This window comes from Paraflavitalea sp., from assembly GCF_059502485.1.
Genome location: NZ_JCACET010000011.1, coordinates 461,372 through 519,042, shown reverse-complemented (window position 1 = coordinate 519,042; position 57,671 = coordinate 461,372). Strand labels below are relative to the sequence as shown.

The following is a 57,671-nucleotide window of genomic DNA, read 5'->3' as shown; positions in this document are numbered from 1 at the left end:
CCGCTGAAGCCGGATATGGTTTTCAGGATCGGTTCCATTACCAAACAGTTCACCGCCATTGGCATCCTGCAGCTGGCAGAGCAGGGCAAGCTGAAGCTCTCCGATAGTGTGCAGCAGTATGTTCCGGATTTTCCTGCCAAAGGTCATACGATCACCATCGAGCATCTGCTTACGCATACATCGGGTATTCCTGACTATATGGCCATCGATCATCCGGACCCCTATATCGAGCGGCATGATTTTACGCTTTCCTTCCTCATCAACCATTTCAAGAATGCTCCGTTGAATTTTGTGCCGGGTAGCCGCTTTGGGTACACCAACTCTGGCTACACGCTGCTGGGCTATATTATTGAAAAGGTAAGCGGCCAGAAGTATCATGATTATATTCAAAAGGAGGTGCTGGATAAAGCAGGATTGAAGCATACGTTTTATGCCAATGAAATGACGATTGTTCCCGGTCGGGTAAATGGTTATACGCGTGACAGAGGCTTTTATCAGAATACGTACTATCAAACGCTCTCTCTTGGCTATGCCTGTGGCGATCTGCTGAGTAATGTGGATGATCTGTATGCCTGGAATCAGGCATTGCTGGCTGGTAAGCTAATTAAAAAGGAAACGCTGGAAAAAGCATTTGCACCGCACAAGCTGCAGGATGGCACAGTGACCAATTATGGCTATGGCTGGAATGTAGGCAAATTGAATGGCGCAAATTGTATACGGCATGAAGGGCAGGTGAGTGGTTTCATTTCCCTGGAAAGTTATTACCCGGAGCAGGATGTGTTTGTGGCGATGCTTACGAATGTAAAATCAGGAGAAGACAGGACTGATTTTAGTGACAAGCGTTTCAGACTCTTTGTGCAGGTTCCCAGAACTGTGTTGGGCAACCTGTTTCCCAAAGCAGTAGCGGTTCCCGATGCTGTGTTGGATACTTATACAGGAAAATACCAGACCGTATCAGGGAAAAAGACGATCTCCATTAAAAGGAAGGGCCATACTTTATACATGTTAGATGGCATGGAGTTCGGAACGCATGCATTGAGCGAGCGAAGGTTCTATGTGATGGATGTTCCGGCAGAAATTTTCATTGAGTTTATCAGCGACAGTGCGGGAAAAGTAACGGGATTGATCGTGGAGCAGAATGGGCGCTATGAATGGAAAAAGATAGAGTGATCATAAAAAAGCAAGCCTGAACATATGCTCAGGCTTGCTTAAATAGTATTGTAATAAAAAATTATGCTACTTCTACATCTTCTTCGGCGCAGAGTTTGAATACAGCGCCGTGCATGTTCTCATCTACGCGCAGTTGACAGGCGAGGCGGCTGTTGGGCTCTGCATCGGGCAGCGTGTCCAGCATATCCAGCTCGGCATCGCTGTGAGCAGCCAGGTTGTCCATGCCTTCCAGTACCTGTACATGGCAGGTGCCGCACATAGCCATGCCGCCACAGGTAGCCAGTACATTGTACTCATGGGCTTTGAGGATCTCCATCAGGTTCAACCCCATATCTTCAGGTGCTTCGAGTTGTCTTTCTTCTCCTGCCTTGTTCAGTACGGTAATATTGATCATAATAGCTCCTCGCTTTTTTAGAAGGCGTTCACGCCATTTACGGTGGTATACTTAAAGCTCAGGCGCTGGTTGGGATACACGTGCTTGAAAGCGCTTTGCGCCATCAGGGCCGATTCGTGGAATCCGCAAAGGATAAGCTTCAGTTTACCAGGATACGTATTGATATCACCAATGGCATAGATGCCTTCGACATTGGTGGAATAATCGAATGTATTAACGCTGATTGCGCTCTTATCGATATTCAATCCCCACTCGGCAATGGGTCCCAGCTTAGGGCTCAGGCCAAATAATGGGATCAGATAATCGGTAGGCATCGTGGTGATAGCTTTGTCGGCGCCTTCGATGTGTACTTCGTTCAGCTTGCCGTTGCCATTGATCTTAACGATGTTCGATTTTAACACTAGGTTGATCTTACCTGCTTCAGCCAGGTGGAACACCTTTTCTGCTGAATCGGGAGCTCCACGGAATGTTTCGCCCCGGTGTACGAGGGTTACAGACTTGGCTACATTGGCGAGATAGATCGTCCAGTCGAGGGCAGAGTCACCACCGCCGGCGAGTACGATATCTTTATCCCTGAACAGCTCAGGATCTTTTACCATGTAGGTTACGCCCTTGCCTTCGAAAGCTTCCAACTGCTCGATGGCCGGCTTGCGGGGCTCGAAGCAGCCCAGTCCACCTGCAATGGTGATCACCTTGCAATGGATCTTTGTATTGTCGGAAGTAGTTACGATGAAAGACTTGTCTTCCTGCCTTTCGATGTTTTCCACTCTTTCACCCAGGGTGAAAGTTGGCTCGAAGGGAGCTATCTGCTTTTTCAGGTTATCCACCAGTTCCTGCGCTTTGATTTCGGGTGCGCCGGGAATATCATAGATCGGTTTTTGGGGATATATCTCTGAAAGCTGTCCGCCTACCTGGGGCAGGGAATCAACGAGGTGACAGCGCATCTTCAACAGTCCGGCTTCAAAAACAGCGAATAATCCTACAGGGCCGGCTCCAATAATACAGATATCAGTTGTAATCATTATGTATAATACTCGTTTACTAAATGATAATCAGGCTATTGCCTTTTCATCATGGCTTTGCGTTCGTTGGTTGGGAATGAACTTTGCTCATTTTAACCGGGTGCAAAATTACGGCGCAGAAAGTTCATTATCAACCGTATTTGGAAATCCTGTTTACGGAATTAGAAAAAACACGTAGTCCGGAGCGCCGGTTTGCCAGTAATAACAAAGACGGGAAAAGATAGTTCACTGGTTGTCAATGACCTTTAGAAGCTGGCTGATCCAGTTGTCTGAATTGTTAAAAACGTAGTCTGGAGCTACGCCAATATTTTCATACGGCTCGTATCCCTTGCTTTTCAGGTCGGTCATGGTAGCGCCATATTGCCCGCCGAAGCGAAGCATCTTGCTGTAATTTACCCCGTAGGCGATTGTGCCGCGGGTTGTTTGCCCGTATACCGGGGCCTGAATAGCCTTCCGAAGCTGCAGGGTAAAGATCTCTCCCCGGCTCATAGTGCCGTTATTGACCAACACGTAAATCTTACCTTTCGCACTGTATCGTTTCAGCAGGGTTAAGAACTTTTGGGATACTTTTTCGGCGCCGCCAGTGTTGTTGCGCAGGTCTACGATCAGGCGTGGTGCGGTAAGTGAATCTTTGATCCTGTCGAAAAATGCCTGGGATACTTCCATGTCTTTTTCTATAGCAGAGAAGTTGCCCAACCGCAGGTATTGCAGGGTGGGGTTGATGGGCTTGAGCTGAAAGGCTGGTTCGATGCGATTGATATTGATATGATCCACTTCGCCGGGAAATTTCTTGTATACTGCATCGGTAAGGGAGACATAAAACCAGGAGTTGATCAGGGAATGGTTCTTAAACTTTTCATTGGTATATAACATCAGGTATTTGTAAACCGGGTGTCCATAAATGCTCCTGAAATAATGGGGCTGGTATTCATAAAGCTGCATGGCTACCTGACCTTTCTCCCATACCGGCAGGATAGTGCTGAGTACCACGCCTGTCAGTTCCTGGCGATTGGGGGTACGGTACAGACCTACGGTGAGGTATTGATCGTAATAATAAATGCCTTCTACGGAATCTCTGTGCTTGGTGGCAAGGACAGCCTGCAGGGAATCAAGATTGATTTGTACTGCGGGATATTGCTTGAAAAAAGCAGATTGTCTGTATTGTGCTACTGCTTGCTCATTGGTGAAATCTGATGGCTTTAAACCCTGCTCAGGAAGCTGGTAAAACCCAAGATGATTGTCGTATAAAGGAAAGAAAAGCCGGGCAAGGTGGTAGAAGCCATCGAAACTATTTTTTACATGGGAGCTATCTGACCGCAATGCCTGGTACAGGGAATCAAATAAACCGGCTCTTTCTCCTTTGATCTGGTCTTTCCAGGAAGGTGTTTTCTTCAGTTGTGTGTAGAGTTCATCGAGAGCGGCCAGGTAACCGGTTGATTGTGCCCGGGCGGCAACAGATAATACAAGCATGCAGAGGATCAGTAAATAACGAAGCATAGAATTGTTCATTTAATAAGTCAATATTAAAACCGGGTGCTTGTATGAGTGCCGGCAATCTGCCAACCCGCCCGAAACGTCTTCCAATCCCTTTCGTTCACTGGGAAATTGATATATTGATTTTTGTATATGTATTCTGGTAAAACTTACTTTAAATGAATTGCAGTTTCCTAAATCCTTTTCGGGTACTATTTCCGTATATAAGGTGCATCTCTCTTACTTATCACTTTTGAAAGGAACACCTACATACACTGAACAGGAATTGGTTAGTATGCTGAAGCAACGCACACAGGCGGCTTTCAGCTATCTATACGATAACTATGCTGCCACGCTCAATGGCATCATTGTAGGGATTATCCAGGACCACGAAGTGTCGGGCGACGTACTACAGGAAGTATTTGTGAAAATTTGGCGGCAGGTAGAAAACTACGACCCGGTCAAAGGCCGGTTGTTCACCTGGATGTACAACATTGCCCGCACTACTGCGATAGATACGCTGCGTAGCAGGGACTGGAAAAACAGTAAACGTAACAACTCTTTAACGGAAGAATATGCATTACTGCCCGACAAGGGGGCAAGTCCCGGTGACGAACTGGGTCTGCGTAAGATCATTCAGGGCTTGCGGGAAGAGTATAAAATACTGGTAGAGTTGTCTTATTTTGAAGGCTATACACAGGAAGAAATATCGGGGATGCTGAACATACCGTTGGGCACCGTGAAAACAAGGATACGAGCGGCGATATTGCAATTACGACAACAGGTTAAACTGTAAAGTGGATATACAGGCATACATACAAAGTGGGGTCATTGAAAGCTATGTGTTGGGCATAGCCAATGAACAGGAAGTGGCCGAATTGCAACGGCTGCGCCTGGAGCACCCGGCCATTGCCGCTGCCGTAGAGCAGGCCGAGCAATGGTTGCTGGATAGTTCCAGCCAGTTGGCTGTGCCTGTAGCTGATAAAGCTAAAATGCAATTGTTGACCACGCTCGAAAATGACTTCAAAGAGCCTGTTACTGCCTCTGCGGGATCAGTCTCATCCGAAACGCCTGTACGTAGCATAAGCCGCAACATGACCTGGGTTGCTGCTGCATCGGTTGTGCTCTTTGTATCAAGTGCAGCTGTCAATCTCTATCTCTATAATAAGTATACCAAGGCTGCCAACGATTACAGCGATCTGCTGAAGGAGCGCACAACACTGCTGGCTACTAACAAGGCTTATGAAAACCGCCTGACTGCCTTGCAGAATAATATGCAGCTCATGACGGCGCCTGGGATGCTCAAAGTATCTATGCCGGGTGTAGCTGGTAAAGAACAAAGCCTTGCTACCGTTTATTGGGATACGCAAACCAAAAACGTATACCTCATTGCCAATAACCTGCCGGCTGCACCTGCTGGCAAGCAATACCAACTGTGGGCATTGGTAGACGGAAAACCTGTTGATGCAGGCATGCTGGAAAACTGTGAGGGCTTATGCCAGCTAAAGAACATACCTCAGGCACAGGCTTTTGCCATCACGCTTGAAAAGGCAGGCGGCAGTCCTGCTCCCGATCTTACACAGCTGTATGTAATGGGTAAAGTACAATCGTAAGGCATCGGCAATCGGCAGTGTCGGCAACCGGCAATGCATTTTCTTCACAAGCAGGTTTATTACTACGCTATCCTCTGTTATAATAGCCATCTTTTACAGGTGGCTTTTTTCATGCATGGAAATTATAGATGTTGCTGGCTTTCAAAAAAGGTACCTCTTCAAAACCTTTAGGAAACTCACTACGTATATATTATAGCGCAACAATGAAAGAGCTTTCACTTGTAATACCGCATCTTCTCAGCAGTATCGATCAGTAAACACTGATCCCGTATTTCATAACAATCTTTTTTATATTAAATCATCACACAATGAAAAGGACAATGAACCTGATGGCTATTGGTATGCTCGTAGCCTTCGTATTTAACGGTAATGTACAAGCTTCTACGCCAACTCCTGCTATTAGCTATTCCATTGCAGTACCTGAATGGGCGAAGTCTTCTACCGGCACCTGGCCTGGCATGAAGGATGGTAAAACGTATTGGTACAAGCTCGACAAGAAAGGCGGCTTGTGGTGGAGCACAGACGGTAAGAAATGGGCTGAAGTAAAAGACGGTGCATGGGCTGATAAGGAAGGCAAATGGTTGAAGATCCACGACAAAAAGCTGGTATGGAGCACTGATGGAAAGGCATGGTCTGAAGTGCCAGAATGGAAATGGGAAGGCTCCGACGGCAAGTGGTACAAGTTCGATGCCCAGTGGGGATTGTGGGTAAATCAGTAATGTAGGCGAACAGATATGTGCAGGTGAATGAGCAACGGTAAGTAGATGCAAACGGGTTGACACCTGACCCTGATAAAGCCCGCTGAATAATCTTCAGTGGGCTTTATGTGTTATATAGGCGCCAGCAGCCCTGCTGTTTTTGGTGAAAACTGCACTTTTTGGTCAACTCCACTATTTGAATACACTATCCATACTTCTGACATACCGTTGACATACTTCTGCTATACTCCAGCTCTACACCAGGTCTTCAGTATTTGCACATCAAACCTTCCTTTCTGTCATCAATGCCGTCTAATTGTCATCAATAATGAAGCTGATCAAATGTAATGCTAAAAATCAATGGGCACAACTGAGTGCAGGGAGGAGCCCTGCCAATTTAGGACAAATCGGGTGAGACTGGGACAAGTAAGACTTTTTGACTCGTCCTAAAATAACTATACTGATTTTTAGATAATCCTGCAGTAACTATACATCGGTATGATAATCCTGTAGTTACTATACAGGGAAGTTTTCAAAAATAGGGATTAGTTTGTTTACTGGCGGCTTCCTTATGTGAACCTGGCCGCTTTGCAGGGTACGATTTCCATCGTTTCTTTAATGTGCCTTGCAATTGATGAGCGTGTTCAGGAGTTAAAAAGTCACAACTGCCATGTGGCCTTAGTTCATTGTATGCCCTGATACTATCTCTGACCATCTGACAGGTTTGTTCAAAGCCATAAGGTGTACTGTAGAGATTGAATTCTGTTTTGATAATTCCATTCATCCGTTCTGCCAGCGCATTTTCATAAGGATCGCCATTTTCTGTCATGCTGATTGAGATACTATTCTGTTTCAATATTTTAACATACTCTGCACTACAATATTGGGAACCACGGTCTGAATGATGGATCAGAGGCTGGTCTGCATAACGCCGATTGTTGATAGCCATTTGCAAGGCTTCCTGACACCCAAGTGCCGACATGTCTGTGCGCAGGCAATAGCCCACTATTTTGCGCGAATAGCCATCAGTGATCAGGCTTAAATAACTCCATTGACCAGCCATGCGGATATAAGTAATATCGCTCACCCAGAGCTGTTCCGGACGATGGCAATCCTGGTTTTTGATCAGGTTCTCATATTTGTGCATCCAATGTCGTGAGTCTGTTGTTATTACTTTGCGCTTACGCTGGCGGATCAATAGTTTATGGCGTTCCAACAAATCAAACAGGTAGTCACGGCCCACTTCAATCCCATGAGTGGCCAGCTGTGGAGTTATTTTATAATGCAACTTACGGGTACCCAATCTGGGTAACTGCTTTCTTTGTTCTTCAACATGTTGTAAAATAATATCATCCCGGAACACTTCCTGGTTGCGGCGCCAGCGGTGATCATACAGGGCATGGCGGGTTTTGCCAAACAGTGAACATAACTTCCCGATACTCTTCCCGGGAAAATCATGCTTTAATCGTTCGACTGTTTGGCACCAGGCTTTTTTCTGATATTAATTTTAAGCTGTTCTTCTGCTACATCGATGAGGGTATTTAATGCAGCAATCTTTAACTGAGCTTCTTCCAATGCCTTCTGTAAATCCTTTACATCGGCATTAGCGGGTATGTTGTTCTTTTTAGCAGATTTATCCTTCTTCATCAAGGCGTCATTGGAGTCCACAAGATCGACATTTTCCTGTTTGAATTGCTCGATCCAACCCTGAATTGTACTTTTCGCTTTTACACCATAGGCCAACTGGGCTTCCCGGATACTCAAACGGCCACTCACCACTGAGCGCGCTGCTGATCGCTTTATTTCCATACTCGCAGGACCATTACTTCTTGGTCTTGTTATCAAATCGCTATTCCTTAGCCATTTGCGCAACGTAGATCGGTTAAGACCGTATTCAACCTGAGCCAATTGCAGGGGCTTACCATTAAGCACTTCGGTAATCACCTGAGCAATAAACTTTTTGTCATAATTACTGCCAGGTATATACCGGCCAATTAAAATTTTTGACGTCTCTTCTACCATACAATAGTGTTGTTTTATTGTATAGTTATTTTAGGACGGGTCAAAAAGGAATTGCCGATAAAATAAAAAACCATCCCTCAGGATGGCTTTTGTTTCCCCAATGTGAAATCAATGTCGTTCACGGAACATTGGATGTTGATAAAGGATAGGCTAATGGTGCAAGGACGTAAATAATGTATGGTTAATGTTATGAAAAGTCTTTGTCGAATAATTTGACCACCATGCTGCAGGGCACATCCAGGAATGAGCTGATCGTTTTGATTTCTTTGTAACGTAACTCTTCTGGATGGTCCATTAAATCGTCGATGCGGTTGGTGTTCTTTCTCAGCAGTTTTGCTATCACTGATTTGGGCAAGGTGTCGAATATCTGCCCGAACTCAGTAATGCTATTGGTTTTAATGAGATCTCTAACTGCTTTGTAACGTACATCCTTATGCATTACCAAAAGTAGAATAACTAAGCTCCTTTCTATTTTGCTTTAAGTATTTTCTGTGATACAAGCTGTACAATCTTGCATACTAATTGTACTATGCTTAATACAATTAGTACTGTACTAAAAGGTCTGTATACTTTAAAAATGATGACTAGTACTTTTTTTCGTTACAGCGCTATAGAGTTGCTTGCTAATAATTTTAGGATTTTTACATCGTCAACACATTGATGTGATGGTTTGTTTCCCTCCCCATCGACAAACTGCGTCAATGCCTGATTTACTAATACCATTTTCATAGGCTTCTGGTGTACAGGATACTCCTGTACCTGCATCGCTTTGCTTCAACAGCAGGGCCGGATGATGTATGCCTTAAACGTAACAGCAACAGTATTACCATGTATCTCAATTGTAAAACATACTATAGTTTCAAATGCGGCACTTTCAGCACGGAGGAACTGGTGCAGGAAGGAGTGGAGCAGGGTGTAGCCGCGCTGGCGCTTACCAATATCAACAACACGGCTGATGCGTGGCCTTTTGTAAAGCATTGCCGTAAAGCTGGCATCAAGCCTGTTCTCGGTGCGGAGATCCGTAATGGGGATACGTTATTATATGTATTGATAGCCGCGAATAATGACGGTTTTGAATGGATCAACGCATTTATATCTGCCTATCTTAAAGCCAACAAACCTTTTCCTGCGCCCGATGCTACCGTAGCTTTCTTCGATAACTGTGCTGATGGGTTCGTTATTTATCCATCGGATGCCAAGCCTGTGCAAACATTATTAAAGCACGAGTTTATCGGTATACAACCTACTGAAGTAAATAAGCTTTTTAATACGTCGTCGCAGTTCCGGGATAAATATATTATCCGGCAGCCTGTCACTTTTCAAACTGCGCACCATCATTATGTGCACCGGTTGCTGCGGGCTATGGAGCATAATGTAGTGGAATCGAAACTGCCGGTGGAGGCTGTATGTGGCAGCCATGAATATTTCATGCCACAGCAGCAGTTATTGCAGGCGTTTCAGGCTTATCCGCATCTGATCACTAATACACTCAAACTCATCGATGCCTGTAACATCGAGCTGGACTTCCACACGCATAAAAATAAACAATACTTCACCATTAGTAAAGAAGACGACGCTGTGCTGTTGCGCAAACTTGCCATCGACGGATTACAGCAACGATATGGCCGAAATGCCGCTGCTACCGAGCGACTGCACAAGGAACTCAAAGTGATCGGTGATCTTGGTTTTACGGCTTACTTCCTCATCACCTGGGATATCATACGCTATGCAAAAAGCAGAGGCTTTTATCATGTGGGGCGGGGTAGTGGCGCCAATAGTCTGGTGGCTTATTGTCTCAAAATAACGGATGTTGATCCGTTGGAGCTTAATCTTTACTTTGAACGGTTCCTCAATCCTGAAAGGACTTCGCCACCCGATTTCGATATCGACTTCTCCTGGCTGGAGCGTGATGAGATCATGGATTACATCGTGAAGCGCTATGGTGAAAAGTATGTGGCGCTGATGGGTGCGTATGTAACTTTTCAACAACGGGCTGTAGTGCGTGAGCTTGGCAAAGTGTTTGGCCTGCCCGCCTCTGAGATCGAAGGTGTCTCCAGGCTGCCTTTTGTAAGTGTGGCCACTTTTGATGCCTGGAAGAAGTTGTGTGCAAAGCCTGCTGCTCTTGATGATTTCCATAAAGGGGTAGCCTGGTACCAGTCCAATAATCATCCGGTCAACTATATGGCCATCATTGCCCGGTTGAGTCTTAAGTACCGCCTTTCTCCGGAAGAAGGGGCCGCTCTGCAACAGTCGCCATTGAGCCGGGGCATCGTTGATGAGGTCATTTGGAAGATTCTATTTTACAGTCCTTTCATTCATAATTTCCCCAGTCACGTCAGCTTGCATGTGGGCGGTATGCTGATCAGCGAAAAGCCTATTCACGCTTATACGGCCACTTTCTTTTCGACAAAGGGTATTGCCACTACGCAGATCGATATGCATATCGCTGAAGACATTGGGTTGGATAAACTGGATGTGCTTAGCCAGCGTGGGCTGGGGCATATCAAGGAAACCATCCGATTGGTGCAGGAGAATCAGGGAGTACGTATTCTCATCGACGAGGTGGAGAAATTCAAAAGAGATCCCAGGGTGAAAGCACAGCTGCGACAAGGAAATACAGTTGGGTGCTTTTACATTGAAAGCCCTGCCATGCGCCAGCTGATCAGCAAGTTGCGGTGTGATAACTATCCCGTGCTGGTGGTGGCCAGTTCCATCATACGGCCCGGTGTGGCCAGCAGTGGTATGATGCGTGAATATATATCCCGTTATCTCGCGCCGCACACTACGCAATACCTGCATCCTGCCATGGAAGAAATACTCAGTGAAACGTTTGGCGTGATGGTGTTCCAGGAAGATGTGATGAAAGTGGGCCACTACTTTGGCGGACTCAATATGGCGGCGGCCGATTCATTGCGTCGGGCCATGAGTGGCAAATCACGTGGTGCCGATCATTTCGCGTTGCTGAGGGATCAGTTCTTCAGCAACTGTGCTGAAAAGGGATATACACAGGAGTTGACAGCCGAAGTATGGCGGCAAATGGAGTCTTTCGCAGGTTATAGTTTTTGTAAGGCACACTCTGCCAGTTATGCCGTAGAAAGTTTCCAGGACCTCTATCTCAAAACTTATTATCCTATCGAGTTTATGGTGGGCGTTATCAACAACTTTGGTGGGTTTTATAGTACAGAGCTTTACTTCATCGAGCTGCGTAAGGCGGGCGGCATTCCACACTTGCCTTGCGTGAACACCAGCGATTACTATACCACCATTAACGGCAAAGATGTGTATACAGGATTGGTACACCTCAATGGTTTTGAAAAATCAGCTGCCCAGGTTATTGTCAAAGAGCGGGAGCGTAATGGTCCTTATCTCCACCTGCAGGATTTAATGGAAAGAACGGCTATTCATCCTGAGCAGTTGAACATTCTGGTATCAGTGGGAGCCTTACGATTTACCGGTAAAACCAAAAAGCAATTGTTGTGGGAAGCCAACTTCTTGCAAAAGCGACAAACAACTCCTGTGGTAGCGAATACCCTGTTCAAAGAAAAGCCGGTGGCTTTCAAGCTGCCCGATCTGCAGGATCACCCAGTTGATGATATGTATGATGAGATGGAGATCATCGGCTTTCCTTTCAGAAATCCTTTTGAATTGATGCAGGAACAGACGTTTCAGCGATTGCCTGCCAGGGACTTGCCAAAGCATCTGGGGAAACAGGTGAGCGTGCTGCTGTATTTCATCGATTATAAAGTGGTGTCTACTGTCAATAATTCTGTCATGTCATTCGGCGCATTTCTCGATGAACAGATGGACTGGGTAGATACGATCCACTTTCCGCCTTCTTTTCAGCAATATCCATTAAAAGGGAAAGGGTTTTATCATATCCGTGGAAAGGTGGTGGAAGATTTTGGCTTCCACAGTGTGGAGGTTGCTTTTATGGAGAAGATTGGTTACAAGGAACGGACCTATGCAAACCTATAATTATGATACTTAGTTCTCAAAGACATATAGCTCATTTTGATCTCGATACTTTTTTTGTATCTGTGGAATGCCTCAAAGATGATCGCCTGAAAGGAAAGCCTGTGATCATTGGCGGCAGCAGTGAGCGGGGTGTGGTGGCTTCCTGCAGTTATGAGGCGCGCAAGTTTGGGATTCATTCGGCCATGCCGATGAAACTGGCCCGGCGCTTGTGTCCGCAAGCCATCATTCGCCAGGGGGATATGGAGTTGTACAGTAAGTACTCCCGGCTGGTGACTGATATCATGGCCGATACCGTACCGCTGTTTGAAAAGGCGTCCATCGATGAATTCTATGTTGACCTTACCGGCATGGACAAATACTTCGGCAGTCAGTTGTTTACCGCCGACCTCAAAAAGAAAGTGATCAAAGAAAGTGGCCTCCCCATTTCGTATGCGCTGGCCGGCAATAAGCTCATCAGTAAAGTGGCTACCAATGAAGGAAAACCCAATGCTGAAATGTGGGTAGTCTGGGGACAGGAGAAAAGTTTCCTCGCGCCGCTTAGTATAGCCAAGATGCCTGGCGTTGGTAAGGAAACGGCTTTCCTGCTCCTGAAGATGGGCGTGGAAACGATCAAGGTGCTTAGTGAGATCCCGATGGAAATGCTCTCGAACCTGTTAGGGAAAAACGGTCTGTCGCTATGGCGCAAGGCACAGGGCATCGATGAATCGCCGGTAGTGCCATATCATGAGCAAAAGTCTATTTCTACTGAGACTACTTTTCAGCAGGATACCATCGACATTGAATTCCTGCACACGCAGCTGGCCCGGATGACTGAGCAGATATCCTTTCAGTTGCGGGAGGAGAATAAGTTGACTGGCTGTGTTACCGTAAAGCTGCGCTATTCCAACTTCGATACGGTCACCAAACAAAAGACTATTGCTTTTACTGCTGCCGACCACAAACTGCAAAAAGTGGTAAAGGAATTATTCAATAAACTCTACGAGCGTCGTATGCTGGTGAGGCTGGTAGGTATACGCTTCTCGCATCTGGTGCCAGGCAACGACCAGATCAATATGTTTGAAGACACCGAGCAGATGGTGCAGTTGTATCAGGCGATTGATAGTATCAAACATCAATATGGAGAACGCCTTGTGGTGAGGGGGAGTGGTTTTTGATTGGGATGCTAACGAATCGTTACATGAAAGTGTCGAAGTGAAACAAGATTTCAACGATTTGATCTTATTAAACTTTCGACTTATGCTTTACTTTGATTTTGACAGTAATGGCAAAGGATTACAGATACGAAGTCGTCAAGACGATGATCGAGGCTGGTAAAATTACTGAGTTCTCTCAGATATTCAACCACATTCCTATACGGGTAGTGGCAGATGACCTTAATTCAAGTTTCAGACGTATTTCGAACTTTATAAAACAACCTGGCAAATTAGAGTTAGGGCAAATGCAGGCGCTTAGTGAACTAATAGATGTTAACATAGACGTAATCTACGCCTTAAGTAAAAAGCAATTTTTGCCAGCTGAAGTAAAAGTTGCAAAAAAGAAGAAAAAGTAGAAACAATTAATTGATAAGAGTAATGTCCATTAAGCCTTCCTTTCATTTTAAACCTGATTCCGAAAAGAGAACGTTTCTTTAATTGGAGGTTTAAAATACACTAATCAAGTACCGCCTGTAAAAGGGCGGTTTTTTTATGCTTTTGCATTGTAAGCAGATTTCTCACTCCGCTATCGCTCCGTTCGAAATGACAAAAGAGGGTGAGTTTCGCTCGAAATGACAGCGTAAGAGTGTAAAGTGCTCCATTCGAAAAGACAAAAGAGAAGGGTATGTTAAAACATTAAACAGCCATCGACAATGCTGGCAGGTCTTCATATGTAAAAGGCGCGGCGGGTTCCAGTGCTTCGCGGAAATCTTTGGCAATGCTGTAGGCTTCCATTTCTGCAGCGGGGTATTGGAAGCGGGCTATCTCGGTAATGCGTTCTTCGGTGAGGTCGCCGAGCAGCCATTCCCAGGCCAGTTCTTCCGTAAGGATGGTAGGCATGCGTTTCTTGCTGTTGTGTACCTGTTCCATCAATGCATTGGCTGCTGTGGTAATGATAGCAAAGCTCTCCACATATTCTCCTGTGCTTTGATCGGTCCATGGTTGCCACACGCCCGCCATAAAGAAGTAGGGCTTGTCCTTGACAGTAATATGATAGGGATACTTGACGGCGGTCTTTACCGGCTTACCTGTTTTCTTGCTCACCGGGAACAGATGCCTCCATTCGTAAAAGCCGCTAGACAATACCAGGCAGCGACGGCTGAGGGCTGCCTGACGGTAGATCTTCCGGGGAAACAGTAATTCTTCTGAAATGGCGTTGAGTGTAGTAATAGGAGGATGGAACTGTCCACTTTCGTCTTTGTAGCCAAACCGCATTTTGCTTACGGATTCACGCGATTTCTGGTAGGAGGGAATAAAGCCCCATTCCATTTGCACCAGGTCAAAGTCATCCTTTCCTTCCTGTTTCTTCAATACTGGATGGCTGGAATAATCGAACCCTACATGCAAAGGATTGCTGAGGAAATCATAATTGGCGATCAGCTTTTCCAGCTTCTTAAGCCGGAGGTATTCTATACGTGTAACGCGTACTCCATTGTAATAACACATACTAATTCGTTTTTTTGAAATGGGCTTCTATCAGTTCTCCAATCGATTGTGCCAGCGCCTGTCCGCCTTCGGGGATGGAGGTCCAGAAAACTTTGCCTTCAGCATCGGTTGCTGTAGTGATCACCAGTGGCTTGCCATCCTGAACAGGGATCATGAACATGGGCCTTCCTGAAATATTCAACTCACGTACTGGCACCTTTGTGTCGTTGAAGATAATCTCAAAAGTAACCGCTGTGGTATCCATACAATAACTTTTTTGATGATGAAACCCGACCCTAAAAGTACGAAATGCTAAATTAATTAGTAGTAAAATGGTGAGATTTCTGGCGGTAAATAAAAGGAACTGTTAAACCTTTCCGTCTTTATGGGGTCTCATCAAGATAATATAGCTATCTGTTTTACGTTTTTTAATTTCCGCTCTCCCGTGTAAAACGCAGGGCATTAATCGACTATCTATGAAGAAATTCGTTACTCCTTCTTTCCTGATCGCCAGTCTGTTGATTGTATTGGTTTGCTGTGGTAAAAAGAATGACGACCCCGATACGCCCAAAGTGTACAGAATCGAGGGAGCGCTGACCGTTGACGGAAGGGAGAGGACGTACCTGGTCAATTTGCCACCGGCTTATTATGATAACAAGGATTACTCGCTTATCATAGCCATGCATGGCGGAGGTGGTTCGGGAACGCAGTTTGAAGCATCCTCACTGCTGACGCAAAAGGCCAACGCATCAGGCTTCATTGTTGTTTATCCGGATGGTGTAAAAAGCACCGGGCTGGGTATCCAAACCTGGAATGCCGGTACCTGTTGTGCATTCGCTGTTGAGAACAATATCAATGACGTGAAATTCATCAGTCAGCTGATCGACAAGCTGGTGGCGACTTATAAGATCAATCCTAAAAAGGTATATGCTACCGGGCATTCCAATGGTGGTATGTTGAGTTATAGATTAGCTTGTGAGTTGTCCAACAAGATTGCTGCCATTGCTCCCAACGGTTGTACGATGGTGGTTACGCAGCCTTGCAATCCCAGTCGTGCTGTTCCCATTCTACATATGCATTCTGTGCTGGATGAGCATATTCCTTACACCGGTGGAACCGGTAATGGCATCTCTGGTGTTTATGCGCCGCCGCTGGATTCTGTGTTCAATGTATGGTCGTCGAAAAATGCTTGTACTACTACCGCGCAGGTGGTGGTCAATAATAGTAGTTATAAGTTTACGCAGTGGACTGGTTGCAGCAACAATACTGCTATCAATTATTACCTCACGAAGGATGGCGGCCATGCCTGGCCTGGCGGTTTGCCGGGAAGTGCCAACGGTGATACGCCTTCTCAGGCCATCAATGCCAATGATCTGTTGTGGGAGTTCTTTAAGAAATACCAGTTGCCTTAAGATACAGGTGTTAGCGATTAGCAATTAGCTTTTAGCCCTGGCTAACAGCTAACATCTAAGAGCTAATGTCTGAGTTGTATTTATCCCGGTAGTCAACGGGCGTCATGCCGGTGATCTTTTTAAATACATCGCGGAAGGTTTGCGTATCTGAATAACCTACGGCTACCATTACTTCAGTAATGGATCGCCGGCCGGCTTCGAGTTGTTTCTTGGCTGCTTCGATCTTTACGCGTTGTATGTATTCTGCTACGGTGAGGTAAGTAGCTTTCTTAAACCGTCTTTCAAAAGTGCGGCGGGTAATGTTGAATCGTTCGGCCAGTTGATCAACTGTTAATTTGTCTTCGTAATGGGCTTCTATAAATTCCTGCGCTTCTTTGATCACTTCGTCTTCATGGTCTTTTAAACCATTGAATATTACAAAGGGTGTTTGCTGGTGCCTGTCGAGCTCGATCACAAAATACTTGGCGGTATGTATGGCGATCTGCCGGTTGGTATATTTCTCCACCAGGTACAGCAGCAGATTCCAGTATGCATTGTTGCCTCCACTGGAATAGATGCCTTGCTGGGCTGTCATTACTTTTTCTTCTACCAGTTTTACGGAAGGATAAAAATACCTGAACTCATTGGCGTAGGCCCAGTGTGTGGTGCATTGTTTGCCTTTGGCGATGCCCGAAAATGCCATCAGGAAGGCGCCTACACAAAGGCTGGCTACTTCTGTTCCGCTTTTGTATTGCTGTGCGATCCAGGGTGCATAATCCATGTTCATGCGTACAGAGGTGAGCATATCGCCTGTCATGGCAGGAATAATGATTAGGTCGGTATGGTCGATGTCTTTCACCAGTACATCGGGGTGCAGAGAAAACAGTCCCTGGTTCAACTGCACTTCTTCAGTGAAGGCAACGAGCTGCACCTGGAAGAGGGGAGGCTTGCCTGCCTGCTTCAGGAAGTCGTTTACCATGCTGAACACATACCGGGTGTCGGCAATGGAGGCCAGTACCGCATTCCTGAGTGCTAAGATGGAGATATGTACCATGCGACAAATGTAGCAGAAATGACTGTCGCAAACACCCACCTAAGAATGTCGCATTTACACGGCAGGGCAAAGGGGATTGCGAATTAGCTTTGTGTCCAATCAATCAAAAAAAGTATAACCATGCTCAACATCACTGCCTATCTCCATTTTATGGGTAATGCCGAGGAGGCCCTGACTTTTTATAAATCCATACTGGGAGGTGAATTTACCATCGTTGGCCGCTACAAGGATGTGCCGGGAGGAGAAAAGCTGTCTCCCGAAGATCAGCAAAAGCTTATGCACCTCTCGTTGACGCTGCCCGGCGGTGTTGTCATCATGGCTACCGATATGCTGGAGTCGATGGAACAAAAACTGGTGCCGGGTAACAACATTCATTTGTGTCTCCACACACAAAGTGAAGCGGAGGCTGATAAGATCTTCAATGCGCTGGCGGCTGGCGGTAAAATAGTGATGCCTATGAACAGTACTTTCTGGGGCGCCTACTTTGGTATGTGCATCGACAAGTATGCTGTTCAGTGGATGGTGAATTATACCTATCAACAACAAACAAAATCTGCATAACATGAAAATACTGATCATTATTCTAAGCGCCATCGGTGGGCTCGTTACGCTACTGCTGGTCATCGCCTTATTCGTCAGGAATGAATATGCTATAACCCGCAGTATTACTATCAACAAACCCCGGCAGGAAGTTTTCGATTTTGTAAGGTATCTGAAAAACCAGGACCGGTTCAACAAATGGGTGATGGCCGATCCCAATATGAAAAAAGACTACAGAGGTGTTGATGGCACGGAAGGTTTTGTGTATGCCTGGGAAAGTAACAAAAGAGGTGGTAAAGGGGAACAGGAGATCAAACGTATCAAAGAAGGGGAGTACCTTGACCTGGAAGTGCGTTTTGAGAAGCCTTTTGAAGCGGTGGCTAAAACCCCATTTGCTACTGAATCCGTAAGTGGTAATCAAACTCAAATTACCTGGGGTATGAGCAGCCGCATGAAATATCCCATGAATATTATGCTCCTGTTTGGGATCGAAAAAGCCCTCGCAAAGGATATGGACGTCAGTTTGACGACACTGAAGCGTATCGTGGAGCAACAATAACCCTGGATACCGCTTGTTAATATCATTTAGCCGGTAGCTGTTTATGCTGCCGGCTTTTTATTTTGTTAATGTGTTTGTTGGTTGCTAAAATAATTAGTATTTTAGCGTTGTGAAAGGACAGATCACAGTACGCATCGAAGGCTACATGAGGCACTACCCGGTTGAACGTATTCACGTTACGCCGCAGGTGGAGCATTTCAGGGTATATGGCCGCAACGGGTCCATCGTATTCCAGGGCAATCGTCCTTTTCTTCGTGGTAATGGGCTTAAGATGAAACGTATTGAATGGAAGCTGGTTGAAGGACAGCTTCGTAGCGCGAGCGCTAAAGATGCGCTCGCACAAAGTCTCGACACTTATGTGAGACAACAGGAACGGGAAGGTAAATTGTAATTGCTGCTTCTCTGGTTTAACAAAACATAAGCTAATTATCACTGTATCTTGATGGCGGCAGCTTTACTGGCTGTAGTTTTTCATTATTCCCTTAACTATCATGTATGTAATGTTTCGACTTCCTACCCCTCTGAATAATTGTATATTAGCTCCAACGTTTCAATCGCTCACCTATGCCCCTTCGTCAAACTATATTCATTATTCTGGCCGTGCTGACGTTCTTATTGCTGTTCCAGTATTTTAATATGTTTACTTCTATTGTGACCGGCTGGCATACTACCATTTATACAGGTCCATCCTGGTATCAATGTCTTTCCCCGGCAATTCTGTTGGGGATATCTATTCTATACAGGCGTATAGCAAAAAGAGGGATTTTTATGTCACGGGCTTTTTTTATCACTCACTTTTTTTTCACAGTAATCGTTTATATCGTTGCCAATTTTGGAACAGTACTATATTTCCAGTTTCTGATGTATCCCCCGGTTGATAATTACAGTCTCGAACGGCTCCTTTTCATGACTACGTTTGCACATTGGTCGCAGTGGCTCTTAATTGTAGGGGAGATTGTTTTTGCCATCCTGTTATGGCTTAAGCTGACTTCCAGGCCTCAAATGCCGCGGTCCGGCATCTAATACGAACAAATGTTAGTTTTTGTGCCAAATTCTACTATTTTTGTCTCCAAACAAAAAACAGACAGGCCATATGCAATTCCAGTTATCTGAAGAACACCTCATGATCCGCAATGCTGCCCGGGATTTTGCCCGGCAGGAATGTTTACCCGGCGTTATTGAAAGGGATGAACACCAAAAGTTTCCTAAAGAACAGGTCTACAAGCTCGCTGAACTGGGATTCATGGGCATGATGGTTGACCCCCAATACGGCGGCAGTGGTATGGATACCATGAGTTATGTGTTGGCCATGGAGGAGATCAGTAAGATCGATGCCAGTGTGAGTGTTTGTATGAGTGTAAATAATAGCCTGGTGACCTGGGGACTGGAAGCTTATGCTTCTGAGGAGCAGAAACAAAAATACCTCGTTCCGTTGGCGCAAGGGCGCAAGGATGGCGAACTATATATCGGTGCTTTCCTGCTGAGTGAGCCAGAAGCGGGTAGTGACGCCACTTCTCAGCGTACTACTGCTGAAGACAAGGGTGATCATTATATCCTGAATGGTACCAAAAACTGGATCACCAATGGCTCTTCTGCTTCTGTGTACCTCGTAATGGCGCAGACGGATGTTGCCAAAGGCAGCAAAGGCATCAACGTATTCATTGTAGAAAAGAGCTGGCCCGGTGTAGTGGTGGGCGCCAAGGAAAACAAACTTGGTATCCGCGGCAGTGATACACACAGCATCTTATTCAATGATGTAAAAGTGCCTAAAGAAAACCGCATTGGAGCGGATGGCTTTGGGTTCACCTTTGCCATGAAAACGCTGGCCGGTGGCCGCATTGGCATCGCTTCACAGGCGCTGGGTATTGCCAGTGGTTCTTATGATCTGGCGCTTAAATATTCCAAAGAGCGCAAAGCGTTTGGTAAGGAGATCATGCATCACCAGGCCATTCAGTTCAAGCTGGCCGATATGGCTACCCGCATTGAAGCATCCCGTTTACTATGCCTGAAAGCTGCCTGGGAAAAAGACCAGCACCAGGATTATGCCCTCAGTTCTTCCATGGCCAAGGTCTATGCCAGCGAAACGGCCATGTGGGCTTCGGTAGAGGCTGTTCAGATCCATGGGGGGTATGGTTATGTAAAAGAGTACCATGTGGAGCGTCTTATGCGCGATGCCAAGATCACACAGATCTATGAAGGTACTTCCGAAGTGCAGCGCATTGTGATCAGTCGGTCTATTCTTAAATAGGTGGTTAGTTGAAAAGTTGAAGGGTTGAAAAGGGAAATCTCTTGTAGTTTTTAGAGATTTATTATCGTATAAATGCTTTCAATGTGCTAATGCTATTTTGCGTTGGCACATTTTTTATTTTAGTTAGTTTTGTCTCTTTCTCAAAGAATCAACAAGATGGCTGTCAACATAGAGCAATATCAACAGATCAGGAATGAATTAGGTAGCGAAGTAACGCTGGTTGCTGTGTCAAAAACAAAACCGGTAGAGGATATTCAAGAGCTGTACGATCTTGGCCAACGTGATTTTGGTGAGAATTATGTACAGGAGCTGGCAGAAAAGCAACTATTGTTACCTGATGATATCCGCTGGCATTTTATTGGCCATTTGCAGTCCAACAAAGTAAAATACATTGCTCCCTTCGTCCACCTGATCCATGGAGTGGATAGTTACAAATTGTTACTGGAAATAGAGAAGCAGGCTGCTAAGAACCTACGCACTATCCAATGTCTGCTACAGGTGCATATAGCCCGGGAAGAAACCAAATTCGGCTTCAATGCAGAAGAGCTGGCGGATGTGATGGAAACGCTTAAAAAAGGGCAATTACAGCACGTGCAGGTGCGTGGTCTTATGGGGATGGCCTCTTTTACGGAGGATGAGCAACATATTCAAAAGGAATTCATATACCTGAAGGGACTTTTTGATGAGTATTTCCCATCGCTCCATCCCGGACTACCCGGTTCTGCTATTGATCCTCAAACTCTTGTCTCAGAATACCCGTCTTCCAATCCGTCTCTCCCGGTCCTTTCTATGGGCATGAGCAGCGATTATCGCCTTGCTATAGCCTGTGGCAGCAACATGGTAAGGGTGGGCAGCCTGCTTTTTGGCGCCCGTTCAAAACCCTGATATCGGGTTTTTAGGCTGCTTCATCTGACCTTTTCGCACAAACATCGAATAGATTATGTAACTGCCCGGCCCGGCAGTATTTTTACTATGCAATTAGGATATAAGATAGTGTTTTTCATAGGTTATTGATTAATGGTTAAGGGCTGTTTCTACAGCCTTTTTTTGTTTTTATACCCTTCCTGTTTGCAAAAGTACCAACTGCACGGCAACCTGCTTCCGTGTGTTATCCAATCAGTGCTTCAATGTTGTAAATGCTGCTCCTGTTTTTGACAGAAATCGTCCCGTTTTGTTCACTCAACCGGGTTTCTCTTTCAAACGTCGAATAGATTATGGAATGCCTGTTTTGGGGAGTAGTTTTATACTCGTATTAAAGGCAAAAGATAGTGTTTTTCATAGGTTATTGATTAATGAATAAAGGGGCTGTTTCTACAGCCCCTTTCGTTTTGGGTAATTCGTGATATTCAATCCAAGAACGATGTCCCTGTTGGCTGTCAGCAGCCCGTCTTTTTTAGTGGGCTTAAGTATGCCGCTGCCTCCGTAGCCTGGCTGTTGTTTGCGTTCGGCTGGTGTTAAATAAGGATCGTCGTCGAATAAGAACTCATCGACATAGTAAGGCTTCATATCCGCTTCTTTGATCACCGGATGAATGTGGGCAGGTGTCTTTCCGGTGGGATAGGAGGCGGGACGGAGTGTGTAAAACGCATAACGGCCGTCTTCATTGGTTCGTATCCAGCCGCGGACATAACCATGCCGTTTGGCCCAGCCTTTTTCATCGCCTTTAGTTGGGTATACACCTGTCTGATCGGTATGGTAAACATACAATACCACATTACGCGCGGGCGTCTTGCCATCTATTTCATAAATAGTTCCCGTCACCAGCATCTTAGGGCCTGCATCGTTGAAGTCGGGTAGGGTATCCACCCAGTTCAGCTGTTCGAACGAAACCGGGCATTCGAAAATGGCTTCACAACCTTCGCAGGGCATATTGAAATTACCACGGAGATTACCTTGTGCGCAACTGGTAAGTGCTACGATCAGTAAGATTGATAAAACAACAAGTACTTTCATATCGGATAGTTTTAGATGATGGTATTGCAAATTGACATCACCTGTGTGTTTGGGTAAAATCCATTACATCTCCTGTACTTTTTGCTTGACGAAAAGACTTGTTTATTGAGTCTGCCTATGAGCCTTGTTACATACCCGGACTGGTAAATCGGGCATTGACGATGTTATTCACGGCTGATCCGAAACGGTAGTTGAGGCCAAAACCTGTATAGTAGTTGTAGTTGGTAGACAGTGATCGTAAGCGCAGCAACACTTCTTCTGATGAAGCTCCTTTTTGCGGGAGGTTGAACTGGTCGCGGATGCGGCTGGCGGTAACCTGGAAGAAGATGGACAATCCTTTGGCAACATTCATTTCGACGCGACTGTATACCGACAGGTTGTTCTTTGCTATATCATGAAGGTAATTGTACCAGTTTACTGAGCCGGATAATTTACCCCAGGGTTGAACATAGAAGGCGTACACACCCAGCTCATGGAAATACAGCCGTTCATGGGTTTTGCCATAAAGGGTTTGATCGAAGTAGCTGCGTTGCTCTGCGCCAAGCATATAGCGTATCGCCAGGAACTTATTGCTGGAAACAGCGTAAGGGTGAATGTTATACTCCATACCGGTAGCCAGTTCAAGCGCATGTTTGTAGTTGTCGTAACTGCTGCGGGTGTATTCTGCTTTATAAGCCCAGGACCAATGAGGGGTAATACTTTTTACAAAATTATGTTCGGCATAATAGTAGTCGTTTTTTGTCTTTAACTCGGTCTTTATGTCGCCCTCTTCATAGGTATAGGTATTCCGGGAATTGTTTACATATACCTGCAGGTCGGTTTTAAAAGAAGGCGTAACCTTGGCAACTGAAAAGTCGAGTCCATATGAGCTTTCCTTGTAGGCTGAACTACCACTGAAATTGACGTTGCCGCCCACCATGAATGCCCAGTTGCGCCATGGGTCTTTGCGTAGTGCAACTGCTGTATCGGCTTTCCTGAAATTGACCTCGATCAGGTCGGTATTGCGATTCTTTAAGAGGAAAGGGATAAGCCCCAGTTTGATGTGATGGATGAAAGTTGATCTTTTATTGTCGATGGCTGCATTGGGAGCCGTAAAGAATACAAGCGTGTCACTGTAGTTAACAAAGGCAGCCTGGCCTTCAAACTGTATGGTATGTTGTTCGCCGCCGTTGCCGGTTGGCTGACTGGAAAGCAGGATCTGTACATCGGCATTGAACCGGTCGCGCACAAAATCCAGTGATGGCAATTGCTGGCGTGCATAGTCAAGGTCGCAAAGTGGCGAAGTGCCGCAATCCATAAACAGCCGGAGGTTTTGACGGGCTGACGCAGGTAAAAAGGCTAATAACAACAGCAGCGTGGTTAAGTAGTGGAAAGGTCTCATGTTGATTGTTTTGTAGGTGACTGATAGGTTGATCACACAAAAAGAGCACATCCGACAGCTGTTTTAAAATAACTTACACGTCGGGCAAGGTTTACAGGACATTCTGACCGGGATGGCATGGATTGCATTTCGTGTAGCAGATGGGGCTGCAGGTGTAAGAATAAATGACAACTGCTTTTTGTATATTTATTTTGAGGTATGAACTTATTATCTATCATCAGGCGCTATAAGCTGGACCACCTGCTGGGGTGGCTGATCCTGTTTGGCGGCTGGCATTTTTTCCGTTACCAGGATTATCGCCGTGATATAGGCTGGCTTATTACTGCGCTGAAAGTGGCAGACCTTGCGCTCATGGTGTACATCACCAATTACCTGCTGATCCCCCGGCTCCTCTATAAGAAAAAATATGTGCTGTTTGGTATTACTTATGTTGTAGTTATTACCGGTTTCAGCTTTTTGAAAATGTACCTCGAGGCAGAGATCATGAACCGGCAAACGCTTTTTTTCAGCAACTTCAAGGCACGCTTTTATGATAATGTCATCCCCCACATCCTGTTGGTGAGCACAGGCGCCGCGTTCAAACTGCTAATGGATTATGCGCGGACGCAACGCAGGCTGGGGGAGATGTCGAAAGAGAAGTCGGAGGCCGAATTGAACTTCCTCAAATCGCAGATCAATCCGCATTTCCTGTTTAACTCACTCAATTCGATCTATTTTCTGATCGACAAAAGCAATACTACTGCCCGGCAAACGCTACTGCAGTTCTCGGATTTGTTGCGTTACCAGCTTTACGATTGTAATGCCGATACCATCGAGATTGAGAAAGAGATCACTTATTTGCAGGATTTTATCCGTTTGCAGCAGTTGCGTAAGGATCAGCATTACGAGGTGGATGTGCAGGTAGAGCCGGATGTGAAGGGGTTTCGTATTACGCCCTTGTTGCTCATTCCTTTTGTGGAAAATGCATTTAAGCATATTTCGCACCATAGCGACCAGTTGAATTTTGTACATGTTAGTATGGCAAGGGAAAATGGGTCTTTCCGCTTTGTAGTAGAGAACTCTAAAGAAAACTTTCACCGGTCTACCGAGCCGCCAGGCGGTATTGGCCTCAGTAATGTAAAGCGCCGGCTGGAGCTGCTGTATCCCCGGAAATATGAGTTGCAGATCGATAACAATGATGCTACCTTTAAAGTAGCGCTAAACCTCCACCTGTCATGACGCTACAATGTATTATCATCGACGATGAGCCGCTGGCCCGCACCGGGCTCAAGGAATACATACAGGATGTCGAGTTCCTGCAGCTGGCAGGGGAGTTCGACAATCCCATGAAGGCCATCGATACGCTCATGCAGCAGAAGATAGATCTTATTTTCCTGGATATCCAGATGCCCCGGATGACCGGCCTGGAGTTCCTCAAAAGCCTGGCGCAACCACCGCTGGTGATCTTTACAACGGCTTATCCGCAGTATGCGGTGGAAGGTTTTGAGCTCAATGCGATCGACTACCTGCTGAAGCCTTTTTCCTTCGAGCGTTTCTGGAAGGCTGTTATAAAGGCCAAATCGCTCCGGGAGCCTGCCAGTCAGCCCGTAGCTGCTGCAGCGGGGGCCGAACCGGACTACTTTTTCATCAAAAGCGATAATAAGCTAGTCAAGATAAAGTATGATGAAATTCTGTTTATAGAAGCCCTGCAGAACTACGTGGCCGTTCATACTACGGAAAAGAAATATATAACTTACCTCACGTTCCGCAGCATCGAGGAATACCTGCCTGCCGGCCGTTTTGTACGCACCCACAAGTCATTTATTGTGGCGGCTGCCAAGGTGGAAAGTATCGAGGGAAATGATATCCGCATTGGCCAGCACCATATCCCCATCAGCCGCACGGAACGGGAAACCGTGCTTCAACAACTACTCCAGAACCGCCTGCTTAAAAGATAGATTTTATTCGTATTTTCGCCGATACGATATGCCACGGGTCTTTAACAACCGTGGCATATTTGTAAAAGACAGGTACTATATGACTGAGATTAAAAAAGCAGAAGAAAAGAGCCTCAACTTTATTGAGGAGATCATCGAGGAGGATCTGAAGGCGGGCAAATATAAATCCATCACTACCCGTTTTCCGCCGGAGCCGAATGGCTACCTGCACATTGGCCATGCCAAGAGCATTTGCCTCAACTTTGGCTTAACGCTTAAATATGGCGGTAAGACCAACCTCCGTTTTGACGACACGAACCCAATTACTGAAGACACTGAATATGTGGAAAGCATCAAGTCCGATGTCCAATGGCTCGGTTTCCAATGGGCTAATGAATTGTATGCTTCCGATTACTTTGAGCAGTTGTATGGCTTTGCCGTAAAGCTGATCCAGAAAGGTTTGGCTTATGTGGATGATTCTACCAGTGAAGAGATTGCTGCGCAGAAGGGCACACCTACTTCGCCCGGCACGAGGAACCAATATGCTGAAAGAAGCATAGAAGAAAACCTGCGCCTGTTTGAAGAAATGCGGGCGGGTAAATATGCAGATGGTAAGAAGGTGTTGCGGGCGAAAGTCGATATGACCTCACCCAACATGCACTTCCGTGATCCGATCCTGTATCGCATCAAGCATGCAAAGCACCACCGTACGGGTGATGCCTGGTGCATCTATCCCATGTACGATTTTGCGCATGGCCAAAGCGACTCCATCGAAAATATCACCCATTCTATTTGTACGCTGGAGTTCATTCCTCACCGTCCTTTGTATGAGTGGCTGATCAAAGAACTGGAGATATTCCCTTCGCATCAATATGAGTTTGCCCGCCTCAACCTGAATTACACAGTGATGAGCAAGCGCAAGCTGAAGCAACTGGTGGAAGAGAAGCATGTAACTGCCTGGGATGATCCCCGTATGCCAACGATCAGCGGCTTCCGCCGTCGTGGATATACGCCTGAATCTATTCGTGAGTTCTGCGATCGGGTAGGTGTGGCCAAGCGGGATAATATCATCGAGTATTCCCTGCTGGAGTTCTGTATCCGCGAGCACCTCAATAAGATTGCGCTGCGCCGCATGGTGGTATTCGATCCACTGAAGGTGACGATCACCAACTTCCCTGAAGGGGAGGTGGAGATGCTGAAAAGCGAGGACAATCCTGAAGATCCGGCAGGTACGCACCGGGATGTGCCGTTCAGCCGTGAGCTGTACATCGAGCGGGAAGACTTCATGGAGAATCCGCCTAAGAAGTACTTCAGGCTGGCGCCCGGTCAGGTAGTGCGGTTGAAGAGTGCATACATCATTCGTTGTGAAGAAGTGATCAAGGATGCTGATGGTAAGGTGACTGAAGTGAAATGTACTTATATTCCTGAAAGTAAAAGTGGTTCCGATACTTCTGGCATTAAAGTACAAGGCACGTTGCACTGGGTAAGTGTGGCACAGGCTATCAGTTGTGAAGTAAGGGAATATGACCGCCTGTTTAAAGTCGAAAATCCGGCTAATGAGGAAGGGGATTTCAAAGACTATATCAACCCCGATTCGCTGAAGGTGATCGGTACTGCGTATGCAGAGCCTGCATTGAAAACGGCGCGCTTTGAAGAACGTTACCAGTTCCTGCGCAAGGGTTACTTCTGCCTGGATAAGGATACTTCCGAAGAGCGTATGATCTTCAACAGGACTGTTACGCTGAAGGATGCCTGGGCAAAAGAGCAAAAGAAAAATTAAGCCTTTAGAGGGCTTTAAATAATCAGGAAGGGCCGCCAATCATGGGCGGCCCTTCCTTTTATACCTGTGTTTATGAGAGACTTAATAGCGCATAATAGCGGCCATAGTTGATGCTGCAGGCATTTTATCGCTGTCTACGATAAATACCTCACCACCTGTGAGCAATGTATTGGTCACTGCTTTATCAAACAGGTCTTCATTGTCTCCTGTACTTTCTCCCTGAACTGTCAGTTCATTCGTCTGCTCATCAAACGTACCCCATACCTGCTCACCTTTTACAATAAACAGGTGTGATATCCTGCCATAGTGGGCTGCAGGAATGATTTCTGCGAGGTTGGTAGATGTTTGCGGAGTGGCTGATTGGTTGCCATACCTCTCAAGCGCATTGTTTAATCGTTGCTCAAAGTATGGCTGCATAACAGCCCTTGCTTTGGGATATAATGTGGCGATATCTTCATGTTCATGACTGCCTGTAAGCGCATCTGTCCACACATGCTTATAGTCGCTTACTGACCGGTAGATGGGTATCAAATATTCTACGCCGGCCAGCAATAGCGGAGCATGTTCTTTATTCAGTAATGCTTCCCACAATCTGTCGTCTACGGCTTCAAGATATACTGCTATATTCTGCTTGTCATCCGGGTTGCCGCCGCCAATACCATGATAGTTAGCGCCTCCATTGGAAGCTGCTCCGGATGCACGGAAAGTGCTGGCTGATTTATCCAGCATGCGTTTTGTGCCTTCCACGCCATCGGGCATGTTGCTTATCTTAACTTCTGTCATGCCGTAATCATCCGCCCTGAACAGCTTTGCCTGTTGCTTGCTGATCACCAGCAGGTAAAAGTATTCCGGATTTGTAAGCAACGAGATCAGCGGCGCCAGTGCAAAGCTCTTATTGATATATACCTTTTCTGTCGGTTCCTGCTGCATGTGCAGGTAGCGGCAATAGCCGTCACTGATAAATACAGCCAGTCCTTTGCTTTGTCTTGTCCAGAAAGCATCGTCGCGAAGCAGGTCATATGCAGGCTTCAACCACCGTTTGATGAAATCTTCATCATGATTCAGCCGGGTCAGTTGCTGGTGCGCCTGTTGCAACGCATTCTTGAAACGTATGGCATCATGGCCTTCGTTCACTTCCATGCCCGATGCATGGGTTGGCAGGTAAATGGTGATGCAACGTTCGCTGGTAAAGTCCCTGAGTTGGGCCAGTATTTCTTTACTGATAAGAGAGGGGAGTTCTATCGGTATTGTATCAGTGACCGGTTCTGCAAAGGCTTCATTCCTGCTTTTGTCGCTCTCATCGCTTTGCAGTTTTCCCTTATAGATATTATCTCTTGAAGCATCATTTCTTTTGTCCACATTTCTGTTTGGGTGGCGGATGGGTACATCATTTGGCAGCTCATCCTCTATGCTTATTTTCTCTCTGCTTAAAATTTTTGTCTTTCCCATATACTACTTTTAGCAGTATGGCCACAATTCGTGTGCCCATAAGGGCATAAAAAATCCAGTGCAGAAGCACTGGGACGCTTTGTGGATTTATTGCACGGTGTGGCAGTATTCCTCACTCTAATCGCCTCCGCCACAACCTCCTCCGCAGCCGCTGCATCCACTGCTGCAGCCTCCGTCTCCGCTACAACCGCTATCGCCGCCGCAGCCACTACCTACACATCCGCCGATCGTTATTTCGCCTGTCAGCCCTAACTGTACGCCCTGTAGTAGTACAATAAAACCTGTTATGCCAAACAGGATGAAGAAGGCGATGTTGGAACTGAGTAAGGCTATGATCGCTCCGGCAGTAATGATGGTGAGGCCAGTGAGGCTTTTGTGCCAGGGGCGTTTCATAATGATCCAGTGGGTTTGTTTGTTGGCTCTTACAAAATCTGTTTCTGTGAAACGTTTGTGTGCGGGAGGCCAGATGTCGTCGGGAGGTTCGGTGTTGAACTTGTCGCGGTAGAGTTGTAACGTGGCTTCGTAGTAGCTGTGGAATTTGTCTCTTTCTTCGGGGCCACCTTCAGTGGGCGTGTGGTGGATGTCTTTTCCGAGGATGTTTTTGCAGAGGTCGCTCCAGTAGGATTTGGTGTACACAAGGTGAAGGTGCCAGGTCTGATCTACTTCATCGGAGGGCGTTACGGGGTGCGGGCTGATCATACATAGGAAGAGGAACTTTTTGTACTCTGTGATCACGCGTTCCGTAAACGTTGGTGGCCATCCATTTTCCCGGGCCAGTCGTTGCGAAAAGGTTAGTGCATCGTGGGGATTGTCGGGGGAGTAGCTTTCCAGCTTGCTCCACAACAGGGTTTCATCAATTTTCATAAAGAACTCTTTTACAAAAGTACTTCGGGTATGGAGAGTCCCATAGTTTCCTGTATTACCTGATTGTTAAGTCGCAATAGGATTTTAGTAGCCCTTGAAATTCAATGGGCTTTAGTTTTTATGCTGTTTTGAAGGAGCTTAGAATCCTTTCTTTGTATTGCCTTTGTCTCCGCCTGTTTTCAGTTTGGCGTAATCGAACACCAGTTGGCAAAAGCCTTTTACGCCTACATCGAGGCGACTATCGTCGATATAAAAATCAGGTGTATGATGGGGTGGAGCTTTTGATTTATCTGTGCCTTTGGGCATGCCGCCAAAGTAGATAAAGAAGGAAGGTGCTTTGGTGCCAAAGAAAGAGAAATCTTCTGCACCTGTTACCCATTCGCGTTGGGTGACATTCTCTTTGCCGGCAGCAGTTTCAAGAGAAGGCAGCATCATCTTTACCAATTCGGGATCATTATAAGTAACTAGTGTTTTCGTGTCGATGGTTACTTCTGCAACTGCACCCATAGCGTCTGCTACGGTGGTTGCTACTTTACGGATGCGCTCATGTGTTTCCTGCTGCATCTTGCTGTCGAGTGTGCGGATGGTACCTTCCATCACTGCTTCTTCCGGTATGATGTTGGGGCGTACACCACTGTGAAACTTACCTACGGTGATGACAACAGGAGCTTTGGTAAGTTCCGATTGACGGCTGACGATGGTTTGTAATGTATTGATGATCTCTGTGGATACTACAATGGGATCGATTCCTTTCCAAGGCTGTGAGCCGTGGGATTGTTTGCCTTTTACTTTGATGGTAAACCAGTCGGAGGATGCCATAAAAGCGCCGGGCTTGTATTCAAACTTGCCTACTTCTATATCTGACTCTATGTGCATGCCAAACACGGCATCTACTTTGGGATTGTCCATCACGCCTTCTTTTACCATCAGGGGAGCGCCGCCTTCTTCATTGCCGGGAGGACCTTCTTCTGCCGGTTGGAAGAAGAATTTTACAATGCCGGGCACGTCTTTCTTCATGCCTGCCAGCACTTCCGCTGTACCCATCAGCATGGCTACGTGGCTGTCGTGGCCACAGGCATGCATCACGGGTACGTTTTGACCCAGGTAATCGGCAGTGACAGTAGATTTAAAGGGGATATCCACGCGTTCCTGTACAGGCAGTGCGTCCATGTCGGCACGCAGGGCAACCACAGGACCGGGTTTGCCGCCACGCAGTATGGCCACTACACCCGTTTTGGCCACGCCTGTTTGTACTTCCAGTCCCAATGCTTTGAGGTGGGTGGCTACGTATTCGGCAGTTTTAACTTCCCGGTTGGAAAGTTCAGGGTGCTCATGCAGGTGCCGCCTCCATTCGATAAGCTTGGGTAAAACAGCCTTGGCCTTCTGTTCAATCAGAACAGACACATTTTGTTGTGCAAAGCTGGTTGTAGCAACTAAAAGCAGTAAAAAACAGGTTAGTTTGGCTGGTAAACGCATGGAAGATGTTTGTCCTCCAATATATAGAAATAATCGTTACGTCCAATCCCACACCACCACATTCCAATTATCTACCGCATCCTGGTAGGTATGAATAGTGGTGAAGCCAACCCGCTTGTGCGCTTGCAAGGACCGGGCGTTTGAGGTAGATATCTCTGTAATGATAAAATCGTAGCGCGGACTGTATACTTCCTTGTGGTGTTGATAGAGCTTATCGAATAAACCTTTTGCCCGGTGGGCTTTAGACACGCATATCTGTCCCATTACATAAAACTGGTAATCATATAATGGTTTGCCCTGCCATTGCAGGTTTTCAAAGTTCACGAACATGGGTTCGAGATCAGGGTAGGCTTGCCGGCCTTCCAGCGTTACGGTCATGGCATAGGCTACTACCTCGTCTTCGTGTTTAATGATAACACTGGGCGCAATGGCATGCAGCTGTTGCAGCATGGGGAGATTGAACTGCATGGTAAGAAATCCCTGTGCGTCCTTTTCTTCCTGGCTGATGTGTTGCTTCAGGTTCTGCCGTTGTAAATGCAGTATCTGTTCCAGTTCTTTGTCTGAACTGACTGTTGTAGCGGTGTACATGAAACGAATGTAAGAAGAATAGCACTATTTATATTCTCCATATACTTCCCGCAAGGTGTCGGCAATTTCTCCCAGGGTACATTTTTGCTCCACGGCTTCAATTACTGTGGGCATGATGTTTTCGTCACTGCCAGCTTTGTCCGATAATAGTTGCAATAGCTGATCACACTTGGCATGGTCGCGCTGGCGGCGAAGGGTGGCGAGTTTTTCACTTTGCACCTGGCGTATGGAGTCGTCTATCTTAAAAGGAGGAGGTGTGTTGGTTTCTGTTACCTGAAACTTGTTGACGCCTACGATGATCTTTTCCTGGCGCTCTACCTGGCGTTGGTAATCATAGGCACTGCGGGCTATTTCATCCTGGATGAATCCCTGCTCGATGGCGCTCACGCTGCCGCCCATGGCGTCTATTTTACCGATCAGCTTCCAGGCCTCTTCTTCTACCTGTTTGGTAAGTGATTCGACAAAATAAGACCCAGCCAGCGGGTCAACAGTATCAGCCGCACCGCTTTCAAAGGCCACGATCTGTTGCGTGCGCAGGGCAATGCGCGCTGCTTCTTCCGTAGGAAGGCTCAGTGCCTCATCGTATCCATTGGTGTGTAGCGATTGCGTACCGCCTAATACAGCAGCCAACGTTTGAACAGTTACGCGGGCAATATTATTCAATGGTTGTTGGGCTGTAAGCGTGCTGCCGCCGGTTTGTGTGTGGAAGCGCAGCATCATGGCTTTGGGGTCGGTGGCGCCGAGCTCTTTCATGATGGAAGCCCACATGCTGCGGGCTGCGCGGAACTTGGCCACTTCCTCAAACAGGTTGTTATGGGAGTTGAAAAAGAAGGAGAGGCGTTTGCCAAATACATTGATGTCAAGGCCCTTTTCCAGTGCGGCCTTTACATAGGCTTTCCCATTGCTCAGGGTAAATGCGATCTCCTGTACGGCTGTGCTACCGGCTTCGCGGATATGATAACCGGAAATGGAGATCGTATTCCATTTGGGGAGGTCATGGCTGCACCATTCAAATATATCCGTAATGATGCGCATGGATGGCTTGGGGGGATAGATGTAAGTGCCCCGTGCTGCATATTCTTTCAGGATGTCGTTCTGTATGGTGCCGGCAATCTTTTTCAGGTCGGCGCCTTGCTGTTTGGCGAGTGCTACGTAGAGGCTCAATAATATAAAGCCAGTGGCGTTGATCGTCATGGAGGTGGACACGTCTTCCAGCTTGATGCCTTTGAAGAGCGTTTGCATGTCTTCGAGACTGTCGATGGCCACACCCACTTTGCCTACTTCACCTTCGGCCAGGGCGTGATCACTGTCATAACCAATCTGTGTGGGCAGGTCAAAAGCAACACTAAGTCCCATTACACCCTGCGAAAGCAGGTAATGGTAGCGTTTGTTGCTTTCTTCAGCGGTGCTGAAGCCGGCATATTGCCGCATGGTCCACAGCTTGCCCCGGTACATATCGGGTTGCACGCCGCGGGTAAAGGGAAATTCTCCGGGAGGCGACAGGGGCGGGAGATGTTGCGTACTCTGTGGGCTGTACAACTCATTAATCTCTATTCCACTGTCGGTAAAGATCTTTTTTTCAGGCATAAGCAGTCATTGTGGTCAAAAGTACTGAATGGCGTGGTTATACCATCAGTTTGCGGGCTTCATAGCTCAGTGCATCGGAAACAATCGTGTGTAAAGATGCTTTGGGATTTTGCATCAGCATTTCCAGGATGCTGCGGTTGAGGTCCTGTCCAGTGGATTCGGCCGGCAGGAAGGAGGTGATCTGGTTTACGATCAGCATATTCTGGTCCTTCAGGTTGCGGATGGCTTCCCAGGCTTCCGCAGATACATACATTTGCTGGGTTACATTGTATTCAAACTCTCCTTTGATGTTCTGTATTAATATCGCCTGCATGTCGCGGGCGCTGAGGTCGGGGGCATTCAGACGGCTGATGAGGTTGGGCAGGGCGATCCGGTCCGCCAGCAGGATGAGGCGCTCATAAGCCTGTAGCTGCATTTGTTTGGTGCCGGTAGCTGCGGCTGTTTCCTGTTTTTCGTCCTTTTGTTGGGTGGTCAGGGCTTGTTTGGCTTCTCTGCGTTGCTTCCAGAATAAATAGGCCAATCCGCCTCCGATAACAAGGGCGATCAACAATTGCCATATGAGCTCGTTCCAGGAAAGTGACATTCGGGTTAGTTTTTTAAGGTAACAAATGTAGTGAAAATGGTTTTGGGTTCCCTCTAACGGATTTTCGGGTGGTTATAGTCTGCCGGGTCGTATGATTGTCAATTGTTTTTGGGGCATTGACGGTTCCTGCCATTCTTCGTACTTTTGGGGCAAATATATCAGTGAAATGGAAATAGCTTCTGCTCCTGTACAGTTTACGCCCAATGCTCACAAAGAACTGCTCCGCCTAATTAATGAGCCGGGTTTCGATACCAGCAAATTCCTGCGGATAGGGGTGAAGGGTGGCGGCTGTTCCGGCCTTAGTTATGTGCTGGGCTTCGACGACAAGCAGGCTGATGACGAGGTATATGAACTGGATGGACTCTCTTTTATTATGAATAAATCCCACGGCCTCTACCTCATGGGCATGCAAATAGACTGGATGGACGGTCTCGAAGCACGTGGCTTCTCCTTTACCAATCCCAATGCTTCCAAGACTTGCGGTTGCGGTAGTTCGTTCTCTGTATAGTTTTTAGCGTAGCAACTTTGCAGTGTACTTAGCACTTCTTTCCACGCAGGCAAGATCGCTGGGTACGTAATTATTCCCTTGTTCTACGTACATGTGTTTTACGCCTGCTTCGCTGGCATATGTTAACAGCTTATTGAAGTCGATGTCTCCATCGCCCATAGTGGTGTGGAGTTCAGGCTTGGTTTTGTCTTTATCCTTCAGGTGCCATAAGTGAAAACGACCGGGCTGTTTTTTGAACAGGGCAGGCAGGTCCTGCTTCATAAAGCTGGACCAATACAGGTCAAGTTCCAGTTTTACATACCTGGGGTCGCTTTCTCTTAATAAGAGCGCATAACCGGTATCGCCATTGTAGTCTATAAATTCGAAGTTGTGATTGTGGTAGGCCAGTTGCAATCCGGCCTTGTTGATGCGTTCGCCGATCCGGTTTAGTGTCGCTACTACTTCTTTGAACTTTTCGATGGAACGCCAGGATTCGTCCAGCCAGGGCCAAACGATATAAGTCTGTTTCAATATCAATGCGCCCTGAATACAGTCGTCAACATATTGATCCAGTTTTGCGGTGTCTCCAACGTATTTGTTCAGGTCAAAGTGACCACTGGGACTGCTTAATCCATTGTCCTGCAGCAGTGATTTGAACTCAGCAGGGGTGAAGCCGTAAAACTTCCTGTCATAGCCATAAGTCTCGACTTCCTGATAGCCATAGGAGGATATCTTTTGTAGTGTGCCCCGAACGTCTTTCGATAATGCTTCGCGAATGGTAAACAGTTGCAATCCGAGTTTGTATTTGGGCTTGAAGGCGAAAGATGAGCCCATCATCATTGCAGAGGCAAGCACGCCGGTCTGCCGGATAAAAGTTCTACGGTTGGTCATGATCCTAAGTTACGGGGAATTTCCTGACCTGCACAATCGCCCCTCTATATTGTCGCAGACGCACCGCATAAATGAATAATCATAAAAGTAAGTTTGCTTACAATATAGCATTATGAAAAGCAATTGTAAAGGCATAGCTCTGCTGATGCCACTCACCTTAATCTGCTTCATTATGAGTACTGCACAACAGTCAAAACACAATGTAGTTTCTACGCGTACTTTCGATGCGCCGGTAGAGAAAGTATTCAAAGCATGGTCTGACCCTGCTTATGTAAAGCAATGGTGGCAGCCACAAGGTTTTACCACTCCCATTGCCAATATGGATTTTAAGGAAGGCGGCAAATCGCTTGTTTGCATGCGTTCACCGGATGGACACGATATGTACAATACCTGGAACTACCAGAAGATCGTACCCAATGAGCGCATCGAGTTCATACTGAACTTTTCCGACAAGGATGGTAACAAGCTGGACCCGGCTAAGATCGGTATGCCGGTAGATATTCCTGCCGATGTGCAGCATGTGATTACGTTTAAGAAGGTAGGGGAGAATAAAACAGAAATGACTATTACAGAGTATGGCTACGGCTCTCAGCAGACTGCTGATATGTCTAAGGCTGGGCTGGAACAATGCCTTGATAAAATGGCGGCGGCCCTCAAATAACTTTCAAAGAAGTATAGCCAAAAATAAAGCCGGGTGTTTAACCCGGCTTTATTTTTTATATCAATTGCATTTTTGCGACTTTGGGATCTACCTCAACGATGTCATCTTCAAAGTTGAGCTTGATACGCCATTTGCGTATGGTCGCAGAACCAATAATAACTTCTTGACTTAATTCTGGTATTACTAAAAATTCGTCGCTTAATAGGACATTGTTAATGTAAAAATCAAGGCATGCTACTTGTCGCGCTTTCACAGTGAATGCCTTACGTGGAAGCATAATATTCCTGATAACTCCAATCTTTTGAGCAGTAGCTAATCCTTTTAAATAATCTGGGTGAATGCAAGATAGATTAAAAGAAGTGTCGAATGCTGTGTTCAACTGCCTGGTATTGATTTGGCCTGTATACAGTAGTATTCGATGAAGTTGGAGCGTTATTGTTAATGTTCTAAGGGGTTTCTACAATGGAAGTAGTACTATTTCTCTTCACAGAACTGATGCCATTCTCCCTTCCAGCCTCACTCGCATACGGCTCGCTGGTTCCTATAATATGTCCATTAATATCTTTTAAGTGAAAATAGTATTTACCATTGGATGAAGTCCTTCTTTCAAAATGAGTCTCATCCTGAGCGTTTACTTGAACTGATATAATGCCACTTTCACAAGCCGTCTTCGATGTATAACCTTTACTTACAAGAATAATTTGACCATTATCTGCTAATAATGCAAATTGGTATTCTTTATTTGGCTTCTTTTTTATTAGGAATTTTCCCATATAGCAAAGATACTAATTTAAGTTTTTATTTACTTCTCTTACAAACTTGTCGACAGCAGTCCTCCAGCTTTCTACTTGTTTCAGGCTAATAGATTTGATCCGGTGATTACCACTGCCGGATGATGAATCCCGATCGGCATTATGAACAATTTTATGCCTCCTTTTGATCATCTCGTTTAAAATAGGAAACAGCTTTTTTATATTTTCCGTAGTCTCAATTGATATGTTAGATAGAGAAGTTGCTATATCTGAAGTGTCATTAAAACTAACTGTACCCAAATATTCTTTAATTGATAAGTCAATAACTTCTGCGACAAGTTTATTTCTATGAGTAACAAGTTCGCCAAGCTCAAATTTCGTCTTTCTTCCTATTTCAGATGTTCCCACCAAAGGTATATGGTTAATCCTTTCTTTGCTTGCACTGGGTAGCTTCCAAATCATCACGTTTCTTAAATAATCTTCTAAGGTTGAATGAACAAATACTGTAGTAGCCCTAAGTAAATCCAGATTATGGGTGGCTTTTCTGCCTTTGCCCTTAGAAGTGCCTTCATATAAGGTTAGCAGGTTGTTGATTCTATCGAAGTTCTTGTCAAACGTATACATGATGTTGTCAATCATAGCAGTATATTGGCTTTGCTTCAAATATATGTAAAAAATGTATAAAGCGATTGCTAAGGCCTAAAAACAAAAAGCCGGGCATTCGCCCGGCTCTATTATTCAAATCATCTGTAACGACTACTTCAGTTTGCCCAAAGCGGTAATGATGCGCTTCCAGGCTTCTTCGATCTTTTCCATGCTGTTGGCAAAGGAAATACGAATGGCGGTAGGCTCGCCAAAGGCGCGACCGGTAACAGTGCTTACGTGTGCTTTGTTGAGCAGGTACATACACAGGTCATCTGCATCTTTGATCGTCTCTTCGCCATCGTTCTTGCCAAAGTACTGGCTAACGGTGGGGAACACATAGAATGCGCCATCGGGTTCTGCATAGGTAAGACCAGGAATGCTGTTCATGATCTCCAATACACGCTTCTTGCGGCGCTCAAATTCTTTGTTCATTTCTTGTGAAGGACGCAGGTCGCCGGTGAAGGCAACGATAGCAGCGCGCTGTGTGATACTGTTGGTGCCGCTGGTAAGCTGGCCTTGCAGTTTTTCACAAGCCTTTACTACGTCAACATGTGCAGCTACCACACCAAGGCGGTAACCTGTCATGGCGAAACCTTTACTCAAACCGTTCACGATGATCACACGGTCTTTCAGGTCATCGAATTGAGCAATGCTTTCGTGTTTGCCTACGAAGTTGATGTATTCATAGATCTCATCGGAGAGGATGAATACTTTGGGATATTTACGGAATACTTCAGCCAGTCCTTCCAGTTCTTTCTTGCTGTATACTGAACCACTGGGGTTGCAGGGAGAAGAGAACATGAACAGGCGCGTCTTATCGCTCAGTGCTGCTTCCAGTTCAGCAGGAGTGATCTTGTATTTGTTCTCGATAGAAGTCTGTACGAGCTTTACAGTACCCTGACCGAGCTTTACGATCTCAGAGTAAGTAACCCAGTAAGGAGTAGGGATCACTACTTCGTCGCCGGGGCTTACCACAGCCCAAACAGCGTTGGCAAGGCTTTGCTTGGCGCCGGTAGAAGAGATAATGTTCTCAGGCTTATAATCGAGGTTGTTGTCGCGCTTCAGCTTCACGCACACAGCTTCGCGCAGTTCCATATAGCCGGCTACGGGTGTGTAGTGGCTAAAGTTGTCGTCGATGGCTTTCTTGGCTGCATCCTTAATGTGTTGGGGGGTGTCGAAGTCGGGCTCACCCAGGCTAAGATCAATAATGTCGATGCCTTTTGCACGGAGTTCACGACCGAGTTTCGCCATTTTCAGCGTCTCGGGTTCTGCGAACCACGTTAATCTGCTTGATAGTTCCATAATTGTATCTGTTGCTTGCTTTTTTAACGAATGGCGCAAAAGTAATACAGTTTGAGTTTTTTGCCGGTGGTTTTTATTCAGTGATTTACTCACGTTAGCAGGAGATGGTAAAACCTGTCTAAAACAAGGTATTTACAGCATATAAAAAGCCCCGCATACTTTGCAGCAGCAGGGCTTACATTATAATGAATAGAAAGGCGCTTATTCGGTACGGAGCGAATGGGCAGGGTTGGTCAACGCTGCTTTGATGCCATGGAAGCTCACGGTGACAATGGCAATGAAAAAGGCGATCAGCCCCGCTACGGCAAACATCCACCAGGATAATGTGATGTGGTAGTCCCAGTTCAATAGCACCATGTTCAGCGCCCAGCCCGCCAGGGGAGAGGCTACGATAAAGGCGATCAGTACGGGTTTAAGGAAGTCTTTGGAAAGGATCATCCATATCTGTGAAACGCTCGCGCCCAACACTTTACGTACGCCGATCTCTTTGTTGCGCCGCTCGGCCAGGAAGGCGGAGAGGCCAAATAATCCGAGGCAGGAGATAAAGATGGCCAGTACACCTACTATATTAGTGAGCTGACTGGTATAGCGCACACCTTCGAAGCGTTTCTGGTACTCTTCGCTGGTAAAATGATACTCGAAAGGATAGCTGGGATTGGTCCTTTTTACTGCCAACTCTACCTGTGCCATGGTCTTGCGCCATTGGTCATCGTTGCGGATGCGCAGGAACATATGGTTCATGCCGCCCCGGTTGAGTTTTATGATCATTGGCCTGGGAATGGAAAAAGGACTGTTGAAAACGAAATCCTCTACTACGCCAATAACAGGCTGGCCGCTTATCCGGGTGCCAACAACGGGTGACTTAAGGCCCATTTTACGCACCGCGGCCTGGTTGAGCAGGCAGCCGGCGGTGTCAGTGCCAAAAGCCGGGCTGAAATCACGTCCTTCGGCCATTTTCAATCCTGCTGTTTTCACCCAGTCGTATTGCACTTCGGTCAGGGTAACAAAAAAGTGCTGGTCGGCCATTTTGCCAGGCCAATCAAGTCCATCAACGGCACCTCCAAAAGAAACAAGGTTGTTGGTGCCGCCTGAAATGCTGGCGATGCCGGGTATTTGTGATAATTCATTTTTTATTAAAGAGTACTTTCCACCCATGTCCCCGCGTAGTGGTATCTCTACCAGGTTTTCCGGGTCGTATCCGATGGGGCGGTCTTCTGCATAGCGCAGTTGTTTATAAATAACGATCGTCGCCAGTATCAGGAATATAGATATTACAAACTGGAAAGTCACCAGCCCCTTGCGTAATACAGAGCCTCCCTTCCGGTTAACAATGATGCCTTTTAATACCAATACGGGTTTGAAACTGCTGAGGAAGAAAGCAGGGTAGCTGCCGGCTACCAATCCTGTAAATAGTACCAGGCCTGCGAGCGTCGCCATCACACGCCAGTTGGCAAAATCAAGTGTCAGGCTCTTTCCGGTATAATAATTCAACGCCGGCAGTGCCAGTTTGGCCAGGAATAGCCCGAGTAATAATGAAATAACCGTGAGCAGCATCGCTTCGCAGAGGAACTGAAAGATAACCTGCTTGCGGAAAGCGCCCATGACCTTGCGTACACCTACTTCACGGGCTCGACGTTCTGAGCGGGCCGTGGAAAGGTTCATGAAGTTGATGCAGGCAATCAGCAATACAAATATGCCAATGACACCCAACAACAGGATGGCATAGATCCTGCCGCCGGCTGGCTTGCCATCTTTAAACTCTCCGTACAACCACATGCGTTCAAAAGGATATGCAAACAGGCCAGCATTTTCACTCCCCGTTTTTTCCTTCATTAGTTTGTTCAGCTTACCATTGAGTGCTGTAAGATTGGTATTGGGCTGTAATTCAACCCAGGTGGCAATACTGTTATTGTCCCATTTGTTGATCCAGCTGGCATTTAATTGCTCATACAGCTTGAAGGAGAGTATTACATCGAAGTTCACACTACTATTGGCCGGAATGTCGTGCAGTACAGCACGTACCTGTAAAGAGTACTGGTTATTATAGGTGACCAATTTGCCGATGGGGTTTTCCTGTCCGAATAACTTTTTGGCAGCAGTTGCGGTAATCACTACAGATTCCGGCTGTTCCAACGCTTTCACGGGATCACCGTCCTGGGCGGTAAAAGTCATCATCCGGAAATAATCAGGTTCCACAAAAACAGTCTTTTTATACAGGGCTTTTTCTCCATTACTGAAAAGCTCCTGTCCGCCGCCCGCATACCGGGATACATATTTCACTTCGGGCAGGTTATTCTTTATTACGGCCGCCAGCGGACCGGGAACGGAAGTGCCGGTATTGATCTCACCCGATAACTTGTCGGTTTTTATCAAAGCATGTATCTGTGACAGGTGCGTGTGGAACTGGTTATAACTTACCATGTCAAGGATGATGGTCATCACCAGGATGCCGATGGCCAACCCTACAGCAAGCCCACTTATATTAATAAAAGAGGAGGTCTTATTTTTCAACAGGCTGCGCCAGGCGATCTTCAGGTAGTTTTTGAACATAGACGGGTGTTAATAGATGCCTTTGTCTGGCCAAGAGAATGCCAGAATGTTAAATTATTGATTATTAAATATATACGATTACCTGAAATGCTGTTACTGTTCTTTTTTGATACACCCTGTGTTCAGTATTGTCAAGGACAATTGGACTGGAAATTCACCGGGCAGGCTATCCGCAAGCGCTTGCGGAAACCTTCTATAAGCCTCATTTTCAGGCTTATTTTGCTGTTTCCTATTCTGTTTGAAAACCCTATCTTTGCCAACTCCTAAAAAATAAACAACATTGCAATGAGAGCACTGGTTAGCATTTTTGCTGGATTATTGATCCTTATCTCCCTTTACCAGCTATCCTTTACCTGGTTCGTCAACAAACATGAGAGTGAGTTGGAGGCCAAAGCGACTGCTTACATAAAACGGGCTTATACGCCTGCCGCCCAAAAATATCCTGGTGACAAAGAAGCACAAGCTGCTTACCAGGCTACGCTCGATACCTACAAAGAGAACTACCTCGATAGCGCACGCACTGCCACAAAAGATAAAAAAATTACCTGGTGGGGACAGTCTTACCAGAAAGCCAAAGAAAGCGAACTCTTACTTGGTCTCGACTTGCAAGGTGGTATCAACGTAACCATGGATATTGCATTGGATGGTTTGATCAAAGGTCTGGTAACAAATCCCCAGGACCCACAGATCGTTAAGGCCATTGCAGAAGCTCAACGTATGAAGCTGACCAGTGATCAAAACTTCATCAATCTCTTCGTTGCTGCTTTCAAACAGGTAAATGCAGGCGCTAAACTGGCTCCTCACTTTGCCAGGCCCGGCAGCAACCTTACTGCCAATTCAAGCGACAATGATGTTACTAAATACATCAACGAAAAAGCCAATGCCGCTATGGCTCAAACCTACCAGGTTTTGAGAAAGCGTATTGATAAATTTGGTGTAGCACAACCTACTATCAGCCTCGATGAAGCCAAAGGTATCATCACCGTTGAGCTGGCTGGTGCAAGCGATCCTGAGCGTGTAAGGAAATACCTGCAGTCTACTGCCAACCTTCAGTTCTGGGAAGTATATACCCTGAATGATGGTGTGATGCAAACTGGCCTGGAGAATGCCAACAAAGCTCTGAGCGCTTACCTGTATGGTGCTGCTACGCCTGCTGCTAATGACACTACAGCTGCTGCTGACTCTACTAATAAAGGTGTCGCAAAGGCTGACTCTACTCAACGTCTTACTGATAGTATCACCCGTGCTTATCCTTTGCTGAGCATTCTGCGCCCGCTGCAAGGTGGTAGCCCTGCTATCATCGGAAGGTCTTTGCTGAAGGATACAGGCAAAGTAAACCAGTACCTCAACCTGCCTACAGTTCGTAATAACTTCCCTGGCAACGTTAAGTTCTTCTGGAGCAAGCAAGATCGCGATGATAAGGGTGTTTTTTTACCTTATATCGACCTGTATGCAATCAAGGGCATTCCTGGTAAAGCAGGCGCTCAACTGGAAGGTAGTGCTATCGAAGACGCCCGCCAGGAGTTTGATCCTAATACCAACGAAGTATTGGTTACAATGGACATGAACAACGCCGGTGGTCTGGTTTGGTCGCAAATGACTGAGCGTAACATTGGTAAGCCTATCGCCATTGTACTCGATGATATTGTTTATACAGCACCTACTGTAAACCAGAAGATCGACGGTGGCCGGTCCCGTATCACTATGGGTTCTGGCAATGCCAAGAACAAGGCGCTGGTGATCGAAGAAGCACAGGATATTGCTAATATCCTGAAGTCTGGTAAAGTAGAAGCGGCTGCCAAGATCGTGCAGGAGCAGGTGGTAGGACCTACCCTCGGTGAAGAAGCCGTAAATGGTGGTATCATGTCTTTTGCCATCTCCTTCGTTGTGATCTTCCTGCTGATGATCGTATATTATAATACTGCTGGTATTGTAGCCAACATTGCCCTGATCCTGAACCTGCTGTTCACGGTAGGTGTGTTGAGTGCTATGGGCGCTACGCTCACTGCTCCTGGTATCGCTGGTCTGGTACTGACCATCGGTATGGCGGTGGATACCAACGTAATTATATTCGAACGTATCAAGGATGAGCTGGCGCATGGTAAAGCCCATGAGCAGGCTGTAAAGGATGGTTACCGCCGTTCACTGCCCCCGGTATTGGATGCGCACATCACCACCTTGTTGACCGCCATCATCCTGGCTATCTATGGTCTGGGTCCTGTACTTGGTTTCGCTACTACACAGATCATCGGTATCCTGCTGTCTTTGTTCTGCGGTATCCTGGTATCCCGTTTGATCACTGACTTCTATACCAATAAGAACCGTCACTTCAAATACTTTACTACGATCTCCAAGCGCATCTTCCAGCATGCTGCCTACAAGTTCATCCAGTTCCGTAAGGTTGCTTATGGTATCTCTGTGGTGGTACTGATCCTGGGTGTTGCCGCCATCTTCAACGGTTTCGACGAAGGTGTGGAGTTCAAGGGTGGTAGAAGTTATGTGGTTAACTTTGGTAAGCCAGTTGATGAAGAGAAAGTGCGTGAGGCGCTGGAGAAAACTTTCGAAAAGACTCCACAGATCAAAACGTACGGTTCTCCCAATAAACTGGAGATCACTACCGACTTCCGTATCAACGAAGAAGGACTGGCCATCGACTCTGCAGTGCGTAACACCCTGTTTGAAGGTCTGAAGCCTTTCCTGCCGGCTAACCTTACGATAGCTGAATTTGCTACTACTAAATTTGTAGAAGGTACCAAGAAAGTAGATCCTACCATTTCTGATGACCTGAAAAGTGGTGCACAGTGGGCTACCTTCTGGTCGCTGCTGATCATTGCCATCTATATCTTTATCCGTTTCCGTGACTGGCGTTATTCACTGGGTACGATTGTGGCTTTGCTGCACGACGTATTGGTTACGCTTGCGGTGTTCTCCTTCCTGAGAGGCGTAGTGCCTTTCCCGCTGGAGATCGACCAGCACTTCATCGCGGCTATCCTTACGGTAATCGGTTTCTCGATGAACGATACGGTGATCGTATATGACCGTGTACGTGAATACAGTCACACCATGCGCAACGTGAGCAAAGAAACGCTTATCAACAAAGCGATCAATGATACCCTGAGCCGTACGATCATGACGTCTCTTACGGTGTTCCTTACCATCTTTATTCTGTTCCTGGTAGGTGGTGAAGTAACCAAAGGTTTTGCCTTTGCGATGTTGATCGGTGTGGTTACCGGTACTTATTCATCCATCTTCGTGGCTGCTCCGATGCTGGTTGACCTGGCTAAAAACAAGCCCCTGGGTGAAGCTGATGCGAAGCCTGGTACTCCTGCACAACCTGCAAAAGCCAAGCCCGTTACTCCGGTAGCGAAGAAGGCATAAGCTTATAGTAAGATTGTTATATTATACAACAAGGCCCGCAGTTCTACTGTGGGCCTTGTGCTTTATTGCAGGTTGCATGTTTCAAGTTACAAGGGATATAAAAAGAAACGTCGTCCACCCACGGACGACGTTCATAAACCCTAACAAAACCGACCTTGCTTTATCTAAATCGTTATGACTGCTTTGCAGCCTTTGTGTGTTTTTTATGATGATGGCTGCCACCTTTCTTGCCATCTTTTGTAGATTTTGCTACTTCTTCTTTGGCAGGAGCAGGAGCTGTAGCTTCTTTTTTCACAGGCTGTTTGGCAGCAGGTTTAGGCGAAGTTTGAGCCATTGTCATACCAGTAATCGCAACTATCATGGTAGCTAACATAAATACCTTTTTCATTGCTTTATTTTTTTAGTGAAGAATGATTACGGAGTAAAGCTATCTAAATAATTTTCCCACGCGCAAATCCAACCCCTGCTTAACCCCCGTTTAACTTCTGTTAATGAATTGTTGATGAGTTCTCTGTGTCAGCCTGAGCCAGTCGAAGGCGGTTTCGACAAGCTCAACCTGACATTTTTCTACGTAACTTTCCTTAACGACCACTTAACCAGAAAAAAAATAATTAATAAATAATGCGTAGCAAATTTGCCGGAGGTATTTATTTAGAAGGTATGCGCTCATCAACCCTCAGGTGGATTATTTTGCTGGCAACGTTCCTGATTGCCCTGATAGTAGCCGTTCAGCTCTTTTGGCTTGACAAGGTATATTCTTTCGAGGCGAAGACTTTCAGTACAAATGTGGTAAAGAGCATCCGGGGTGTATATGAAGACCTGGATATCGATGATACTCCCATCAATCATTTACAGGACCTGATAGAACGTCCGTCTCCCGACTATTTTCTTTTCCGCGTCAATGGGGAAAAGCTGGTGTACGATTCGCTCGTTTATTACCTGAAGCATGAATTGAATGATTTTGATGTGCTAACGGATGCGCATGTGTGTCTTTACAGCGCCAAACAAGGCAATTATATTGCTGAGCAATATATTCAGGCTGCTGCTGCCCACTTCGATTCTTCCCGGAAAGTATTGCCTGTATATAAACGGGGATACGATTATGTTTTATTATACTTCCCCCACAGAAGTAAATATGTGTTGGCGCAGATGAATTTCTGGTTTACCACTACAGCCATCTTGTTCGTTGTATTGATTGGTCTGGCAGTGGTGCTTTTCTATTTCTACCGGCAAAAGTTCCTGGTAGAGGTGCAAAAGGATTTCGTCAACAACTTTACGCATGAGTTCAAGACCCCGCTGGCAGTGATGAAAATATCATCGGAAGTATTGCTGCAGGACAAGATCGTGCACCAACCCGAGCGCCTGCACAAGTATGCCAATATCATCCAGCACCAAACAGAGCATTTACAGAGCCAGGTGGAGCGTCTGTTGCACATTGCTTCTACCGACAGGCGGGAAATACCGATCGAGAAGGTGCGGGTGCCGGTAAAGGAGATCATCGAGCAGGCTATTGCCAAAGTGCAACCATTGGTAGACGATAAGGAGGCGCTGGTAGAGATCCAAAGTCCCGAAGAGACGGGGTATGAATTGCTGGCTGACCGGGTGCACCTGGAACTGGCGGTGGTGAACCTGTTGGAGAATGCCTTGAAATACTCTACCAAGCCTCATGTTATCATCAGTACAGGGGAGGAGGATGGGTTCCTGTTTATCTCGGTAAAAGATAATGGGATCGGTATCGAGAAGAAGTATCAGAAGAATTTGTTTAAGAAATTTTACCGGGTACCCACCGGTGACGTACATAATGTAAAAGGATTCGGTCTTGGACTGAATTTTGTTAAACGGATCATTGATGCCCACCACGGCAGTATTAAAGTGAATAGCCTGCCGGGGATAGGGACCGAGTTTAAAATGCTATTCCCGATCTAATAAAAACCTACAAAGCCATGGCTACAAGAAAAGGAAAGGTATTACTGGCCGAAGACGACTTATCATTGAGCTACGTGATCAAAGATAACCTGGTAGATTCCGGGTATGAAGTGACGGTTTGTCCCGACGGTCAAACGGCCATCGATCAGTTCGAAAAAGGCCGGTTCGACATTTGCCTGCTGGATGTGATGATGCCTAATAAGGACGGGTTTACGGTAGCCAAAAAGATCCGTCAGCACAGTGATGTCATTCCTATCCTGTTCCTGACTGCCCGCTCGATGGAAGAAGATAAGATCAAGGGGTTTGTATCGGGCGCCGACGATTACATCACCAAGCCGTTCAGTATGCAGGAACTGCTGCTGCGTATGGAGGTTTTTATGCGCCGCACCCGCAAGCTGGCTGCGGACACCGTTCAGCAGTTCACCATCGGCAAGCTCACCTTTTCTTATACCGACCTCAAATTGAATGCTCCAGACGAAAGCTTTACGCTTACGCAAAAGGAGGCCGACCTGCTGAAATTTCTCTGTGAACATGCCAATCATATCCTGAAACGGGAAGAAGTGCTTCTCAACGTTTGGGGAAAAGATGACTATTTCCTGGGCAGAAGCATGGACGTGTTTATGACCAAACTCCGCAAATATTTCAAAGCCGACCCCGATGTGCTGCTCGAAACGATCCATGGGGTAGGGTTCCGTTTCAATGCTGCCGTTCAGGTCCCTGCCTGATCTACCCGCCAAATACTCCTTTTGCATTCATTACCAGTAAGGTAAGTTGTTAGCATTTCGCTAACACTCCCCAATGATTTGTTATTGGCTGCCAGATAGTTAAGCCGTGGAATGAAAATTGAATCTCTGATAATGGGATTCAAGATTATTCACGAAAAGGAGTTATTTATGAAAAAGCTAATTATACCTGCCGGCCTGGTCCTGATGGTGATGCTGGCAGCTTGTTCCTCTACCAAGGTCACCTCTTCCTGGAAAGCAGATGACGCCAGTAAAGTAAACTATCAGAAAGTACTTGTCCTGGGCGTAATGGCCAATAAAGATCGTAGCATCCGGATGAATATGGAAAATGAACTGGCCGATGAACTGAAGTCATCCGGCGTGAATGCCGTGGCGGCCAGTACGGTGTTTGCCCCCAACCAGCTCAATAATCTGAATGAGCAGCGGGCGCTCCGCCTGCTCCGCAATAAAGGGTATGATGCCGTTATGACCATCGTTTTGCTGGATAAGGCCAAGGAACAGAACTATGTGCCGGGGAATGTGAGCTACCAGCCTTATGGAGCTTATTACAGCCGTTTCTGGGGGTATTACAGGACGGTTTATGGCAGGGTTTATACTCCGGGCTATTATACCACCAGCACCAATTACTTCTGGGAAAGTAACCTGTACAGCGTGGGCAACAATAAAATGCTCTACTCCGTGCAGTCCCAGTCGTTTGACCCGTCAGCTGAAAGCATTGGCCGTGATTACGCCAAACAGATCACCCGGGATATGCTAAAGCAGGGCGTGCTTGTTAAAAAATAATTGAAGATATCCTTTGTAAATAACTTAAATTCAATGAAAATAGCCTCCATGTGAGGCTGTTTTCGTTGGTCCATAATACAAAAATACCTGAATAGTTATTGTTATTTTTTTGTATATTACATATAAGTTCATGATTTATGACGCAAGTAATCTTCTTTGCAGGCCTGTTTTTGTGCAAACCCGCCATGGGACTGGATTTGCCAATCCAGTATAATACATTTCCGCGTCCAGCCTGCATTTGAGCCCTGTTGTCTTACTATTCCCTTACTACTGTCTTACTATTGCCTTACTATTACCTTGCTTTTACTCTGGAGTATCTATGGAGCTGCTATGGGAGAACTATGGTGCAGCTATGGGACCTTTGTAGCAGTACAACTAAAGGGGGAATTCAGAACCGGGGAGCCAGATTCATACTTATAGGTGATACAAGGAGCCTGGGTTCAGGCTTATTTTTACAGGGCCTAAAACGACCAACATGACAAAAGCCGAAGTAATGAAAGAACTCCAGTCGCTGGGTAGCGTGGAGGTAAAAGAGCGGTGGGGCAAACATGGCGCCCGCGAACCCTTTTTCGGGGTCAAAGTAGAAGACCTGAAGAAGGTAATGAAGAAGATCAAGAACGATCAGAAGGTGGCGATGGAGTTGTATGATACAGGGAACTCGGACGCGATGTACCTGGCAGGATTGGTGGCCGATGGCGCCAAAATGACGAAACAGCAGTTGCAGGAGTGGGTAGAGAAAGCCTATTGGTCCATGATCAGTGAATATACCGTGCCCTGGGTGGCTTCGGAAAACCCATATGGGCATGAGCTGGCCCTGGAATGGATAGAGTCCAAGAAAGACGCTATTGCCGCCAGTGGATGGAGTACCCTTGCCGGACTGCTGGCTATTAAGCCTGACAATGAGGTCGATACGGAAGAAGCACGGTCGTTGCTGGAGCGGGTAGAGCAAACCATTCATACGGCTTCCAACCGCACCCGGTATGCCATGAACGGCTTTGTCATTGCAGTGGGGGGATATGTGCCTTCTTTAACAGCCAAGGCAATAGCTGCCGGCAAAAAGATCGGGATCGTGGAAGTTGATATGGGCGGCACTTTCTGTAAGGTGCCTTTCTCGCCAGACTATATCCAAAAGATGAAGGATAAAGGGTATATCGGTAAAAAACGGAAGACGATCAGGTGTTAGATTTCAAATAATTTATTAATGTAGCCTGCTAATTGATCGGAAGGCAATACTTTATCTATTTTGACGTGTGCGATGGCCTGACGGGGCATGTAGTCGACATCGGCAGTATCGGGATCCTGTACAAGGCATAGCCCGCCACGGGCTTTGATGTGCCGGAGGCCTTCTACACCATCGGCATTGGCGCCTGAAAGCAGCAGGCCCAACACTGCGGAACCATATACCTCGGCCGCCGATTCAAAAGTGATGTCGATACTGGGGCGGCTATAATTGACTTTCTCCGATACATCAAGTGAAAAGCTGTGATCCTGTTCGATGAGTAAATGGTAATCCGTTGGTGCTATGTAGATCGTATGGGGAGCGATGGTGTCTTTTTCTTCTGCTTCGCGCACAGGCCAGGTGCTCTTGGCATTGAGCAGGTCTACGAGTATTTCTTCGCTGGACGCTTTGCGGTGGGTTACGATAATGATGGCTACCGGCAGACGTGGGTTCAATGCCGGTATCAGTTTCAATATAACATCGAGGCTACCGGCCGAGCCGCCGATAGCGATCAATTGGATGGCTTGTGTTATGCTATTTTCCGCCATATCCTTTCTCTATTGTCCAGTTGTTTGTATTTGCGGTAAATGGGCGAATACTTGATGTTCTCTTTAGCCCCCAATGCGAGGAAGCCCAACGTATCCAGGCTTTCATCGAACAATTGCAGGGCTTTGTCTTGCAGGTTACGGTCAAAATAGATCAACACGTTCCGGCACAGAATAAGCTGGAACTCATTGAACGATCTGTCGGAAACCAGGTTGTGGGTAGCTACCACCATCTTGGTGGCCAGCTTTTCGTCGAACTTGGCCCAATCATACTTGGCGGTATAATAGGAGGAGAAATCCTGCTTGCCGCCTGACCGAATATAATTCTCGGAGTATTGTTTGATGAACCGCAAGGGGAAGATGCCTTTGCGCAATCGGTCCAATACGCCCGGATTAATGTCTGTTGCGTAGAGCAGTGACTTTTTCAACAGCCCTGCTTCGTGTAGCAGTATAGCCATGGAATACACCTCTTCACCGGTGGAACAGCCGGCATGCCAGATGCGTATGAAGGGATGTGTAGCCAGTACGGGCAGCACTTCTTCCCGGAGGGTTTTGTAGAACAAAGGATCGCGGAACATCTCTGTTACATTCACCGTGATCTCTTCCACAAAGCGCCGGAAGTAGGTGCTGTCTGTTTTTATGCGTTGTCTGAACAACACAAACGACGGGAACTTGTCCAGCGAGTACAACCGGTTGATCCTGCGTTTCAGGGAAGCCCTTGAATAGTCGGTAAAGTCATAGCCATATGATTCCAGCAGGTCCTGCAGCAATATATCTATTTCATGGTCCTGTACTTCAAACTCCACGTCAGTTGTTTTAAGGTCTCCAATCGATCAATTACCGGGCATCATACAGCCATACCCGCAGCAGTGACAGCAGTTGATCAATGTCAACCGGCTTACTGATATAATCAGAAGCGCCTGCCTCGATACATTTCTCACGGTCACCGGTCATGGCTTTGGCGGTTACGGCTATTACCGGCAATTTACTGAATGCCGGATTAGCTTTGATGCGTTTGGTAGATTCGTAGCCATCCATTTCCGGCATCATCATGTCCATCAGCACAATGTCCACTTCCGGGTGTTCCTGCAATTGTTTGAGCGCATCCTTGCCATCTACGGCCGATACCACTTTCATGTTGTAGGTTTCCAGTGCTTTGGTAAGCGAGTAGATATTGCGGATATCATCATCGGCGATCAATACTGTTTTATCTTTCAATACTTCCTGTAATACGCCCAGGTTATTGGATGGCTTGTTGCTGGCAGCAGCACCTTTTTCTTCCACGAGGTGCAGGAACAGCGACACTTCATCGAGGATGCGCTGGTAAGAGTGGGCTGTTTTGATCACGATGGAATCTGCATACTGCTTGATCTTTGCTTCCTCGGGCCTTGACAGGTTCTTGCCGGTAAAGATGATGATAGGAATGTTTTCCAGGCCGGGTGTTTTCTTCACCTCATCCAGCGTGTCGTAGGAGCGCTGGTTGGGGATGCCCATATCGAGGATCACACAGTTGACTTCTTTTTGCATCAGGGCCTGCACGCTGCCGACCACCGTAGTCTTGATCTCTGTATTTACCTTAAAGTTCTCCAGGTAGTAGGCCAGCGCTTTGGCATGTTTCATATTCTCTTCTACGATGAGCACCTTGCGTGGGTTGTTAGTAAGCATGAACTCGATGCGGGCAAATATGTCTTCCATCTGTTCGTAGGCTACGGGCTTGTTGATGAAGTCTACCGCGCCTTTGGAAAGACTCTTGTACTTACCATCATAAGCGCTCATCATGTGCACAGGGATATGCCGGGTATGGGCGTTGTTCTTCAATTCTTCCATCACTTCCCAGCCATCTTTCACCGGCAGCTGAATGTCGAGCAGGATACCTGCAGGCATAAATTGCTGAGCCAATGTCAGCGCTTCGTCGCCACGCACAGTTACTACGCCCTTATAACCTTTACTGCGGGTAAAGTCTAAGAGAGACTTAGCAAAGTTGGTATCGTCTTCTACGATGAGGATAACCTTATCGCCGAGTATGTTGATCCTGTCACGGTCATCGGGAACGGGATCAGGTATTGTTTCACTGATGTAACGCTGGCGAAGTTCCCTGGCTGGTGCTGCCGGTTGTTGTGGTGCAGTAGTGGTACGTGCCGGTTGCGTAGGAGCTGCTTCGACCGGACCTATGGCGGTTAGTGAAGCTATGGCTTTTGACACAGGGATGTGTACGGAAAACTCGCTGCCTTGTCCGGGTTCACTATGCAGTTGTATTTCACCACCCAGCAGGCGGGTCAGCTGACGGCTGATGGATAAGCCCAGGCCGGTGCCTCCATATTTACGACGGGTAGACCCATCGGCCTGTTGAAAAGCTTCAAATATAACGGCCTGTTTTTCTGGTGGTATGCCAATGCCGGTATCTTTCACCGTAAAGGTCATAGTATGTCCTTCCGAGTCGGGCATGGATATTTTCAGCTCTACATATCCTTTGGCTGTAAACTTAAGCGCATTGGCCACCAGGTTCTTGATCACCTGCTCCAGGCGCAACCTGTCTGTTTCGATAATACCCTGAACGTTTGGATCGACAGTTGTCTTGAAGGTGATGCCTTTCTCTTTGGCAACGGGGGCAAATAATGCCGTCATATCTTCTACAATATCCTGTACCGGCACATCGGAATATTGAAGGTCCATCTTGCCCGCCTCTATTTTCGACAGGTCGAGTATTTCATCGATCAGCGATAGCAGACCATGACCGGAGTTCTGTATTACCCGCGCATATTCCATCTGATCGCTGCTGAGGTTGTTGCTGTTGTTTTCAGACAACAATCTTGACAGTAATAGTATCGAGTTGAGTGGTGTGCGTAGCTCGTGCGACATATTGGCCAGGAACTCCGACTTGTAACGGGTGCTTTGTTCCAGTTCTTCTGCTTTCTTCTGTATTTCGAGGTTCCTTTCGAATACCTGCTGGTTCTTTTCTTCCAACAAACGCGCCCTTTCTTCCAGTTCGCTATTGGCTTCCACCAGTTCTTCCTGCTGCACCTTCAGTTCTTCCTCTGAAGCCTGTAGCTTTTCGGTCTGCGCCTCCAGCTCACTGTTGATGTTTTCCATCTCGCTGTGCTGGGCTTGCAGCTCTTCAGCCTGCGACTGGGTTTCTTCCAACAGTTCCTGCAGACGGCGGCGGTTCTCTATGCTGTTAATGGCCGTACCGATATTATGGGCAACAGTTTCCAGGAAGGCAACAACATTGACTGAATAAGGGTTGATAGAAGCCAGTTCCAATACGCCCACTACCTTTCTTTCGAAGAACAGGGGCAGGGCAATAATGTTACGGGGCTTGATGCTGCCGGTTGCATGGTTGATCACCATGAGATCACCGGGTATTTCTTTCAGGTGTATAATGTGGGCGTTGGCTGCACTTTGTCCGGGTAGCCCTTCACCAAATGCGATGCGTTGTTTTGCTTGCTTCTCTTCAAAGGCAAATCCCTTTATAAAATGCAGGGTTTCGCCATCCATGGTGTGGTAGAAAGCGCCTGCCTGGCTATCGGTGTATTCGGCGATAAAATCCAATACATTCTTCGATAATGGTAGTAGCTCATTTTCTCCCAGCATCTTCTCATTGAGTGTAGCAATACCTGTTTGCAGCCATTCCTTGTCGGCGAGCAGGCTGAACGAATATTGGAGTGACTCAGCCATTTTATTGAGAGAGCCGGACAAACTGCCCAGTCCGTCTGCGCCATCTGCACCTTCATTCTGAACACGGATGCTATAATCTCCAGTAGATACTTTATTGGCTACATTCTGGATGATATTGATACGGCGGGTAATGTCCTCATCCTTTTCCTGTAATGCCTGTTGAAGTTGCGTGGTCTTTTCGAAGTCACTATTGACCCGGACAAAAGAGATCACTGTGATGATGAGTGACAGAAAAGCTGCTACAACGATGAGGATAGGCGTATAGGTGGCAAACCTGTTCATTTGTGCTGTGCGTGCTGCCAGTAATCGTTTTTCTTCATCAATCATGGCATTCACTACAGATCTTGCCTCATCCATATACTTTTTACCCTCCAGCAATTGTTCAGTCGTCACGGTCTCGCCATTACGCTTTTGTACAATGCGGCGTTCAAGGCTCGACAGGCGTAGCACCACAATCTCCTGCAAGCGGTTGGTACGCATCTGCTGTTCGTTGTTGTCGACGGTCAATCTTTTCAGATAAGCGACATACGCTTTGGCGCTGTCAATGGCCCCAGCATAGGGTTGCAGAAAACGGTCGTCGCCGGTAAGCAGGTAACCCCGCTGCCCTGTTTCTGCATCTTTAATGGTGGAAATGATCTTTTCTACCAGCTGTTTTACTTCATTGGTATGCTCCACTTCGTCGGCGCTCTTCAGCAGGTTGCTGATGCTGAGGAAAGAGGCGACGGAGCTTATGATCAATAGCAATAATGAAATACCAAAGCTGATTAACAGATTCCGTTTGAAGGTCGATTTCATTGAGCTTTTATTTGTACCTATGGTTAATAGGGTTTTGTTCAGTTATGATTGCCTTGTTTCAGGGGTAATACCATGATGAAAGTGCTGCCTTTACCTTCTTCACTACGTGCTGTAATGATGCCGTTGTGCGTATCTATGATCTTCTTTACGATGGCCAGTCCGATGCCGGTACCTTCATATTCCTCTTTGGAATGCAGGCGCTGGAAAATGGAAAATATTTTGTTGAGGTACATCTCATTAAAGCCGATACCATTATCACTCACGGTGATGCGGCAGTAGTGACCGATAGGAGAGGCGGGGCTGTTCTCATCCCTGCCTGCTATAAGTTCACCTTTTATGTATATCTCCGGTTTATCCTGCTTACTGGAAAATTTAAGCGCATTGCTCAGGATGTTCTGAAACACCTGCCTGATCTGAGCAGGTATCACTTCCAGCGAAGGCATATTGCCGGTATGAATGACAGCGTGTTTTTCCTGTATCAGCAACTCCATGTCTACCAGTATTTCCTGGATCACCTGGTTGATATTGGTACGCTCGAATTCGCCTGATATGGAAAGCCGGGAGTAGTTGAGCACATCGGTGATCAGGTTGTTCATCCGCTCCGATGAATGAATGAGGCGGTTGATATAGTCGATGGCCTCCGGCTTATCGGCCAGGAACTTGTCTCTGATGAGGTGACTGAATACCTGTATTTTTCGCAGCGGTTCTTTCAGATCATGCGAAGCAACGTAGGCAAACTGCTGCAGCTCGTGGTTACTGATCTCCAGATCCCTGTTGGCCTGCAGCAATTCCTGTGTGCGTTCATTTACCCGCTGCTCCAGCACCTGGTTGGCCATTTTCTGCTCATGGATGTCGGTAAAAATGCCTACCCATTTAAGGATGCTGGATTCTTTTTTGACAGGAGTCAGTGTAAGCAGGTGGATGCGGTAGTCTTCTGTTTTGAGGGGCCTGATGCGTACTTCTGTTTCCTGCTGGAAGCCAGTGCTGACAGCCCGTTCAATGCATTGGGCAATGGACACACCTTCTGGTGGTGTTTGCGGAAACATGTCTTTGCCGAAAGAGTATTGGTACCAATAGCGGTTCACAAACTCGATGGTGCCGGCAGGATCGGAGGTAAAGGCTATCTGGGGAATCGATTCGAGGGCCGAGCGCAGTTCTTCCACGCTTTGGTGGAGGTCGGCCTGTGCCTGTTTTCTCACTTCGATCTCTTCGCGGAGCGTTTTCTGGGTTTCGTTCAGCTCCCGTGTTTGTTGCTGTAGCCGGTAAAAGGTTTTCACCTTCAGCAGCAGGATATCCGGGTCGAACGGTTTGGTCACATAATCGATCGCACCGGAAGTGTATCCACGGGTAATGAATCTCTTTTCTGTATTGACGGCAGAGAGGAAAATGATGGGAATGTCTTTCGATTTGCTATAACCGGTAATGGCTTCTGCTACTTCGAAGCCATCCATGCCGGGCATCTGAACATCGAGGATGATGAGAAAGTAGGAGTTCTTCAACACTTTGCGTAACGCTTCTTCTCCCGACGAGGCAGTATCCACCTTGAATTGATTGAGTTCAAGGAGTTTTTGTAAAGAAAAAAGGTTTTCGGGCCTGTCGTCTACGATTAGAATCATAAACAGCTAAGTAAGAGCAATTTGCCCAAATAAGAACAGGTGCAGGAAAAAACTCATGTAGATTCTTGTCTACACGGAATGACGTTGCAGGTTACTAAAAAATCGTGCCAGGCCAAAATAGCTTGCGTAAGGGTGGTATAAGAGTAGATGTTACTATCAGAAGGCGGGTGTGACTTCGTTGACTTCCATGTAGCAATTCATGAAGCATCTTTCGTGGAGGCTTTGGATGGCCATGGCGCCAGCTTTATTGTCCATTTCGACGTAGGCACAACCCAGGGAGTGGCCGGTGTCACGATCCATGATGATGCGGGCGGATACTACTTTACCGAATTGAAGAAAGAGGTGAAAAAGATCGTGTGCGGTTGCTTTTTTGTTGAGGTTACCCACGAAAATGTTCATAAGAATGGCTTTTGAAGATGGTCAATCGTTTCGACGGAAGGGGAGTTCAGAGGGATGGGATATTGAAGTTAGTTAAATATTTCATATCAACCTAATATTAATATTAATCCGATGCAAACTTATTGTTACCTTGACCGCTAATTAGTTAGATTCTGATGCAAAGAACAATTATCACTGGTACAGGCTGTTTTATTCCGTCCGTTATTAAGAAGAATGATGACTTTATCGCTAACCGTTTTTATACAGAAGACAAAGAACTGATCGACCGGCCGCAGCAGGAGATTGTCGATAAGTTTAAAATGATCACAGGTATCGAAGAGCGGCGTTATGCGCCCGAAAACATGGCGGCTTCCGATATGGCCATAGAAGCCGCAAAGCTGGCTATCCAGGATAGTGGGATCAATCCGGAGACGCTGGACCAGATCATTGTGGCTCACAATTATGGCGATGTTCTTGTAAATACTACACAAACTGACGGGGTGCCTTCTCTTGCTTCCCGTGTGAAGCAGGGGCTGGGTATTAAAAACCCTTCGTGTATTCCATACGATATCTTATTTGGTTGCCCTGGTTGGCTGCAAGGGCTGATCCAGGCCGATCTGTTCTGCCGGGCCGGTGCTGCCAAAAGGTGCCTGGTCATAGGAACAGAAACCTTGTCACGCGTGATCGATGATTATGACCGTGACAGTATGATCTTTTCAGATGGGGCAGGGGCCTGTGTGGTAGAGTACCGTGAAACGGATAGTGCTGGCATTTTAAGCACGGGTGTCCGGTCTGATTCTGTAGAAGAGGCCGGGTATATCTATTTTGGCGGTTCCAATGCACCGGATGCAGATGAGCGCACGCGTTATATTAAAATGAAAGGCCGTAAAGTATATGAATATGCGGTGAAGTATGTGCCGGCTGCCATGAAAGAATGTCTCGATAAAAGCGGCGCCAGCATACAGGAAGTG

The 57,671-nt window shown here is 46.6% G+C and carries 53 protein-coding genes (2 of these 53 running past the window's edge); 24 read left to right on the top strand and 29 right to left on the bottom strand.

The window, feature by feature from the left end; genetic code table 11:
* Window positions 1-1,170 carry the 3' portion of a serine hydrolase gene (locus tag AC5JBY_RS29895; protein ID WP_495908365.1) on the top strand. The gene continues 219 nt to the left of window position 1, outside the view, so only the last 1,170 of its 1,389 coding nucleotides appear in the window; its start codon lies beyond the left edge, outside the window; the stop codon is at window positions 1,168-1,170.
* 61 nt (window positions 1,171-1,231) lie between these two features.
* Here AC5JBY_RS29895 and AC5JBY_RS29890 read toward each other — a convergent pair whose 3' ends face one another.
* From AC5JBY_RS29890 to AC5JBY_RS29880, 3 genes are all read right to left on the bottom strand, one after another.
* Window positions 1,232-1,564 carry a 2Fe-2S iron-sulfur cluster-binding protein gene (locus AC5JBY_RS29890; RefSeq protein WP_495908364.1) on the bottom strand — a complete coding sequence of 111 codons (333 nt, stop codon included), beginning with the start codon at window positions 1,562-1,564 and terminating at the stop codon, window positions 1,232-1,234.
* Between the two features lie 17 nt (window positions 1,565-1,581).
* Window positions 1,582-2,586, bottom strand: coding sequence for an NAD(P)/FAD-dependent oxidoreductase (locus AC5JBY_RS29885; protein WP_495908363.1), 1,005 nt, complete (start codon window positions 2,584-2,586; stop codon window positions 1,582-1,584).
* A gap of 225 nt (window positions 2,587-2,811) precedes the next feature.
* Entirely contained in the window at window positions 2,812-4,083 is a 1,272-nt protein-coding gene (locus tag AC5JBY_RS29880; RefSeq protein ID WP_495908362.1) for a S41 family peptidase, read from the bottom strand.
* 271 nt (window positions 4,084-4,354) lie between these two features.
* On the opposite strand from AC5JBY_RS29880, the gene AC5JBY_RS29875 reads away from it, so the two are divergent.
* The 3 genes from AC5JBY_RS29875 to AC5JBY_RS29865 all read left to right on the top strand — a co-directional run bounded on the left by AC5JBY_RS29875 (window position 4,355) and on the right by AC5JBY_RS29865 (window position 6,391).
* The gene (locus tag AC5JBY_RS29875) at window positions 4,355-4,855 is read left to right on the top strand and encodes an RNA polymerase sigma factor (protein WP_495908361.1); all 501 of its coding nucleotides are present in this window, start codon (window positions 4,355-4,357) and stop codon (window positions 4,853-4,855) included.
* Between the two features lies 1 nt (window position 4,856).
* Window positions 4,857-5,672 (top strand): anti-sigma factor, encoded by an 816-nt coding sequence (locus AC5JBY_RS29870; protein ID WP_495908360.1) that lies wholly within the window; start codon window positions 4,857-4,859, stop codon window positions 5,670-5,672.
* 308 nt (window positions 5,673-5,980) lie between these two features.
* Window positions 5,981-6,391: a hypothetical protein gene (locus AC5JBY_RS29865; RefSeq protein WP_495908359.1), complete on the top strand. Its 411-nt coding sequence runs from the start codon at window positions 5,981-5,983 to the stop codon at window positions 6,389-6,391.
* A 511-nt stretch (window positions 6,392-6,902) separates the two neighbouring features.
* Here AC5JBY_RS29865 and AC5JBY_RS29860 read toward each other — a convergent pair.
* From AC5JBY_RS29860 to AC5JBY_RS29850, 3 genes are all read right to left on the bottom strand, one after another.
* Window positions 6,903-7,808, bottom strand: a complete 906-nt coding sequence (locus AC5JBY_RS29860) for an IS3 family transposase (protein ID WP_495905590.1) — start codon at window positions 7,806-7,808, stop codon at window positions 6,903-6,905.
* A 23-nt stretch (window positions 7,809-7,831) separates the two neighbouring features.
* Window positions 7,832-8,392, bottom strand: a complete 561-nt coding sequence (locus tag AC5JBY_RS29855) for a hypothetical protein (RefSeq protein WP_495905307.1) — start codon at window positions 8,390-8,392, stop codon at window positions 7,832-7,834.
* 187 nt (window positions 8,393-8,579) lie between these two features.
* Window positions 8,580-8,831 carry a hypothetical protein gene (locus AC5JBY_RS29850; protein WP_495908358.1) on the bottom strand — a complete coding sequence of 84 codons (252 nt, stop codon included), beginning with the start codon at window positions 8,829-8,831 and terminating at the stop codon, window positions 8,580-8,582.
* Window positions 8,832-9,130: 299 nt separating this feature from the next.
* Between AC5JBY_RS29850 and AC5JBY_RS29845 the strand changes: the two genes are divergently transcribed.
* The 3 genes from AC5JBY_RS29845 to AC5JBY_RS29835 all read left to right on the top strand — a co-directional run bounded on the left by AC5JBY_RS29845 (window position 9,131) and on the right by AC5JBY_RS29835 (window position 13,916).
* Window positions 9,131-12,367 carry a DNA polymerase III subunit alpha gene (locus AC5JBY_RS29845; RefSeq protein WP_495908357.1) on the top strand — a complete coding sequence of 1,079 codons (3,237 nt, stop codon included), beginning with the start codon at window positions 9,131-9,133 and terminating at the stop codon, window positions 12,365-12,367.
* A 2-nt stretch (window positions 12,368-12,369) separates the two neighbouring features.
* Entirely contained in the window at window positions 12,370-13,521 is a 1,152-nt protein-coding gene (gene dinB, locus AC5JBY_RS29840) for a DNA polymerase IV (RefSeq protein ID WP_495908356.1), read from the top strand.
* 107 nt (window positions 13,522-13,628) lie between these two features.
* Complete coding sequence (locus AC5JBY_RS29835) at window positions 13,629-13,916, top strand: hypothetical protein (protein ID WP_495908355.1); 288 nt, start codon at window positions 13,629-13,631, stop codon at window positions 13,914-13,916.
* A gap of 280 nt (window positions 13,917-14,196) precedes the next feature.
* On the opposite strand, the gene AC5JBY_RS29830 is transcribed toward AC5JBY_RS29835, so the two are convergent.
* Both AC5JBY_RS29830 and AC5JBY_RS29825 read right to left on the bottom strand, forming a co-directional pair.
* Window positions 14,197-15,006 (bottom strand): SOS response-associated peptidase, encoded by an 810-nt coding sequence (locus AC5JBY_RS29830; RefSeq protein WP_495908354.1) that lies wholly within the window; start codon window positions 15,004-15,006, stop codon window positions 14,197-14,199.
* Between the two features lies 1 nt (window position 15,007).
* Complete coding sequence (locus tag AC5JBY_RS29825; RefSeq protein ID WP_495908353.1) at window positions 15,008-15,250, bottom strand: hypothetical protein; 243 nt, start codon at window positions 15,248-15,250, stop codon at window positions 15,008-15,010.
* A gap of 211 nt (window positions 15,251-15,461) precedes the next feature.
* Between AC5JBY_RS29825 and AC5JBY_RS29820 the strand changes: the two genes are divergently transcribed.
* Window positions 15,462-16,397 (top strand): CE1 family esterase, encoded by a 936-nt coding sequence (locus tag AC5JBY_RS29820; RefSeq protein ID WP_495908352.1) that lies wholly within the window; start codon window positions 15,462-15,464, stop codon window positions 16,395-16,397.
* Between the two features lie 55 nt (window positions 16,398-16,452).
* Here AC5JBY_RS29820 and AC5JBY_RS29815 read toward each other — a convergent pair whose 3' ends face one another.
* On the bottom strand, window positions 16,453-17,430 hold the full coding sequence (locus AC5JBY_RS29815) for a GlxA family transcriptional regulator (RefSeq protein WP_495908351.1): 978 nt from the start codon (window positions 17,428-17,430) through the stop codon (window positions 16,453-16,455).
* 120 nt (window positions 17,431-17,550) lie between these two features.
* On the opposite strand from AC5JBY_RS29815, the gene AC5JBY_RS29810 reads away from it, so the two are divergent.
* The 5 genes from AC5JBY_RS29810 to AC5JBY_RS29790 all read left to right on the top strand — a co-directional run bounded on the left by AC5JBY_RS29810 (window position 17,551) and on the right by AC5JBY_RS29790 (window position 21,662).
* Window positions 17,551-17,991: a VOC family protein gene (locus tag AC5JBY_RS29810; RefSeq protein WP_495908350.1), complete on the top strand. Its 441-nt coding sequence runs from the start codon at window positions 17,551-17,553 to the stop codon at window positions 17,989-17,991.
* 1 nt (window position 17,992) lies between these two features.
* Window positions 17,993-18,529 carry an SRPBCC family protein gene (locus AC5JBY_RS29805; RefSeq protein WP_495908349.1) on the top strand — a complete coding sequence of 179 codons (537 nt, stop codon included), beginning with the start codon at window positions 17,993-17,995 and terminating at the stop codon, window positions 18,527-18,529.
* A gap of 109 nt (window positions 18,530-18,638) precedes the next feature.
* Entirely contained in the window at window positions 18,639-18,920 is a 282-nt protein-coding gene (locus AC5JBY_RS29800) for a hypothetical protein (RefSeq protein WP_495908348.1), read from the top strand.
* Between the two features lie 702 nt (window positions 18,921-19,622).
* The gene (locus AC5JBY_RS29795) at window positions 19,623-20,777 is read left to right on the top strand and encodes an acyl-CoA dehydrogenase family protein (RefSeq protein ID WP_495908347.1); all 1,155 of its coding nucleotides are present in this window, start codon (window positions 19,623-19,625) and stop codon (window positions 20,775-20,777) included.
* 156 nt (window positions 20,778-20,933) lie between these two features.
* On the top strand, window positions 20,934-21,662 hold the full coding sequence (locus AC5JBY_RS29790; protein ID WP_495908346.1) for a YggS family pyridoxal phosphate-dependent enzyme: 729 nt from the start codon (window positions 20,934-20,936) through the stop codon (window positions 21,660-21,662).
* A gap of 426 nt (window positions 21,663-22,088) precedes the next feature.
* Here the strand turns inward: AC5JBY_RS29790 and AC5JBY_RS29785 are convergent, their stop codons facing one another.
* Window positions 22,089-22,730, bottom strand: coding sequence for a dioxygenase family protein (locus tag AC5JBY_RS29785; RefSeq protein ID WP_495908345.1), 642 nt, complete (start codon window positions 22,728-22,730; stop codon window positions 22,089-22,091).
* Window positions 22,731-22,857: 127 nt separating this feature from the next.
* A complete protein-coding gene (locus tag AC5JBY_RS29780; RefSeq protein ID WP_495908344.1) occupies window positions 22,858-24,111 on the bottom strand; it encodes a hypothetical protein in 1,254 nt (417 codons plus the stop codon).
* Between the two features lie 198 nt (window positions 24,112-24,309).
* Here AC5JBY_RS29780 and AC5JBY_RS29775 point away from each other — a divergent pair, with 198 nt between their 5' ends.
* The 3 genes from AC5JBY_RS29775 (at window position 24,310) to AC5JBY_RS29765 (ending at window position 27,807) form a co-directional block, all read left to right on the top strand.
* Complete coding sequence (locus tag AC5JBY_RS29775) at window positions 24,310-25,329, top strand: sensor histidine kinase (RefSeq protein WP_495908343.1); 1,020 nt, start codon at window positions 24,310-24,312, stop codon at window positions 25,327-25,329.
* Entirely contained in the window at window positions 25,326-26,048 is a 723-nt protein-coding gene (locus AC5JBY_RS29770) for a LytR/AlgR family response regulator transcription factor (RefSeq protein WP_495908342.1), read from the top strand. Before AC5JBY_RS29775 ends, AC5JBY_RS29770 begins: the two co-directional genes overlap by 4 nt.
* 79 nt (window positions 26,049-26,127) lie before the next feature.
* Window positions 26,128-27,807: a glutamine--tRNA ligase/YqeY domain fusion protein gene (locus tag AC5JBY_RS29765; RefSeq protein ID WP_495908341.1), complete on the top strand. Its 1,680-nt coding sequence runs from the start codon at window positions 26,128-26,130 to the stop codon at window positions 27,805-27,807.
* Between the two features lie 81 nt (window positions 27,808-27,888).
* Here the strand turns inward: AC5JBY_RS29765 and AC5JBY_RS29760 are convergent, their stop codons facing one another.
* From AC5JBY_RS29760 to AC5JBY_RS29735, 6 genes are all read right to left on the bottom strand, one after another.
* Window positions 27,889-29,256, bottom strand: a complete 1,368-nt coding sequence (locus AC5JBY_RS29760) for a baeRF7 domain-containing protein (RefSeq protein WP_495908340.1) — start codon at window positions 29,254-29,256, stop codon at window positions 27,889-27,891.
* A 117-nt stretch (window positions 29,257-29,373) separates the two neighbouring features.
* A complete protein-coding gene (locus AC5JBY_RS29755; protein ID WP_495908339.1) occupies window positions 29,374-30,120 on the bottom strand; it encodes a glycine-rich domain-containing protein in 747 nt (248 codons plus the stop codon).
* Window positions 30,121-30,258: 138 nt separating this feature from the next.
* Window positions 30,259-31,524 carry an amidohydrolase gene (locus tag AC5JBY_RS29750; protein WP_495908338.1) on the bottom strand — a complete coding sequence of 422 codons (1,266 nt, stop codon included), beginning with the start codon at window positions 31,522-31,524 and terminating at the stop codon, window positions 30,259-30,261.
* A 108-nt stretch (window positions 31,525-31,632) separates the two neighbouring features.
* The gene (locus tag AC5JBY_RS29745) at window positions 31,633-32,184 is read right to left on the bottom strand and encodes a GNAT family N-acetyltransferase (RefSeq protein ID WP_495908337.1); all 552 of its coding nucleotides are present in this window, start codon (window positions 32,182-32,184) and stop codon (window positions 31,633-31,635) included.
* 24 nt (window positions 32,185-32,208) lie between these two features.
* Window positions 32,209-33,771, bottom strand: a complete 1,563-nt coding sequence (locus tag AC5JBY_RS29740; protein WP_495908336.1) for an acyl-CoA mutase large subunit family protein — start codon at window positions 33,769-33,771, stop codon at window positions 32,209-32,211.
* Between the two features lie 37 nt (window positions 33,772-33,808).
* Window positions 33,809-34,354, bottom strand: coding sequence for a DUF7935 family protein (locus tag AC5JBY_RS29735; RefSeq protein ID WP_495908335.1), 546 nt, complete (start codon window positions 34,352-34,354; stop codon window positions 33,809-33,811).
* Window positions 34,355-34,520: 166 nt separating this feature from the next.
* On the opposite strand from AC5JBY_RS29735, the gene AC5JBY_RS29730 reads away from it, so the two are divergent.
* Entirely contained in the window at window positions 34,521-34,862 is a 342-nt protein-coding gene (locus AC5JBY_RS29730) for a HesB/IscA family protein (RefSeq protein WP_495908334.1), read from the top strand.
* Between the two features lie 3 nt (window positions 34,863-34,865).
* Here the strand turns inward: AC5JBY_RS29730 and AC5JBY_RS29725 are convergent, their stop codons facing one another.
* Window positions 34,866-35,732: a sugar phosphate isomerase/epimerase family protein gene (locus AC5JBY_RS29725; protein WP_495908333.1), complete on the bottom strand. Its 867-nt coding sequence runs from the start codon at window positions 35,730-35,732 to the stop codon at window positions 34,866-34,868.
* 172 nt (window positions 35,733-35,904) lie between these two features.
* Here AC5JBY_RS29725 and AC5JBY_RS29720 point away from each other — a divergent pair, with 172 nt between their 5' ends.
* Window positions 35,905-36,393, top strand: coding sequence for an SRPBCC family protein (locus tag AC5JBY_RS29720; RefSeq protein ID WP_495908332.1), 489 nt, complete (start codon window positions 35,905-35,907; stop codon window positions 36,391-36,393).
* A 55-nt stretch (window positions 36,394-36,448) separates the two neighbouring features.
* Here the strand turns inward: AC5JBY_RS29720 and AC5JBY_RS29715 are convergent, their stop codons facing one another.
* The 5 genes from AC5JBY_RS29715 to AC5JBY_RS29695 form a co-directional block, all read right to left on the bottom strand.
* Window positions 36,449-36,772, bottom strand: coding sequence for a hypothetical protein (locus tag AC5JBY_RS29715; protein ID WP_495908331.1), 324 nt, complete (start codon window positions 36,770-36,772; stop codon window positions 36,449-36,451).
* Between the two features lie 67 nt (window positions 36,773-36,839).
* On the bottom strand, window positions 36,840-37,166 hold the full coding sequence (locus AC5JBY_RS29710) for a YegP family protein (RefSeq protein WP_495908330.1): 327 nt from the start codon (window positions 37,164-37,166) through the stop codon (window positions 36,840-36,842).
* A gap of 12 nt (window positions 37,167-37,178) precedes the next feature.
* On the bottom strand, window positions 37,179-37,784 hold the full coding sequence (locus AC5JBY_RS29705) for a HEPN domain-containing protein (RefSeq protein ID WP_495908329.1): 606 nt from the start codon (window positions 37,782-37,784) through the stop codon (window positions 37,179-37,181).
* Between the two features lie 117 nt (window positions 37,785-37,901).
* Window positions 37,902-39,092 carry a pyridoxal phosphate-dependent aminotransferase gene (locus tag AC5JBY_RS29700; RefSeq protein WP_495908328.1) on the bottom strand — a complete coding sequence of 397 codons (1,191 nt, stop codon included), beginning with the start codon at window positions 39,090-39,092 and terminating at the stop codon, window positions 37,902-37,904.
* Window positions 39,093-39,293: 201 nt separating this feature from the next.
* On the bottom strand, window positions 39,294-41,642 hold the full coding sequence (locus AC5JBY_RS29695; protein WP_495908327.1) for an ABC transporter permease: 2,349 nt from the start codon (window positions 41,640-41,642) through the stop codon (window positions 39,294-39,296).
* A gap of 285 nt (window positions 41,643-41,927) precedes the next feature.
* Between AC5JBY_RS29695 and secDF the strand changes: the two genes are divergently transcribed.
* Window positions 41,928-45,020 carry a protein translocase subunit SecDF gene (gene secDF / locus AC5JBY_RS29690; RefSeq protein WP_495908326.1) on the top strand — a complete coding sequence of 1,031 codons (3,093 nt, stop codon included), beginning with the start codon at window positions 41,928-41,930 and terminating at the stop codon, window positions 45,018-45,020.
* 172 nt (window positions 45,021-45,192) lie between these two features.
* On the opposite strand, the gene AC5JBY_RS29685 is transcribed toward secDF, so the two are convergent.
* On the bottom strand, window positions 45,193-45,408 hold the full coding sequence (locus AC5JBY_RS29685) for a hypothetical protein (RefSeq protein WP_495908325.1): 216 nt from the start codon (window positions 45,406-45,408) through the stop codon (window positions 45,193-45,195).
* 272 nt (window positions 45,409-45,680) lie between these two features.
* Between AC5JBY_RS29685 and AC5JBY_RS29680 the strand changes: the two genes are divergently transcribed.
* From AC5JBY_RS29680 to AC5JBY_RS29665, 4 genes are all read left to right on the top strand, one after another.
* Window positions 45,681-46,946, top strand: a complete 1,266-nt coding sequence (locus tag AC5JBY_RS29680; protein ID WP_495908324.1) for a sensor histidine kinase — start codon at window positions 45,681-45,683, stop codon at window positions 46,944-46,946.
* 17 nt (window positions 46,947-46,963) lie between these two features.
* Window positions 46,964-47,671 carry a response regulator transcription factor gene (locus tag AC5JBY_RS29675; RefSeq protein ID WP_495908323.1) on the top strand — a complete coding sequence of 236 codons (708 nt, stop codon included), beginning with the start codon at window positions 46,964-46,966 and terminating at the stop codon, window positions 47,669-47,671.
* Window positions 47,672-47,839: 168 nt separating this feature from the next.
* The gene (locus AC5JBY_RS29670) at window positions 47,840-48,472 is read left to right on the top strand and encodes a hypothetical protein (protein ID WP_495908322.1); all 633 of its coding nucleotides are present in this window, start codon (window positions 47,840-47,842) and stop codon (window positions 48,470-48,472) included.
* 475 nt (window positions 48,473-48,947) lie between these two features.
* A complete protein-coding gene (locus AC5JBY_RS29665) occupies window positions 48,948-49,655 on the top strand; it encodes a DNA alkylation repair protein (protein ID WP_495908321.1) in 708 nt (235 codons plus the stop codon).
* On the opposite strand, the gene AC5JBY_RS29660 is transcribed toward AC5JBY_RS29665, so the two are convergent.
* The 5 genes from AC5JBY_RS29660 to AC5JBY_RS29640 form a co-directional block, all read right to left on the bottom strand.
* Complete coding sequence (locus AC5JBY_RS29660) at window positions 49,652-50,239, bottom strand: chemotaxis protein CheB (protein ID WP_495908320.1); 588 nt, start codon at window positions 50,237-50,239, stop codon at window positions 49,652-49,654. The two genes, AC5JBY_RS29665 and AC5JBY_RS29660, sit on opposite strands and share 4 nt — an antisense overlap.
* Complete coding sequence (locus AC5JBY_RS29655; RefSeq protein ID WP_495908319.1) at window positions 50,221-51,042, bottom strand: CheR family methyltransferase; 822 nt, start codon at window positions 51,040-51,042, stop codon at window positions 50,221-50,223. Before AC5JBY_RS29655 ends, AC5JBY_RS29660 begins: the two co-directional genes overlap by 19 nt.
* A 31-nt stretch (window positions 51,043-51,073) precedes the next feature.
* The gene (locus AC5JBY_RS29650; protein WP_495908318.1) at window positions 51,074-54,706 is read right to left on the bottom strand and encodes a response regulator; all 3,633 of its coding nucleotides are present in this window, start codon (window positions 54,704-54,706) and stop codon (window positions 51,074-51,076) included.
* Between the two features lie 38 nt (window positions 54,707-54,744).
* Window positions 54,745-56,322, bottom strand: coding sequence for a response regulator (locus AC5JBY_RS29645; RefSeq protein ID WP_495908317.1), 1,578 nt, complete (start codon window positions 56,320-56,322; stop codon window positions 54,745-54,747).
* Between the two features lie 156 nt (window positions 56,323-56,478).
* Window positions 56,479-56,721 (bottom strand): RNA recognition motif domain-containing protein, encoded by a 243-nt coding sequence (locus AC5JBY_RS29640; RefSeq protein WP_495908316.1) that lies wholly within the window; start codon window positions 56,719-56,721, stop codon window positions 56,479-56,481.
* Window positions 56,722-56,876: 155 nt separating this feature from the next.
* Here AC5JBY_RS29640 and AC5JBY_RS29635 point away from each other — a divergent pair, with 155 nt between their 5' ends.
* Window positions 56,877-57,671: the 5' portion of a 3-oxoacyl-ACP synthase III family protein gene (locus tag AC5JBY_RS29635; RefSeq protein WP_495908315.1), read on the top strand. The gene runs 270 nt beyond the window's last position; the window shows 795 of its 1,065 coding nt (coding positions 1-795); the start codon lies at window positions 56,877-56,879; the stop codon falls past the right edge of the window.

Coding starts and splice junctions, on each gene's coding strand:
- AC5JBY_RS29890 (WP_495908364.1), bottom strand. CDS start 1,564: ATGATCAATATTACCGTACTGAACAAGGCAGGAGAAGAAAGACAACTC.
- AC5JBY_RS29885 (WP_495908363.1), bottom strand. CDS start 2,586: ATGATTACAACTGATATCTGTATTATTGGAGCCGGCCCTGTAGGATTA.
- AC5JBY_RS29880 (WP_495908362.1), bottom strand. CDS start 4,083: ATGCTTCGTTATTTACTGATCCTCTGCATGCTTGTATTATCTGTTGCC.
- AC5JBY_RS29875 (WP_495908361.1), top strand. CDS start 4,355: ATGCTGAAGCAACGCACACAGGCGGCTTTCAGCTATCTATACGATAAC.
- AC5JBY_RS29865 (WP_495908359.1), top strand. CDS start 5,981: ATGAAAAGGACAATGAACCTGATGGCTATTGGTATGCTCGTAGCCTTC.
- AC5JBY_RS29855 (WP_495905307.1), bottom strand. CDS start 8,392: ATGGTAGAAGAGACGTCAAAAATTTTAATTGGCCGGTATATACCTGGC.
- AC5JBY_RS29850 (WP_495908358.1), bottom strand. CDS start 8,831: ATGCATAAGGATGTACGTTACAAAGCAGTTAGAGATCTCATTAAAACC.
- dinB (WP_495908356.1), top strand. CDS start 12,370: ATGATACTTAGTTCTCAAAGACATATAGCTCATTTTGATCTCGATACT.
- AC5JBY_RS29835 (WP_495908355.1), top strand. CDS start 13,629: ATGGCAAAGGATTACAGATACGAAGTCGTCAAGACGATGATCGAGGCT.
- AC5JBY_RS29830 (WP_495908354.1), bottom strand. CDS start 15,006: ATGTGTTATTACAATGGAGTACGCGTTACACGTATAGAATACCTCCGG.
- AC5JBY_RS29825 (WP_495908353.1), bottom strand. CDS start 15,250: ATGGATACCACAGCGGTTACTTTTGAGATTATCTTCAACGACACAAAG.
- AC5JBY_RS29820 (WP_495908352.1), top strand. CDS start 15,462: ATGAAGAAATTCGTTACTCCTTCTTTCCTGATCGCCAGTCTGTTGATT.
- AC5JBY_RS29815 (WP_495908351.1), bottom strand. CDS start 17,430: ATGGTACATATCTCCATCTTAGCACTCAGGAATGCGGTACTGGCCTCC.
- AC5JBY_RS29810 (WP_495908350.1), top strand. CDS start 17,551: ATGCTCAACATCACTGCCTATCTCCATTTTATGGGTAATGCCGAGGAG.
- AC5JBY_RS29805 (WP_495908349.1), top strand. CDS start 17,993: ATGAAAATACTGATCATTATTCTAAGCGCCATCGGTGGGCTCGTTACG.
- AC5JBY_RS29795 (WP_495908347.1), top strand. CDS start 19,623: ATGCAATTCCAGTTATCTGAAGAACACCTCATGATCCGCAATGCTGCC.
- AC5JBY_RS29790 (WP_495908346.1), top strand. CDS start 20,934: ATGGCTGTCAACATAGAGCAATATCAACAGATCAGGAATGAATTAGGT.
- AC5JBY_RS29785 (WP_495908345.1), bottom strand. CDS start 22,730: ATGAAAGTACTTGTTGTTTTATCAATCTTACTGATCGTAGCACTTACC.
- AC5JBY_RS29780 (WP_495908344.1), bottom strand. CDS start 24,111: ATGAGACCTTTCCACTACTTAACCACGCTGCTGTTGTTATTAGCCTTT.
- AC5JBY_RS29775 (WP_495908343.1), top strand. CDS start 24,310: ATGAACTTATTATCTATCATCAGGCGCTATAAGCTGGACCACCTGCTG.
- AC5JBY_RS29770 (WP_495908342.1), top strand. CDS start 25,326: ATGACGCTACAATGTATTATCATCGACGATGAGCCGCTGGCCCGCACC.
- AC5JBY_RS29765 (WP_495908341.1), top strand. CDS start 26,128: ATGACTGAGATTAAAAAAGCAGAAGAAAAGAGCCTCAACTTTATTGAG.
- AC5JBY_RS29760 (WP_495908340.1), bottom strand. CDS start 29,256: ATGGGAAAGACAAAAATTTTAAGCAGAGAGAAAATAAGCATAGAGGAT.
- AC5JBY_RS29755 (WP_495908339.1), bottom strand. CDS start 30,120: ATGAAAATTGATGAAACCCTGTTGTGGAGCAAGCTGGAAAGCTACTCC.
- AC5JBY_RS29745 (WP_495908337.1), bottom strand. CDS start 32,184: ATGTACACCGCTACAACAGTCAGTTCAGACAAAGAACTGGAACAGATA.
- AC5JBY_RS29740 (WP_495908336.1), bottom strand. CDS start 33,771: ATGCCTGAAAAAAAGATCTTTACCGACAGTGGAATAGAGATTAATGAG.
- AC5JBY_RS29735 (WP_495908335.1), bottom strand. CDS start 34,354: ATGTCACTTTCCTGGAACGAGCTCATATGGCAATTGTTGATCGCCCTT.
- AC5JBY_RS29730 (WP_495908334.1), top strand. CDS start 34,521: ATGGAAATAGCTTCTGCTCCTGTACAGTTTACGCCCAATGCTCACAAA.
- AC5JBY_RS29725 (WP_495908333.1), bottom strand. CDS start 35,732: ATGACCAACCGTAGAACTTTTATCCGGCAGACCGGCGTGCTTGCCTCT.
- AC5JBY_RS29720 (WP_495908332.1), top strand. CDS start 35,905: ATGAGTACTGCACAACAGTCAAAACACAATGTAGTTTCTACGCGTACT.
- AC5JBY_RS29710 (WP_495908330.1), bottom strand. CDS start 37,166: ATGGGAAAATTCCTAATAAAAAAGAAGCCAAATAAAGAATACCAATTT.
- AC5JBY_RS29705 (WP_495908329.1), bottom strand. CDS start 37,784: ATGATTGACAACATCATGTATACGTTTGACAAGAACTTCGATAGAATC.
- AC5JBY_RS29700 (WP_495908328.1), bottom strand. CDS start 39,092: ATGGAACTATCAAGCAGATTAACGTGGTTCGCAGAACCCGAGACGCTG.
- AC5JBY_RS29695 (WP_495908327.1), bottom strand. CDS start 41,642: ATGTTCAAAAACTACCTGAAGATCGCCTGGCGCAGCCTGTTGAAAAAT.
- secDF (WP_495908326.1), top strand. CDS start 41,928: ATGAGAGCACTGGTTAGCATTTTTGCTGGATTATTGATCCTTATCTCC.
- AC5JBY_RS29685 (WP_495908325.1), bottom strand. CDS start 45,408: ATGAAAAAGGTATTTATGTTAGCTACCATGATAGTTGCGATTACTGGT.
- AC5JBY_RS29680 (WP_495908324.1), top strand. CDS start 45,681: ATGCGCTCATCAACCCTCAGGTGGATTATTTTGCTGGCAACGTTCCTG.
- AC5JBY_RS29675 (WP_495908323.1), top strand. CDS start 46,964: ATGGCTACAAGAAAAGGAAAGGTATTACTGGCCGAAGACGACTTATCA.
- AC5JBY_RS29670 (WP_495908322.1), top strand. CDS start 47,840: ATGAAAAAGCTAATTATACCTGCCGGCCTGGTCCTGATGGTGATGCTG.
- AC5JBY_RS29665 (WP_495908321.1), top strand. CDS start 48,948: ATGACAAAAGCCGAAGTAATGAAAGAACTCCAGTCGCTGGGTAGCGTG.
- AC5JBY_RS29660 (WP_495908320.1), bottom strand. CDS start 50,239: ATGGCGGAAAATAGCATAACACAAGCCATCCAATTGATCGCTATCGGC.
- AC5JBY_RS29650 (WP_495908318.1), bottom strand. CDS start 54,706: ATGAAATCGACCTTCAAACGGAATCTGTTAATCAGCTTTGGTATTTCA.
- AC5JBY_RS29645 (WP_495908317.1), bottom strand. CDS start 56,322: ATGATTCTAATCGTAGACGACAGGCCCGAAAACCTTTTTTCTTTACAA.
- AC5JBY_RS29640 (WP_495908316.1), bottom strand. CDS start 56,721: ATGAACATTTTCGTGGGTAACCTCAACAAAAAAGCAACCGCACACGAT.